Source organism: Nostoc spongiaeforme FACHB-130 (assembly GCF_014698475.1).
Lineage (GTDB): Bacteria > Cyanobacteriota > Cyanobacteriia > Cyanobacteriales > Nostocaceae > Nostoc_B > Nostoc_B spongiaeforme.
In genome coordinates, this window is sequence record NZ_JACJTB010000006.1 from 1 (window position 1) to 57,671 (window position 57,671).

General features: G+C 39.5%; 51 protein-coding genes and 1 pseudogene (1 of these 52 running past the window's edge). 33 read left to right on the top strand and 19 right to left on the bottom strand.

Annotation, left to right across the window (positions count from 1 at the left end):
* Nucleotides 1-453: 453 nt before the first annotated feature.
* The 4 genes and pseudogenes from H6G74_RS07400 to H6G74_RS07415 all read left to right on the top strand — a co-directional run bounded on the left by H6G74_RS07400 (nt 454) and on the right by H6G74_RS07415 (nt 3,922).
* Nucleotides 454-1,170 (top strand): response regulator transcription factor, encoded by a 717-nt coding sequence (locus H6G74_RS07400; RefSeq protein ID WP_190967070.1) that lies wholly within the window; start codon nt 454-456, stop codon nt 1,168-1,170.
* 188 nt (nt 1,171-1,358) lie between these two features.
* Nucleotides 1,359-3,029, top strand: coding sequence for a SpoIIE family protein phosphatase (locus tag H6G74_RS07405; protein WP_190967071.1), 1,671 nt, complete (start codon nt 1,359-1,361; stop codon nt 3,027-3,029).
* 3 nt (nt 3,030-3,032) lie between these two features.
* A complete protein-coding gene (locus tag H6G74_RS07410) occupies nt 3,033-3,458 on the top strand; it encodes an ATP-binding protein (protein ID WP_062295158.1) in 426 nt (141 codons plus the stop codon).
* 23 nt (nt 3,459-3,481) lie between these two features.
* A pseudogene (locus tag H6G74_RS07415) lies at nt 3,482-3,922 on the top strand (hypothetical protein).
* Nucleotides 3,923-4,146: 224 nt separating this feature from the next.
* On the opposite strand, the gene H6G74_RS07420 reads toward H6G74_RS07415, so the two are convergent.
* Nucleotides 4,147-4,566: a ketosteroid isomerase family protein gene (locus tag H6G74_RS07420; RefSeq protein WP_190967072.1), complete on the bottom strand. Its 420-nt coding sequence runs from the start codon at nt 4,564-4,566 to the stop codon at nt 4,147-4,149.
* A 559-nt stretch (nt 4,567-5,125) separates the two neighbouring features.
* Here H6G74_RS07420 and queG point away from each other — a divergent pair.
* Both queG and H6G74_RS07430 read left to right on the top strand, forming a co-directional pair.
* Nucleotides 5,126-6,097, top strand: a complete 972-nt coding sequence (queG, locus tag H6G74_RS07425) for a tRNA epoxyqueuosine(34) reductase QueG (RefSeq protein ID WP_190967073.1) — start codon at nt 5,126-5,128, stop codon at nt 6,095-6,097.
* Nucleotides 6,072-6,710 (top strand): HAD-IA family hydrolase, encoded by a 639-nt coding sequence (locus H6G74_RS07430; protein WP_190967074.1) that lies wholly within the window; start codon nt 6,072-6,074, stop codon nt 6,708-6,710. The genes queG and H6G74_RS07430 overlap by 26 nt, the downstream gene beginning before the upstream one ends.
* Nucleotides 6,711-6,831: 121 nt before the next feature.
* On the opposite strand, the gene H6G74_RS07435 is transcribed toward H6G74_RS07430, so the two are convergent.
* Nucleotides 6,832-7,206 carry a hypothetical protein gene (locus H6G74_RS07435; RefSeq protein ID WP_190967075.1) on the bottom strand — a complete coding sequence of 125 codons (375 nt, stop codon included), beginning with the start codon at nt 7,204-7,206 and terminating at the stop codon, nt 6,832-6,834.
* A 216-nt stretch (nt 7,207-7,422) separates the two neighbouring features.
* Here H6G74_RS07435 and H6G74_RS07440 point away from each other — a divergent pair, with 216 nt between their 5' ends.
* A complete protein-coding gene (locus tag H6G74_RS07440; protein ID WP_190967076.1) occupies nt 7,423-7,953 on the top strand; it encodes an orange carotenoid protein N-terminal domain-containing protein in 531 nt (176 codons plus the stop codon).
* Nucleotides 7,954-8,097: 144 nt separating this feature from the next.
* Here the strand turns inward: H6G74_RS07440 and H6G74_RS07445 are convergent, their stop codons facing one another.
* Nucleotides 8,098-8,856 carry an ABC transporter ATP-binding protein gene (locus H6G74_RS07445; protein WP_199340930.1) on the bottom strand — a complete coding sequence of 253 codons (759 nt, stop codon included), beginning with the start codon at nt 8,854-8,856 and terminating at the stop codon, nt 8,098-8,100.
* A gap of 490 nt (nt 8,857-9,346) precedes the next feature.
* Between H6G74_RS07445 and H6G74_RS07450 the strand changes: the two genes are divergently transcribed.
* The 7 genes from H6G74_RS07450 (at nt 9,347) to H6G74_RS07480 (ending at nt 12,518) form a co-directional block, all read left to right on the top strand.
* On the top strand, nt 9,347-9,556 hold the full coding sequence (locus tag H6G74_RS07450; protein WP_062295151.1) for a DUF2997 domain-containing protein: 210 nt from the start codon (nt 9,347-9,349) through the stop codon (nt 9,554-9,556).
* Between the two features lie 38 nt (nt 9,557-9,594).
* Nucleotides 9,595-9,981: a DUF1257 domain-containing protein gene (locus H6G74_RS07455; RefSeq protein WP_190591532.1), complete on the top strand. Its 387-nt coding sequence runs from the start codon at nt 9,595-9,597 to the stop codon at nt 9,979-9,981.
* Nucleotides 9,981-10,442: a ferredoxin gene (locus H6G74_RS07460; RefSeq protein WP_190967077.1), complete on the top strand. Its 462-nt coding sequence runs from the start codon at nt 9,981-9,983 to the stop codon at nt 10,440-10,442. Before H6G74_RS07455 ends, H6G74_RS07460 begins: the two co-directional genes overlap by 1 nt.
* Before the next feature lie 79 nt (nt 10,443-10,521).
* Entirely contained in the window at nt 10,522-10,860 is a 339-nt protein-coding gene (locus H6G74_RS07465) for a hypothetical protein (RefSeq protein WP_190967078.1), read from the top strand.
* Nucleotides 10,782-11,414 (top strand): bifunctional 4-hydroxy-2-oxoglutarate aldolase/2-dehydro-3-deoxy-phosphogluconate aldolase, encoded by a 633-nt coding sequence (locus H6G74_RS07470; RefSeq protein ID WP_190967079.1) that lies wholly within the window; start codon nt 10,782-10,784, stop codon nt 11,412-11,414. The genes H6G74_RS07465 and H6G74_RS07470 overlap by 79 nt, the downstream gene beginning before the upstream one ends.
* A gap of 83 nt (nt 11,415-11,497) precedes the next feature.
* Nucleotides 11,498-12,010: a L,D-transpeptidase gene (locus H6G74_RS07475; protein WP_190967080.1), complete on the top strand. Its 513-nt coding sequence runs from the start codon at nt 11,498-11,500 to the stop codon at nt 12,008-12,010.
* A 241-nt stretch (nt 12,011-12,251) separates the two neighbouring features.
* Complete coding sequence (locus H6G74_RS07480) at nt 12,252-12,518, top strand: TIGR02450 family Trp-rich protein (RefSeq protein ID WP_190967081.1); 267 nt, start codon at nt 12,252-12,254, stop codon at nt 12,516-12,518.
* 105 nt (nt 12,519-12,623) lie between these two features.
* Here the strand turns inward: H6G74_RS07480 and H6G74_RS07485 are convergent, their stop codons facing one another.
* Nucleotides 12,624-12,764, bottom strand: a complete 141-nt coding sequence (locus tag H6G74_RS07485) for a hypothetical protein (RefSeq protein WP_190967082.1) — start codon at nt 12,762-12,764, stop codon at nt 12,624-12,626.
* Between the two features lie 331 nt (nt 12,765-13,095).
* On the opposite strand from H6G74_RS07485, the gene bchL reads away from it, so the two are divergent.
* The 3 genes from bchL to H6G74_RS07500 all read left to right on the top strand — a co-directional run bounded on the left by bchL (nt 13,096) and on the right by H6G74_RS07500 (nt 16,336).
* Complete coding sequence (bchL, locus tag H6G74_RS07490; protein WP_062295146.1) at nt 13,096-13,962, top strand: ferredoxin:protochlorophyllide reductase (ATP-dependent) iron-sulfur ATP-binding protein; 867 nt, start codon at nt 13,096-13,098, stop codon at nt 13,960-13,962.
* A 30-nt stretch (nt 13,963-13,992) separates the two neighbouring features.
* Complete coding sequence (locus H6G74_RS07495; protein ID WP_190967083.1) at nt 13,993-14,754, top strand: DUF5331 domain-containing protein; 762 nt, start codon at nt 13,993-13,995, stop codon at nt 14,752-14,754.
* Between the two features lie 178 nt (nt 14,755-14,932).
* Complete coding sequence (locus H6G74_RS07500) at nt 14,933-16,336, top strand: ferredoxin:protochlorophyllide reductase (ATP-dependent) subunit N (protein WP_190967084.1); 1,404 nt, start codon at nt 14,933-14,935, stop codon at nt 16,334-16,336.
* Nucleotides 16,337-16,415: 79 nt separating this feature from the next.
* Here the strand turns inward: H6G74_RS07500 and H6G74_RS07505 are convergent, their stop codons facing one another.
* A complete protein-coding gene (locus tag H6G74_RS07505; protein WP_190676732.1) occupies nt 16,416-16,937 on the bottom strand; it encodes a hypothetical protein in 522 nt (173 codons plus the stop codon).
* 191 nt (nt 16,938-17,128) lie between these two features.
* Complete coding sequence (locus H6G74_RS07510) at nt 17,129-17,365, bottom strand: hypothetical protein (protein ID WP_242051176.1); 237 nt, start codon at nt 17,363-17,365, stop codon at nt 17,129-17,131.
* Nucleotides 17,366-18,433: 1,068 nt separating this feature from the next.
* On the opposite strand from H6G74_RS07510, the gene H6G74_RS07515 reads away from it, so the two are divergent.
* Together H6G74_RS07515 and H6G74_RS07520 are read left to right on the top strand one after the other, a co-directional pair.
* Nucleotides 18,434-21,508: a non-ribosomal peptide synthetase gene (locus H6G74_RS07515; protein WP_190967085.1), complete on the top strand. Its 3,075-nt coding sequence runs from the start codon at nt 18,434-18,436 to the stop codon at nt 21,506-21,508.
* A gap of 161 nt (nt 21,509-21,669) precedes the next feature.
* Nucleotides 21,670-27,060, top strand: a complete 5,391-nt coding sequence (locus H6G74_RS07520) for a trifunctional serine/threonine-protein kinase/ATP-binding protein/sensor histidine kinase (RefSeq protein ID WP_190967086.1) — start codon at nt 21,670-21,672, stop codon at nt 27,058-27,060.
* A 353-nt stretch (nt 27,061-27,413) separates the two neighbouring features.
* On the opposite strand, the gene H6G74_RS31475 is transcribed toward H6G74_RS07520, so the two are convergent.
* Nucleotides 27,414-27,539: a hypothetical protein gene (locus H6G74_RS31475; protein WP_277927133.1), complete on the bottom strand. Its 126-nt coding sequence runs from the start codon at nt 27,537-27,539 to the stop codon at nt 27,414-27,416.
* A 312-nt stretch (nt 27,540-27,851) separates the two neighbouring features.
* On the opposite strand from H6G74_RS31475, the gene H6G74_RS07525 reads away from it, so the two are divergent.
* From H6G74_RS07525 to H6G74_RS07540, 4 genes are all read left to right on the top strand, one after another.
* Entirely contained in the window at nt 27,852-29,645 is a 1,794-nt protein-coding gene (locus H6G74_RS07525) for a glycosyltransferase family 39 protein (protein WP_190967087.1), read from the top strand.
* Between the two features lie 313 nt (nt 29,646-29,958).
* Nucleotides 29,959-31,350, top strand: a complete 1,392-nt coding sequence (locus tag H6G74_RS07530) for a malic enzyme-like NAD(P)-binding protein (protein ID WP_190967088.1) — start codon at nt 29,959-29,961, stop codon at nt 31,348-31,350.
* 195 nt (nt 31,351-31,545) lie between these two features.
* A complete protein-coding gene (locus H6G74_RS07535; protein WP_190967089.1) occupies nt 31,546-33,816 on the top strand; it encodes a PhoD-like phosphatase in 2,271 nt (756 codons plus the stop codon).
* Between the two features lie 98 nt (nt 33,817-33,914).
* Nucleotides 33,915-34,337, top strand: a complete 423-nt coding sequence (locus tag H6G74_RS07540; RefSeq protein WP_190967090.1) for a peptidoglycan-binding domain-containing protein — start codon at nt 33,915-33,917, stop codon at nt 34,335-34,337.
* Nucleotides 34,338-34,459: 122 nt separating this feature from the next.
* On the opposite strand, the gene aroF is transcribed toward H6G74_RS07540, so the two are convergent.
* From aroF to rpsO, 3 genes are all read right to left on the bottom strand, one after another.
* Nucleotides 34,460-35,518 carry a 3-deoxy-7-phosphoheptulonate synthase gene (gene aroF, locus H6G74_RS07545; protein ID WP_190967091.1) on the bottom strand — a complete coding sequence of 353 codons (1,059 nt, stop codon included), beginning with the start codon at nt 35,516-35,518 and terminating at the stop codon, nt 34,460-34,462.
* A 361-nt stretch (nt 35,519-35,879) separates the two neighbouring features.
* On the bottom strand, nt 35,880-36,347 hold the full coding sequence (locus H6G74_RS07550; RefSeq protein ID WP_190967092.1) for a PAM68 family protein: 468 nt from the start codon (nt 36,345-36,347) through the stop codon (nt 35,880-35,882).
* Nucleotides 36,348-36,359: 12 nt separating this feature from the next.
* A complete protein-coding gene (rpsO, locus tag H6G74_RS07555) occupies nt 36,360-36,629 on the bottom strand; it encodes a 30S ribosomal protein S15 (RefSeq protein ID WP_190705130.1) in 270 nt (89 codons plus the stop codon).
* Between the two features lie 395 nt (nt 36,630-37,024).
* Here rpsO and H6G74_RS07560 point away from each other — a divergent pair, with 395 nt between their 5' ends.
* Nucleotides 37,025-37,291, top strand: coding sequence for a hypothetical protein (locus tag H6G74_RS07560; protein WP_190967093.1), 267 nt, complete (start codon nt 37,025-37,027; stop codon nt 37,289-37,291).
* Nucleotides 37,288-38,103, top strand: coding sequence for a phosphate/phosphite/phosphonate ABC transporter substrate-binding protein (locus tag H6G74_RS07565; protein ID WP_190967094.1), 816 nt, complete (start codon nt 37,288-37,290; stop codon nt 38,101-38,103). Before H6G74_RS07560 ends, H6G74_RS07565 begins: the two co-directional genes overlap by 4 nt.
* A 16-nt stretch (nt 38,104-38,119) precedes the next feature.
* Here H6G74_RS07565 and H6G74_RS07570 read toward each other — a convergent pair whose 3' ends face one another.
* Nucleotides 38,120-38,611 carry a DUF1499 domain-containing protein gene (locus H6G74_RS07570; protein ID WP_190967095.1) on the bottom strand — a complete coding sequence of 164 codons (492 nt, stop codon included), beginning with the start codon at nt 38,609-38,611 and terminating at the stop codon, nt 38,120-38,122.
* 99 nt (nt 38,612-38,710) lie between these two features.
* Here H6G74_RS07570 and H6G74_RS07575 point away from each other — a divergent pair, with 99 nt between their 5' ends.
* Complete coding sequence (locus tag H6G74_RS07575) at nt 38,711-38,887, top strand: hypothetical protein (protein ID WP_190967096.1); 177 nt, start codon at nt 38,711-38,713, stop codon at nt 38,885-38,887.
* Nucleotides 38,884-39,441, top strand: a complete 558-nt coding sequence (locus H6G74_RS07580) for an HdeD family acid-resistance protein (RefSeq protein ID WP_190967097.1) — start codon at nt 38,884-38,886, stop codon at nt 39,439-39,441. The genes H6G74_RS07575 and H6G74_RS07580 overlap by 4 nt, the downstream gene beginning before the upstream one ends.
* Before the next feature lie 5 nt (nt 39,442-39,446).
* Here H6G74_RS07580 and H6G74_RS07585 read toward each other — a convergent pair whose 3' ends face one another.
* The 4 genes from H6G74_RS07585 to H6G74_RS07600 form a co-directional block, all read right to left on the bottom strand.
* The gene (locus H6G74_RS07585) at nt 39,447-40,277 is read right to left on the bottom strand and encodes a hypothetical protein (RefSeq protein WP_313888464.1); all 831 of its coding nucleotides are present in this window, start codon (nt 40,275-40,277) and stop codon (nt 39,447-39,449) included.
* Between the two features lie 624 nt (nt 40,278-40,901).
* Nucleotides 40,902-41,777, bottom strand: coding sequence for a YsnF/AvaK domain-containing protein (locus H6G74_RS07590; RefSeq protein WP_242051177.1), 876 nt, complete (start codon nt 41,775-41,777; stop codon nt 40,902-40,904).
* A gap of 83 nt (nt 41,778-41,860) precedes the next feature.
* A complete protein-coding gene (locus H6G74_RS07595) occupies nt 41,861-42,766 on the bottom strand; it encodes a DUF2382 domain-containing protein (RefSeq protein WP_190967098.1) in 906 nt (301 codons plus the stop codon).
* Between the two features lie 259 nt (nt 42,767-43,025).
* Nucleotides 43,026-43,829, bottom strand: coding sequence for a DUF2382 domain-containing protein (locus tag H6G74_RS07600; protein ID WP_190967099.1), 804 nt, complete (start codon nt 43,827-43,829; stop codon nt 43,026-43,028).
* A 320-nt stretch (nt 43,830-44,149) separates the two neighbouring features.
* Here H6G74_RS07600 and H6G74_RS07605 point away from each other — a divergent pair, with 320 nt between their 5' ends.
* Complete coding sequence (locus tag H6G74_RS07605; RefSeq protein ID WP_190967100.1) at nt 44,150-44,587, top strand: element excision factor XisH family protein; 438 nt, start codon at nt 44,150-44,152, stop codon at nt 44,585-44,587.
* On the top strand, nt 44,554-44,886 hold the full coding sequence (locus H6G74_RS07610) for a XisI protein (RefSeq protein ID WP_190967101.1): 333 nt from the start codon (nt 44,554-44,556) through the stop codon (nt 44,884-44,886). Before H6G74_RS07605 ends, H6G74_RS07610 begins: the two co-directional genes overlap by 34 nt.
* A 189-nt stretch (nt 44,887-45,075) precedes the next feature.
* Here the strand turns inward: H6G74_RS07610 and H6G74_RS07615 are convergent, their stop codons facing one another.
* The 3 genes from H6G74_RS07615 to psaA all read right to left on the bottom strand — a co-directional run bounded on the left by H6G74_RS07615 (nt 45,076) and on the right by psaA (nt 51,558).
* The gene (locus H6G74_RS07615) at nt 45,076-46,803 is read right to left on the bottom strand and encodes a P-loop NTPase fold protein (RefSeq protein ID WP_190967102.1); all 1,728 of its coding nucleotides are present in this window, start codon (nt 46,801-46,803) and stop codon (nt 45,076-45,078) included.
* A gap of 152 nt (nt 46,804-46,955) precedes the next feature.
* Nucleotides 46,956-49,181 (bottom strand): photosystem I core protein PsaB, encoded by a 2,226-nt coding sequence (gene psaB / locus H6G74_RS07620; RefSeq protein WP_190967103.1) that lies wholly within the window; start codon nt 49,179-49,181, stop codon nt 46,956-46,958.
* Between the two features lie 118 nt (nt 49,182-49,299).
* Nucleotides 49,300-51,558 (bottom strand): photosystem I core protein PsaA, encoded by a 2,259-nt coding sequence (psaA, locus tag H6G74_RS07625; protein WP_190967104.1) that lies wholly within the window; start codon nt 51,556-51,558, stop codon nt 49,300-49,302.
* Between the two features lie 517 nt (nt 51,559-52,075).
* On the opposite strand from psaA, the gene H6G74_RS07630 reads away from it, so the two are divergent.
* Nucleotides 52,076-53,551 carry a hypothetical protein gene (locus H6G74_RS07630; protein ID WP_190967105.1) on the top strand — a complete coding sequence of 492 codons (1,476 nt, stop codon included), beginning with the start codon at nt 52,076-52,078 and terminating at the stop codon, nt 53,549-53,551.
* Between the two features lie 24 nt (nt 53,552-53,575).
* Here the strand turns inward: H6G74_RS07630 and H6G74_RS07635 are convergent, their stop codons facing one another.
* Complete coding sequence (locus H6G74_RS07635) at nt 53,576-54,478, bottom strand: glutaminase (RefSeq protein WP_190967106.1); 903 nt, start codon at nt 54,476-54,478, stop codon at nt 53,576-53,578.
* A 176-nt stretch (nt 54,479-54,654) separates the two neighbouring features.
* Between H6G74_RS07635 and H6G74_RS07640 the strand changes: the two genes are divergently transcribed.
* The 3 genes from H6G74_RS07640 to H6G74_RS07650 all read left to right on the top strand — a co-directional run.
* On the top strand, nt 54,655-56,184 hold the full coding sequence (locus tag H6G74_RS07640; protein WP_190967107.1) for a thioredoxin-like domain-containing protein: 1,530 nt from the start codon (nt 54,655-54,657) through the stop codon (nt 56,182-56,184).
* The gene (locus tag H6G74_RS31720) at nt 56,181-57,242 is read left to right on the top strand and encodes a DUF952 domain-containing protein (protein ID WP_190967108.1); all 1,062 of its coding nucleotides are present in this window, start codon (nt 56,181-56,183) and stop codon (nt 57,240-57,242) included. The genes H6G74_RS07640 and H6G74_RS31720 overlap by 4 nt, the downstream gene beginning before the upstream one ends.
* 296 nt (nt 57,243-57,538) lie before the next feature.
* A protein-coding gene (locus tag H6G74_RS07650; RefSeq protein WP_190967109.1) for an NAD(P)H-quinone oxidoreductase subunit N crosses the window boundary here: on the top strand, nt 57,539-57,671 show its start. It continues 1,421 nt past the right edge of the window; the window shows 133 of its 1,554 coding nt (coding positions 1-133); its start codon is at nt 57,539-57,541; its stop codon lies off the right edge, out of view.

Consider the following 57,671-nt stretch of genomic DNA (forward strand, 5'->3'; position numbering starts at 1 on the left):
TCAACAGGGTCGAACCGTCTACCATATTCATTGGGAGACCTCAAGCTTTGGTGTCGTTACCTTTATCTTGTGGTTTCCCCTTCTTTTTTGCTACCCCATCTCACATAAGGCGTATGAATATAAATGTATCAATTTGTCATATTTCATAATGAACCATCATCGAAATGCAATTGTTAGGAGCGATCGCATTTTGGTAATCGTCATTAAGTAGTTGACAAATTATGAATCTGTCGTAAATCAGCCAGTATACTCATAAAAAAGGAGGTTAGCTTTTCTCTAACCCAAAATTTAAGTTTGCTTACCAGTGAAAATATCCAACACAATAAAACTAATTGCTTACTAGGCAAAACTTCTATATTTATTTTGTATCAGTGTATTTCCATAACAAGCCACTAAAATTTTTGCATCAACTCGGTTTGATAGTTCAGTTAGTTTAATGGGCAGAAGTTGACAATGAGTAAAATCCGTATTGTTTTGATCGAAGATCATGACCTTACCCGTGTTGGTATTCGCACAGCACTACAGCAAAAAGACGAAATTGAAGTGCTAGGCGAAGCTGGGAACGCTACGGAAGGGTTAAAGCTGTTAAGAATCTTACAGCCAGATATTGCGATCGTCGATATTGGTTTACCTGATAAAGATGGAATTGCACTGACCAGAGAAATTAAAGCAATTGCCACAGGCGAAGATGCCACCAAGGTGTTAATCTTAACCCTTCGAGATAATAAAGAAGCCGTTCTCGCTGCTTTTGCAGCTGGAGCTGACTCTTACTGTATGAAAGATATCAAATTTGATAATTTGCTAGAAGCCGTGAGAGTTACGTACAATGGCAACGCCTGGATTGATCCAGCGATCGCCAGAATTGTGTTACAACAGGCACAAGAAAATTCTCCTAAACCGGAGATTGTTGCCAACGAAAATAAAAATATCCCCCAAAATCAAGACTTTGGGGAAAGTGAGGAAATAATTGACCCTTATACCCTGACAGAACGCGAGTTAGAAGTGTTACAGTTAATTGTCGAAGGTTGTAGCAATGCTGTTATAGCTGAACGACTTTATATTACAGTTGGGACTGTAAAAACGCATGTCCGTAATATTTTGAATAAGCTATGCGCTGATGACCGTACCCAAGCAGCAGTTAGAGCTTTACGTTCTGGGTTGGTTGGCTAAGGTAATTCCAGGGTTAAACAACCTTGGCATAAATTGAGGAAGAAGCTAACTTTGAGTCAATTTCTCAGTTCAAAGCAGGTAACTTCTATGATGAGAGCGATAGCTTTTTGATTTGTTTGTAAGTTGTAACTGGGTGGGATAAAAATTCCATTGTCTCGCCACACAAGTATCGGAAATTAAAGTCAAATATGACTGAGACAGAGGTAGAAAAACTCAAGCTCATGATTGTCGATGATGAGCTAGATAATTTGGATTTACTCTACCGCACTTTTAGGCGAGATTTTCAAGTATTTAAAGCCAATCATGCCCTAAGTGCGCTGGACATATTGGAGAAAGAAGGTGAGATGGCCGTGATCATCTCAGATCAAAGAATGCCAGAAATGAATGGCACGGAATTTCTCAGTCGCACAGTAGAAAGGTTTCCCGATACGATTAGGATTCTTTTAACTGGCTTTACTGATGTGGAAGATTTGGTCGATGCTATCAACTCCGGTCAAGTGTTCAAATACATCACCAAGCCTTGGAATCCTGAACGGCTCAAGTTACTAGTTGAACAAGCTACTGAGACATATCGTTTAGTCAAACAACGCACCCAAGAGTTGCGTCGGGCGCTACGCCGAGAATCTTTGTTTAATGAAGTGACAACAGCAATTCGAGAATCTCTCGATTATGGCAATATGTTGCAGAAAATTGTTGCCACCATCGGACAAACCTTTGATGCTACTTGTTGTTTGCTGATTCCGGTAGAAGGCGATCGCTTGACAAGTGATAAATTCTCTTATCAAGATGCCAATTCTTCTATATTAAATTTTGCTTTTGACCATAGTCTGTTTGAGAAAGTTGTCGAAACTCGTCATTATCAACTCAATCAAGAAACCTTTGATGGTAACCCTTGTAACTATCTGGTAGTGCCTCTTACCTATCAGCAGCAACTATTAGCCGTACTTGCACTGTATCAGGTAGGACGTGATGAGCTTTGGCCAGATGAAGATATTAAATTGATTACAGGTGTAGCCGACCAGGCCGCTTTAGCTCTTTTTCAAGCGAAACTTTATCAACGCCTACAAGAAAAGCAAGAGCAAATTCACGCCGAATTGGAAGTAGCACGCCAAATTCAACATAATTTGCTCCGCCAAAGCTTACCTGATATCAAAGAGGCAAAACTACAAGCCTGCTGCTATCCGGCGCGAGAAGTAGGAGGCGATTTTTTTGAAGTATTTGTCCACCCCAAAGGCGATTTATGGTTAGCAGTGGGTGATGTTTCCGGGAAAGGTGTACCTGCGGCTTTATTCATGGCTAGTGCCATTTCTGTATTGCGGCGCGAATTATCTCAAGAAACACCAGCCGAACCGCATATCATCGTCCAGAATCTGAATCATGCTTTATGTAATGACTTAATTAGTAACAATTGTTTTATTACTCTTGTATTAGCTTGTTATACACCTAGTACAAAAGAACTAGTATATGCTAATGCTGGACATATCTACCCTCTGCTATGGTCTCGCCAAACTGACTCAAATCAGCAACCCAACTATCTCAAAGTACGTGGCATTCCTTTAGGTATCTTACCTACTTGGAAAGCACAGTCAGGAAAATTGCATCTTTCTACAGGAGATACTTTATTGTTAGCTAGTGATGGGATTACTGAAGCATCAGTATCCAGTGAGTTACTAAAATGCGAACAAACAGATGCTAATCTTTCGCCAAGTAGCCACTCCATGCTGAACCAAGAAGGTCTTTGGCAACTTCTCCAAACAGAGCCACAACCACTTTCTCTGAACCATTTACTAGCTCGCATCCAAGCAAATAATCAAGTTCAAGAAGACGATCAAACTATACTTTCACTAGAGGTTTTATAAGTAATGAAAAGTGAGCTTCATGTACCAAGTGATTTGAATTATTTAAACATCGTTGAAAGCTGGTTGCTGGGATGCTTGAAAGTCAAGCTAGGAGATTCTGTAGATTGGTCTCGGCAATCCAGTCGTTTACGATTGGCTTTGGTAGAAGCCTACTCTAATGTGGTGCGTCACGCCCACAAAGAGCAGCCAAATTTACCAGTATTACTACGTTTAGAACTCAAAGACCGAGACATTTCCCTAGAAATCTGGGATTATGGCGAAGGCTACGATATGTCTACTTACCTAGCGCCGAATCCCGTAGATAAACAAGAAGGGGGTTATGGGTGGCTAATTATGAATCGGTTAATGGATAAGGTAGAGTACCAATTACAAGTTAATGGCGCTAATTGCTTGAAATTAGAAGCTACAATTCCTGAATTGGTTAAATAACCACCAAAGTCGTGATTCCGCCTATGGAAGCTTTATTTTGTTTGTCTCCCCGTACAGTCTTGATAATGAGTTTCCTTGGCTAGAAGGGATTGATCCCAGCCGCCAATATTTGGATTGCAGTCAACGGAGACAAAAGTTTAACCATAGTTATTCCTGGCTTAGTGGTTGATAATATCAGCGACTTCAAGCAGGCTATCCGCTAATTTTGCTCTTTACAACCAGGAGAGGAAATGACTTTGACCAGAATGGCTAACGCTTGTAAGATTCACTGTGTTAGCCTGAATTAATATGCGGTCGAAACAGAAATTAACAATGCTCCTGTTTGACACTTGTTTGATCAAGAAACTTTAAATAGCCTGCTAATGACAGCACATCCTGATGGGATATGCGTTCCAGTAGATGTGGAATTGGGTAGAAAATTGTTAATGCGCTTTTTGCAGTTAGCCGTGGCGACTAAGAGCTAGTACAACAAGGCAAAAGTAAAAAGGCAAAAGTAAAAAGAAAGAAGAACAATACCACAAGCCTTTTAGCAATTTCTTATGGTCTGTTTATTTACGCCGACCTGCACTTAGGGATAAGGGGCTAGGGGCTAGGGATTAGAGATTAGCCTTTTTGACGCTGCACTGATAAGTTTTGAAATGAGAACTAAATCAAAAAAACTTCTTTTCTAGTCCCTAAACTCTAAACTCTAACCCTTATTGTGGGGCTGTAACGCCAATAGTTCTTGGGGAGAGGCTAAGAGCTTGATTTTAGTGTAAGTAATTTGCCGTTGTTGGTTCAAGATAAATAGCCAGATGACATTCACTCCACACCAAGAGGTTTGAGCTTTACCTGTTACCTGAACTTGGATGTGGTGATTTTCTATATTCTCAATAATTCCTTCACGGGGATAGGCTTGAATACCTTGGGCTTCTTGTTGTAAATAAGCTGCGATCGCCTCTTTCCCCACAATACCAGATTCAAAAGGCGGATACATCACACCATCTTCCGCAAACAGTTTGGCTGTTTCTTGAAATTGAGCCGCATTGAGACTGGCAAAATAATCTAAGATGCAAGGTTCTGTAATTCCTACAATTTGAATTGTACTTAGAGATTTAGCAGTTTTCATAAAATTAGTAGTATTAAGCTGACTGAAAAGTAAGTATTCAGAACACAGAATATAGAACTCAGAAGGGGCCACAATTTGGATAACTCGCAGTTTGAGACTATGAGAATCTCCATCTAGTAAAGCCCTGAATTCTTTCATTCAAAATTAATTTGAATATAAAAGTAAAAATAAAAAAAGCTGCTTTTGAAGTAGATTGTTAACTTGCACTATTCCTAAAGAAAGAATTTGTTCCCAGATAAAAATCTGGGAACAGTGTTTGGCAAATCATTGAGGTTGGGAGGATATCACAGATTAGTCAGTTAAAGGGTCAATACCTATTTCAGCGACTACTTTGCGAAGAACTGACATCACAGTTGATTAGTCAAGTGTGCTGAGAAACTAGTCAGAGGTTTGCAGTATTTTTTGTGGCTTTGTCTCTGACATTTCTATATTGCATCATTTATTTACAAATCGCAAATAAAATTTACAAATAGGTGGACTGGCAAATTTTCTATGGCAGATTTGACAGTAGAGTGTATAATTAAACAACCAAAATTTGAGCAGAGTTTAGCTCAAACACATGAATCAAGATTCTGTAACTAGCCAAGCAGTCAAAGAAAAAGCTGTAGAATTAGGCTTTCACAAAGTGGGGATTGCTGCTGTAGAAGGGGTAGATCATACAGAAGTTCAAAGACTGCAAGCATGGATAGCACTGGGTTATCACGCTGATATGGAGTGGATGGATAACCCAAAGCGGCAAGATATTCGTTTAGTGATGCCAGAAGCGCGATCGCTTGTGTGTGTGGCGCTGAATTATTACACTCCACATCAGCGCCCAGAAGGTGAAGAATACGCCAAAATCTCCCGCTACGGCTGGGGAAGAGACTATCACAAGGTAATGCACAAGAAACTCAAGCAGCTAAATAGCTGGTTAGAATCTCTGGGTGAAGGTGTAAAAGCCAGGTACTATGCAGATACTGGCCCTGTGCAGGATAAAGTCTGGGCGCAAAAAGCAGGAATTGGCTGGATTGCTAAAAATGGGAATGTGATTACCAGAGAGTATGGCTCTTGGGTATTTTTAGGGGAAGTTGTGACCAACTTAGAACTAGAATGCGATCGCCCCCACACACAACATTGCGGTAGCTGTACTCGTTGTTTAACAGCTTGTCCCACTAGTGCAATTACGCAACCCTTTGTAGTAGATGCTAATCGCTGCATTGCGTATCATACAATAGAAAATCGAGGGGAAAAATTACCAGAGGCGATCGCATCACACTTGCAAGGCTGGGTTGCAGGTTGTGATATTTGCCAAGATGTTTGTCCTTGGAATCAGCGATTTGCCCAGACAACCGACGTGGCAGATTTTCAACCTTATCCTGGGAATATCGCGCCCAAGCTGATAGAATTAGCAAAAATCTCAGATGAGGAGTGGGATCAACAATTTCCGGCATCAGCATTACGGCGGATTAAGCCCGAAATGTTAAGACGGAATGCCCGTGCTAATCTTGACGCATCTAGGCAAAATAATGACTCAGAAAGTAATCGTTTTTGATTTTGATGGCACAATTGCAGATACAGTAGATGCTCTTGTTGGTATTGCCAATCGTTTAGCGACAGAATTTGGTTATAAACAAATCACTCCTGAACAACTTGCTCATTTGAGAAATTTAACTTCTAGAGAAATTATCAAATATTCAGGTGTATCTCTATTAAAGATTCCGTTTCTCCTCAGAAAAGTTAAATCAGAACTCAAGAATAAAATTCACGAATTTCATCCAATTCCTGGAATTAGAGAAGCACTCACAGAACTGAAGAATCATGGTTATCAGCTAGGTATTATTACCTCTAACTCTAAAGAAAACGTTACAGCGTTCCTCAATAACCACGAATTAGATAACCTATTTGATTTCATTTATTCTGGAGTCACAATTTTTGGCAAAACAACCATCATCAATAATTTATTAAAGCAAAAACAACTCTCAACTCAAGCTGTAATTTACGTTGGTGATGAAACCAGAGATATCGAAGCATCCAAAAAAGCCAATATTAAGGTAGTCGCTGTAACTTGGGGATTTAACTCTCCAGAAGTCTTATTAAAGCAAAAACCTGACTTTTTAATTAATCATCCTAGTGAACTTCTAAATGTTATTCAAAATTGTTGTTAAGCGATTAAATTTCCTTAGGGTTTGTTAGGCACTGACTGTGTAGCTCATTCATCACAAAAACTAAATAAAAACGCCTAACGCACTGCCAGATGATGATAGTGCGTTAGGCTGAAGCAATAAATTATTTTTTAGGTTGACCCTTTTCTATAGCTTGTTTGATTAAATCATCGCTAACATTAGATACACCTTCATTATCAGAACGTCCAACTTCTTTAGCTAATTCTAAATAATCATCAGGGTTTCCTGTGGGCTGTGCTTCAATGGTTCTATCTTCGGCTTCTGGAACTTCTAATTTAGGCGCAGTTGCAGCTTGGGCGGCGGCTTCTCCTTCGGGAGTGCGATCTATTTCACTGACGCTAAATTGCTGTGCGGCTGCGTAATCAGCATCAAAATCGACTTTTTGTAATTTTTCTTCGCCACTAGCCATATTTTCTGCTGTTAATTGTGCATCATGGGTAGTAGCTTCATTAGGATTGGGTTTTATTGTATCAGCCATAATTTAACACCTTGTGTAATTTTATTAAATGCTGGAGCAATTGTATCAAGGTGAATTTATGAATTACTGCCACCTAGAGAGAGATTATTACCTCTATTACAAGACAGAGATAAGTTTTAATTCTCCATTAAAATAAGTCTTTCTCTGGGAGGGAGATTGTAATTAGAAAACCTTGTTAACTCTTAGTTTGACATGTTAATTTCCTGGTGATGAATTATGACTGCGAATTACGGAAAAAATGCTCCTCAAGCATTAAGTAATGAAACCCAAAGTGTTGTACAGACATTTAATAAGTTAGATACTGATACTAAATTAGCATGGTTTTATCTTGTTTATGAAAACATGGGTGATTCTATTACTCCTGCTGCTCCGGCTGCGGCTGAACCCGAATTAGCACCACTTTTATTAAATGATTATTTACAACTTTCTGATGAAGCACAACTAAATGTAATGCGGGATATAGTTAACCGTAAAGACACAGAATATTCCCGCGCCTATGGTGCATTAAAAGAAAATAATCAATTATTAGTTTGGTATGTTTGGGCAGTAGCAATGGGTGATACGGTAGTTGATTTTCCTGATGACTACGAAACTAGTAATGCAATTAATGATTTGCTTTCTCAAATTCAAGGATTAGATTTTGAAGCACAAATGTCTGTTTTTAGAACCATAGCGGGTGAAATGGGCTACAGTGATGTTCAACCCATTGAAACACAAGCAGAAACTGGTAAAACTTCTAGTCTGTAAAGAGGCTAGGGATTAGAGGCTAGAGGTTAGATAAAAAGAACAATGCGAAATAATGTATGGAGAGGGGGCTAGAGGTTAGATAAAAAGGCTGTAGTAGCGTAACTTCAATATCTCAAGATTAATACCTTTCCTAGCCTCTAACCTCTAACCAGCTAAGTGAGTTAAATCGTTGGGTGTGAGGTCAGAGTGTATGACTTCACCATCACGGAACCAAACGATGCGCTGAGTTTGTCGGGCGACATCTGGTTCGTGAGTTACCATGACTACGGTAATCCCACTGGCGTTTAATTCGGTGAAAATGTCTAATACTTCTTGGGTGGTGCGAGAGTCAAGTGCGCCTGTGGGTTCATCGGCGAGGAGAACTACAGGACGGTTGACAATGGCACGAGCGATCGCTACTCTTTGTTGTTGTCCTCCTGAGAGTTGATTTGGTTTGTTGTTTAGGCGTTTTTCTAAACCAACTCTGGTTAAGGCGACAACGGCGCGATCGCGTCTTTCTGTGGGGTTAACATTAGCATAAGCCATTGGCAACATCACGTTTTCTAAGGCTGTGAGTTGGGGTAATAAGTGAAACTGTTGAAAGACAAACCCCAATTTTTTGTTGCGGATATGTGCCAAAGCTTTATCATCCATTTGGGCAACATCAACGTTATCTAAATAGTAATGTCCGTCTGTAGGGTGGTCTAAACAGCCGATAATATTCATGGCTGTGGACTTACCTGAACCAGAAGGCCCCATGATTGAACAATACTCGCCCTCGTTGATGCTCAAGTTGACATTGTTCAGTGCTTTGACTTCGGTTTCGCCACTACCGTAGACTTTAAAGATATTTTCTAAACGAATGATTGCCGATTTTGGTACAGGGTTAGGAACTAGGGAATCGGTAATAGAAGCAGTTGTCATAAATATAGTAATTAGGTTTTATTTTTGAAATTATCTGTACAGGTTGGGAGTAGAGAGTGGGGCGTGGGGAGTAGGAAAGAGCAGTTATTTTTTAATTAGAAGTCCCTTACCTGCCATATCACCCTACAGAGAGAATAGGTTTTATCTAATCATAATGATAAACTTTTTCAATAAATTGCGTAGTTTTGTGACTGACTGATCTAGCTATACTACCGAAGAGTGTTGGTTTGACAGGCTTTTATCCCTGAATTAACCAGCCTAATTTTAAGCTTGACTATTCTAGAAGGTTAAGAGAGACTAACTAATGACAGATGTACCGACTTATTAAAATAATAACTTTTGTAAATTTTCTGAGATATTTATATTGAGAGATGGAACATTAGTTAAAAAATGGCAAGTTTGTGTCTAAGTAACAATGTTCCCCGGACAGGATTCTTAGCATTGTGCTAAGGGGTACAGTCCAAGCTTACTATCGTGGTTGGCCAAAAGCATGGAGACATTAGAATTCATAATTTATCCAGACGGTCGGGTACAAGAAAAAGTCACTGGCATTGTGGGTGCTTCTTGTGCTGAGGTAACAGCGGCAATAGAAGCACAGCTGGGGCAAGTACTTAATCAAGAGCCAACCTCAGAATATTTCGCCAATCAGTTACACCAATCTAATCAGGCGAATACACAAGCTACTTACAGCGAATGGTAAGTTTTCCAACAGTTTATTGTCGTTGATTTACAACCACCATGTCACACTTTAGCCAAATTAAGACTCAAATCCGTAACCTTGATTCTTTAAAAGATGCGCTAACCGATTTGGGCATCGACTGGAAACCTGGCCCCCGCGAGGTACGTGGCTATCGCGGTCAAACCCATCCTGCGGAAGTCACCATTGAGCAGGAAAATGGCTATGACATCGGCTTTAGATGGAATGGCAAAGAATACGAATTAGTAGCTGACTTGCAGTACTGGCAACAAAATCTGTCTGTAGACGGTTTCTTGCGCCAAGTTACCCAACGTTATGCTTACCAAACAGTTGTGAAGGAAACTGCATTGGCTGGTTTTCAAGTTGCTGAACAACAAAAAAATGCAGACGGTTCTATTCGCTTAGTAGTACAACGCTGGAGTGCGTAATGGCTGATTTTCTGCCTTCGCCGGAAGAACAGGAAAATAATCGTTCCGGTTTGGAACCAGAATTAGGGGGTTTTTTGCGGGATGACCCAGAACGTTCTGGTTTAGAGCCGGAGTTGGGTGGAGTGTTACGCCAAAAGGGTGTTTATGTTGACGAAATCACCTGTATTGGTTGTAAACACTGCGCTCATGTTGCGCGAAATACTTTTTACATTGAACCAGATTACGGGCGATCGCGCGTAATTCGTCAAGATGGGGACGCGGAAGAAGTCATCCAAGAAGCAATTGACACTTGTCCGGTTGATTGTATCCATTGGGTAGATTACACAGAACTGAGAAACTTAGAAGATGAGCGCAAATATCAAGTAATTCCTGTTGTTGGTTATCCGGTAGATATGGCAGTTGCCACTTCTGAAAAACGGCGTAAAAAACAAAAACTCAAAAACAAAAAATCCCGTTATTAAAATAAACAAATTAAATAATTACAAAAAAGGGCTGGTTGATCCAGTCCTTTTTTAGTAGCTAGGGAGTGGGGAGTAGGAAGTGGGGAGTAGGAAACCTGGATTTCTCACAAGAGAGAAATCCAGGGGTGTGGGAGGTGTGGGAGGTGTGGGAAGGGTGGGAGGTATGGGAAGGGTGGGAGGTGTGGGAGGTGTGGGAGGTGGGGAAGATGGTGAAGAAATCTTTCCCCCCACACTCCCCTCTCTCCCCACACTCCCCCCTCTCCCAACACTCCCTGTGCCTCTAGAATGTGTCACGCTGGTAGTACATATTCTTATGCCTTGTTTCCAGTTCCAGCGAGAATGTCTAATCAAGTTTGGTTATCACAGTTGCGAAAAAACAGAGCGATCGCCGTTATCCGTGCGCCTAAAATCGAAATAGGAGAAAAAATGGCGATGGCGGTAGCATCTGGGGGAATGCAGCTAATTGAGATTACCTGGACTAGCGATCGCGCCGCAGAATTGATCGCTAAATTACGGATGAAATTACCAGATTGTCTAATTGGGACAGGTACACTGTTCAACGTGCAGCAGTTACAAGATGCGATCGCGGCTGGGGCGCAATTCTTATTTTCACCCCATATTGATATCGACATGATTCACGCCGCCATCGCTAAAGATGTGCCAATCATTCCAGGGGCGCTGACTCCTACAGAAATTGTCACAGCTTGGCATCAAGGTGCTAGTTGTGTGAAAGTTTTTCCTGTGCAAGCAGTAGGTGGAGCCACTTATATCAAAAGTTTACAGGCTCCCTTGGGTCATATTCCTTTAATTCCTACAGGTGGAGTCAGCCTAGAAAATGCTTCCGAATTTATCCAAGCTGGGGCGATTGCTGTGGGTTTAAGCAGTGAATTGTTTCCAAAAAAGTTGGTAGAAGCTGAAAATTGGCAAGCGATCGCTCAATCCGCCAGCAACCTGATGCAGCATTTAGCGTAGCAAAATACACATCTACTGATTTTTTAGGCTACAAAGTAAAAAGGAAGAAATTCTTAAGACTACCTTGTAAAAGTGCATACATCATGAAAAGTCTGATTAATTCTCACCCAATGCACCACTTCAAAAAATTAGTGATTGGTGCAGCAATATGTTTGAGTGTGATTGGTGTTTGCACAAATACAGTCACAGCCAGTTCCAAAAACGAGACAATTAAACAAAACATCCAAACTTTACAAAAGTCCGACCAACGTTGGATACAAGTTAATCTTGCAACTCAAAGATTAACAGCCTGGGAAGGCGGAAAAGCTGTTTACGCAGTTACTATTTCCACAGGCAAAAAGTCCACTCCCACACGTACTGGTAGCTTTAAAATTCAGTCTAAACATAAATCAACCCGAATGCGCGGCAGAGATTATGACGTTCCCAACGTTCCTCATGCAATGTTTTACCAAGGTAACTACGGAATTCACGGAGCTTACTGGCATAAAAAATTTGGTACCCCTGTAAGTCATGGTTGCATCAATGTCGCACCGAACCATGCTAAATGGTTATTTAATTGGTCATCCATCGGAACACCTGTTGTCATTCACAAATAACCTGAGCTAATTCACAAAGCTAGGGTGTAGAGGTATGGAGATGTATTCAAAACCCTTTCACACGCCAGTTTGCTCAAGTCGGGAAACCCGCCCACGCAACTGGCTCCCCTACACCCAATCTTGGTGCCTAAGTCCTGTTTGATTCTCGAAGGTGTGGCAGCACCGCACTGATACTGATTGTGCTAGTTGCATAAGTCCTAGTATAGAGAAGGAAATACAGCATAATTTTAACTATTGACCAATGAGCAAAAAGCAAAAATTTCCCTACTTAGTAGGCTCTAAATGGACAGCACAGAAAAAAGTAGACGGCTGGAGACACTTTCAAGTTCTTAACCGCAAAAATCAAGGTAAGTGGGTTTATGCCGAAATGGTTGCATCCTGTGACCCTAATGTTCGTTTCTGGATTAACGCCAAACTGTTACAAGACCGCTCTCAGTGGCTGGCTGGCTGGCAATCATTACAAGAAATGGAAGCAATTTATGGCGGTTCTAATTTTATTGAGGGGTGAGGGGTCAGGTGTTAGCATTATTGACTGAGTATAAATACTCAAATTACTAAAATTTTTAGTCAAAAGCCTTAATTTTATAATTTTTCACAAATGCAGCATCGAGCTTTAAAAATTAGCCTTGAGATAGTCTACTGAGTGGCTAAACAAGGCTAATTTACGCTCTAAAAAGCTGTTATTGCGGCTCATCGCATTGAGTTGGGAATTTTTCTCTTCACTACCAACCCTGCACCCATCTCGATTAGTCATTACAAGGAGCAGATTCAATCAAAACCTTATAGCAAGAGAGTTTGAATATTTTTGTCTATTGTAACTCTTTTTATATAAATAAAAAAATAAAAATTTTAAAAAATGATTTTTTAGAATTTTTAAAGGTTTTTTATAGATTTTAAAATTAAAATCAAATTATTATTATTCAATAAGCTTCTTGGCTTGATTTTTTAGATTTATGCCCCCTTTATTTTCTATGTGATTTCGTCAATAATGACACTCAACTACCTCACACATTGCCATCGGCGGCTAGGTGAAGGCCAATGTTTGAGCCAAAAGTTTGACAAAAAACTATAAGAGGCAAATAACAGTGAAACTAGCAGTCTACGGAAAAGGCGGTATTGGCAAGTCAACAACTAGCTGTAACATATCTGTCGCTTTAGCTAAACGTGGCAAGAAAGTGCTGCAAATTGGTTGCGACCCGAAACACGACAGCACCTTTACCCTGACTGGATTTTTGATTCCGACAATTATCGACACTCTCCAGTCCAAAGATTATCACTACGAAGATGTTTGGCCAGAAGATGTCATTTACAAAGGCTATGGCGGTGTTGATTGTGTAGAAGCTGGTGGCCCACCTGCGGGTGCAGGCTGTGGTGGCTATGTAGTTGGCGAGACCGTAAAATTACTGAAAGAACTCAACGCCTTTGATGAATACGATGTAATTTTATTTGATGTACTGGGTGACGTAGTTTGTGGTGGCTTTGCGGCTCCTTTAAACTATGCAGATTACTGCATGATCGTTACTGATAATGGCTTTGATGCTTTATTTGCAGCGAATCGAATTGCCGCTTCCGTCAGAGAAAAAGCCCGGACTCACCCATTGCGTTTAGCTGGTTTAATTGGCAATCGTACATCCAAGCGTGACTTGATTAATAAATATGTAGAATCAGTCCCTATGCCAGTTCTAGAGGTTTTACCTTTAATTGAAGATATCCGCGTTTCTCGCGTCAAAGGTAAGACATTATTTGAAATGGCAGAGTCAGATCCTTCACTGAACTACGTTTGCGACTATTATCTCAACATTGCTGACCAAATTTTGGCCAGACCAGAGGGAGTAGTGCCGAATGACGCTCCCGATCGCGAATTGTTCTCTTTGTTGTCTGATTTTTATCTAAATCCGCGTAAACCACAGGTTCCTAATTCAGAAGAGGAATTAGACTTGATGATTGTATAAATCACCAAGTTCTCAGGATGAGGGACAAATATGGCTTTCTTTAGTAGCTTTACAGATTCAATTAGACAAAAGTGGTTGCAGTTCTTCCAAGTTAACCGTGACTGGATTACCTTGCACATGGAAGTCGAGTCAGTGTATACCCCCGATGGCGGCAAGCGACCACCTTCTTACCTCATCCTGGGAGTTGTGAACGCGCTAGAACCAAAACTAGCGCAGTTGATGATGCCCTTTTCCAAACTGAATGCTGATGCTGACACCTTAATTGAAGTGTTGGAACTGCATTTTGACCCAGATATTGTCCTTGGTAATCGCTTGAGTCATCCTCTAGTGGAACCAGAGACAAATCAAGAAGAGTCAACAGTTGTGCTGCCAGATGACAATGTTGATGATGAAACCTTAGCAATTTCTCACCTCAACGGTTTTGGTTTAGATGATAGTGAAGTAAACGACAAGGAAACCAACCAAGAATTAAGTGATGTTTCCTTGTCTAATGAACAGAACGGCAAACATGAGCCTCAAGCAGCCATCGCAGATGCGATCGCGCCTGAGACTGATGATTTTGGCGATGTGTCCTTTCAGAGTGACACCACATCAGCAACCAAACTAGATGAAGAAATTCTCGGTGACTTAAACACACCAGATGAAAACGCTTTTAATGATGTTTTGTCTGATGTTTGGGGTGATGAAACCGGATTGCAAAAGGGTGAAGAAAATAATGATTTTCTAGGGGAAGAATTACCAACTGGTGTTTTTGATGACTCAGAAATTGCCCGTCTCTTCCCCAACAGTTAATAGTTACTGTTTCAGTTGAATTTAGGGATTGCTCACTGTGCTGTACAGAGTAGGGAGTAGGGAGTAAGCAGTAGAGAGTAGGGTATGATCATCCTCTCACTACTTATTCACTCCCCAACTCTTCCTATTGCTGACCCTACATTCATCTGCCTTTAAATTACAAGGGGAGAAAACCAAAATGACTGTCGCGCAACAACCAGAAGCTTTAAACTTTGAGTGCGAAACTGGGAATTACCACACCTTCTGTCCGATTAGCTGCGTGGCGTGGTTGTACCAAAAGATTGAAGATAGCTTCTTCTTGGTGATTGGGACAAAAACCTGTGGCTATTTTCTCCAAAATGCAATGGGGGTGATGATTTTTGCTGAACCCCGTTATGCAATGGCAGAGTTAGAAGAAGGTGATATTTCAGCACAGTTAAATGACTATGCAGAATTAAAGCGGTTGTGTGAGCAAATAAAACGCGATCGCAACCCCAGTGTAATTGTCTGGATTGGCACTTGCACCACAGAAATTATCAAAATGGACTTGGAAGGTTTAGCACCCAAGTTAGAAAGCGAAATAGGCATTCCCATTGTTGTCGCCCGTGCCAACGGTTTAGATTACGCTTTTACCCAAGGTGAAGACACTGTTTTAGCCGCAATGGCACATCGCTGTCCTACCCAAGCACCCATAACCGAAAATGAGAAAAACGAGCGCAACGCCATTCAAAAACTGCTCAACTTTGGTAAGAAAAAAGAAGATGTAGTTCAAGAAGAATCAGAATACGTAGATCATCCACCTCTAGTTCTTTTCGGCTCCCTCCCTGATCCAGTTGTTACCCAGTTAACCCTAGAATTAAAGAAACAAGGCATCAAAGTTTCTGGCTGGCTACCTGCTAAACGCTTCACAGAACTACCCGTGCTAGAAGAAGGATATTACGTTGCAGGTGTTAACCCCTTCCTCAGTCGCACAGCTACCACCTTAATGCGTCGCCGTAAATGCAAATTAATTGGCGCACCCTTCCCCATCGGCCCTGATGGAACTCGCGCCTGGATAGAGAAAATTTGCTCAGTCTTTGGCATCACACCCAAAGGACTAGAAGAACGAGAAGCACAAATCTGGACAGGCTTAGAAGACTACGTAAAACTAATTCGTGGCAAGTCTGTATTCTTCATGGGTGATAACCTGCTAGAAGTCTCCTTAGCGCGGTTCTTGGTACGTTGTGGAATGACAGTCCATGAAGTTGGCATTCCTTACATGGATAAGCGTTACCAAGCAGCCGAATTGGCAATGTTAGAAAAAGCTTGCCAAGAAATGGGTGTACCTTTACCCAAAATTGTCGAAAAACCAGATAATTACAACCAAGTGCAGCGCATTTATGAGTTAAAACCCGACTTAGTAATTACTGGAATGGCTCACGCTAACCCATTAGAAGCACGCGGCATTAATACTAAATGGTCTGTAGAGTTTACCTTTGCTCAAATTCATGGTTTTAGCAATGCCCGTGACATTTTAGAATTGGTAACTCGTCCACTGCGTCGCAATAATAATTTGAAAGACTTGGGTTGGGATAAGTTAGTCAGAGAAGAAGCGAAGATTTAAAATTTGGTTTTGAAATACTTAATTATTTAGAGGCGAATTGAGTTCGCCTCTTTTTATGTATCATGGAAAATCAGTGAATCTACTTTAACTTGATTAAAGGTTTTAGCCATTCTCCTTTCTCAGCCAATACACCTGTAATATAATTTTGAAATCCAGGTAATCCGCCATGCTTGTTCCAATGTTCATTAAAATCATTGTTATTTGCTAAATAATGAGCTTTTCCGTCTGGAGGAAAATTAATTGAGCAGCCAAATATTTCTTTGTTATGTGGAATATTTGTTAAATCACTTGTGTGGGAAAGATTTTTCAAATCATTTGCCTTCCAAATTATTTGAACTAAACGACCAATGCTAAAGTCATAGCCAGAACCATCATCATAAACAGTGTCATTAAAAAATTGAACAACATGCGTTACATGGGCGTGTTGCCTAATAATCAGGAGATCACCTTCCTCTGGCTTTTCTGCATTAGCTTCACCTCCCTTTTTCCAATGCAAGATAAATATTTTTGATGTTTCGTCTATTTTATAATCCCAGTATATTTTTTTATCACCTTGATAATTTACGTTTTTACTCCACTTTAATTTAGATAAATCAGTCATTATCATCTCCATTTTATTCTCAACAATCTAATTTAATATTTCCCGATAATCTGAATAAAATAACATGATTAGGTGAAATTTAAGCGCAATAGTCATTTAGATTGGTAGGTTGGGTAAAGCGAAGCATAACCCAACAAAGGTTAGGCTAAACTTATAGAAATTTAAAATCAGTTTAATGCGTAAGTTAGGCTTTAATTCGCCTTATTAACCCCTGTAGTAACAAGATTAGCTCCTGAAAAAATCAGATTGAGCAAATTATCAGACTTATTAACTTGAGCAGGTTGTCCAGTTATCTCTCTTAACCAAGTAACAACCTGTTTAGTTCCGACTTCTCGAATTACACCGCCAACTCGTTCTAATGTTCCATTTGCTAAACCTTTAACAACCCAATCAGCAAGCATAAAGGTTACTGTAACTGGTAGACTCACAATTTTCTCCTCATTCTTGACATTCATAGGACTTACGGAGTGAGACTGAAAACCAATCTCCACAGACAATCTTGGTGCTTCAGCCCTAATTCACAATGTCTCCTCAATTAAGTATTCCCAGTTACACCTACTAAAATTGATGACTACACTCAGCAAACAAGTCTAAGCAAGTTAGTGGGGCGTTGCATAAATGCCATATAGCTTCAGGAAAAAGCCCCGCCTATGGTTTCCCTACTTCAGCCAAGTGGCGTTTGTAGGTGTTCAAAACCCTTATACCCCTTATTTACAGATAACTCTGCTGCGTAATTTACGTCATAAAAAAGTTGAATTTTTAACACGTACCAGCAAAGTATTCATATTTTTAACATACTTAAGTATAAATACATAAAAATTTAAAATTACAATATTTGTTTTTCAATAAATTGTTTAGACAAAATAAATTACTCGTAAAAGATTGATTAAAACCTTTATTTAGTAAGCAACAGATATCAAAGTAATTATTTATCACCTACTTAAATATCTTTGCATAAGTATTTAAAATAGTTACTTTATAAAGTTAAAGATTTGAATTACTATCTGGATATTTAATACCAGCTATGTCAAGATAAATTTCTAGCTTCATATTCTTATCCCCAGAACTTTAGATGATCATCTCACCAGCTAGATTCAAAAAACCTTATATTAAAATGCTGAATGAATAGGTAAATCTGGAGTTATTCATTTTTGAATGAGTCGGGGTTACTACAAGTTTGCTATCAATTATCAAACCTATCTCTTTTGAAGATGACTGATTTCTAGTAAACAAATCTTGAATAAAAATACCTTAGTATCTGATGAAATTCAGTTTTCCCTTGCACCTTTAATTATGCAGTTAGTTCATACACAAGTTATGTTCACACTCAGTCTTGGACTGTTCTAACATCTCAAAGGAACAACTAAAAAAAACAGATATTCTAATATGTCGAATTTTCCACCATTCCAGTAAATACTTTGATTTTTAGTTTTATCAATGTCATCTACCAATATTTAATCTCGCATTTTTTGACCAAAAACGAATCTGTAAATATAATGAATACTCAAAATTTATCCATTCCTAAAACTGTTGTTTCCTTAATCGATTTAGTTTTTCAGAAATATCATGATGAATTGGCTGTCATTGTAGAAGAACAGCAGTTTACTTACGGTGAATTACAGCGACGGACAGAACAGCTATCTCAATACTTAACAGCCCAAGGTTGGCTACAACCTAACAGTTTAGTGGGACTCTGTATTGAACCTTCTTTTGAAATGATAGTTGCAATCTGTGCCATTTTAAAAGCAGGTGCAGCGTTTGTACCGCTTGATCCTGATTTACCTCGTCAGCGACTCAGCTATATGATTGCTGATGCTAAATTAACCACAATTTTGACACAGCAAAAGTTTGCTTTTGACCTTGAGCCAGCTATGCGGCAGAGTGGTTTGGATGGACAAATGTGTTTTCTAGACACTCCTACTGTCTGGCAACCTTTAACTGCGTCCTTTGCATTAGACCCCGTAGAGCCTGAACAATTAGCGTACATAATTTATACATCTGGCTCCACTGGCATACCTAAAGGTGTAATGTTGACCCATCAAGGTTTGCTCAACCTTGCAGAAGCTAGTTGTAGCACTTTTAATATTACACCGGGCTTACGCTTACTTCAGTTTGCTTCTATCAGTTTTGATGCCGCAGTTTGGGAAATCTTCACAGCATTATGTGGTGGAGCAACTTTGGTATTAGGCGCAAGAGAGCAAATGCTTCCTGGACAACTCTTGGCAAACTTCATCGCAAAACATCAGGTGCATTGGGTGATGTTATCTCCTTCTGTACTTGCAACACTCACACCTTTTCGCAATCACTTAACTGATTTACGTATGGTTGTGGTAGGTGGTGAAGTTTGTCCTGTCTCGCTTGCTCAAGCTTGGGTATCACCCCAAACTCGCTTTTTCAATGCTTACGGGCCAACGGAAATCACTGTTTGCTGCACAATGTATGAGTTTCAGCAACAGGATATGAATCTGCCTATTGGCTATGCACTGCCAAATGTAGAGCTATATGTTCTTGATGAAGAGCTTCAACTTTGTCAGCCTGGTGAAAAAGGTGAGCTATATGTAGGCGGTATGGGAGTAGCCAAAGGCTATCTCGACAAACCTGAAATTACCAGTTCTCGTTTTCTGGATAACCCGTTTGGTGTGGGCAAAATTTATAAAACGGGCGATATTGTTTATGAAGATGTTGATCATCCAAGATTAATACACTATGCAGGTAGGTCTGATCATCAGGTAAAAATTCGGGGCAAGCGCATAGAAATAGAAGCTATTGAAATGATACTTGCTCAACATCCAGGAGTACAGACGAATGCAGTTAAGGCAATTAAAACTACACGTATAGAAAGTAGTGATGTAGCGGAAAATTACGGTATATCAATGCTGGTTGCATACGTTGTTCCGAAATTTGGGCAGTTTTTGACAGAAAAGCACTTACAACGCTTTGCAGCCGAGCAACTACCAGATTATATGGTGCCAACACGTTTTGTGTTTATGGATGAATTGCCTTTGCTACCTAATCGCAGCAAAGTAGACCGCAATGCTTTGCCAGAACTGCCTCAAACACCATCTTTTGTCACAGATACGATGGATAACTCCATCAAAATTGCGGTAGTATTTGACGAAGCTTTAGAGTTACCGACTGGAACTTGCAAGCCTCACTCAAATTTCTTTGAGATGGGTGGTAGTTCTCTGTGCATAGCTCATGTTTTATATGGACTGGAACGGGATTTTGGTGTGACTATTCCTTCTCGCTTAATTTATGAATATTCCACACCATCGGATGTAGCAAAATTATTGGAGCAATTTAAACTCAAAAGTGAAAGTGTCGCTCATGATAGACACATTGATTTAAAGGCAGAAGCCGTACTTTCACCAAATTTGAATACATCAATTTGGCAACAAGCACCACAAGCTAAATATGACTGTGCATTGATTACAGGTGCAACAGGTTTTCTAGGCGCACACTTGCTGGATGAACTGTTGAGAAGAGGTAGCTATAGAAAAATCTATTGCTTGATTAGAGCAGAAAGCCAAGCCATTGCGATTGAAAGGCTACGTACCACTTTCATACAATATCAGTTACCAACGGCGAAACTAGAACAGGTAAATGTTATTAATGGCGATCTCGAACAACCACAGTTGCAACTGTCAACACAATTATTTGACCAACTGGGTGACGAAGTTGATCAAATTTATCATGTAGCTGCTGATACTAATTACATCAAACCTTACTCATTGATCAAAAAACCCAATGTTGATGGGACTGCAAATATTTTGACTTTAGCAGCACATCGTCGACACAAAACTCTGCATTATCTATCTACTTTGGCTGTTTATGGCTCAATCACTTCATTGCTGGGTATAAATGATGTTGTAGAAGACCTTGACATTGACCTATGTGAAGGAATTATGTCTGTAGAGTATGGATATGTACGGTCAAAGTGGGTTGCAGAAAGAATGCTACACTCAGCCAAAGAGCAAGGATTAGCAGTTTCTATTTACCGTCCTGGTTTTATTTCTGGACACAGACAAACCAAAATCGCTAACCTGAATGATATGTTTTACCGCTTTGTGAGTGGTTGTATTCAGATGGGTATGTATCCAGATTTTCCTGAAAAACGTTGGGTTCCAACACCTGTAGACTATGTGGCTGAAGCGATCGCTCATCTTTCACTGGATACAAAATATACAGGTGGTCAGTACAATATCCTTGTCCCTCAAGAAAAGGAATTAAGCCATTTAGAAATATTTGAGTACATTCAAGAGTTGGGTTATCCTCTACAAAAGATTTCACCAAAAAATTGGTTGAATGCACTTTCTACTCTGCCAACCACAAATCCTTTACATCCACTAATTTCGTTCTTCCAAGAGAAAGTTTATCAAGACCGCAGCACTATTTTAGAGGTACACCATCGCACTCCCAACTTCCTGACAGAAAATGTCCTTCAAGCTATCGAGGGTACTAATATTGAATGTCCAGCAATAGACAAAAATCTGATTAGACAATACTTACCCAATTTTGATAGACATTTCTTAAGCAGACAGTTCCAAAATCCAGCAGTTCTCAATTATTAGTAGTTAACTAGATTCCCAATTTTTATTTAAAATTGGGAATCTGAGTCTTATACTTCTACAAGAGAATAGACTGAATAGAGTATCAAAATTTTTAATTTGTAACTCAGGAAAAAATAGTTAACCTTTTAACTATTTTTTGTTTATTCACAAAGGTAATAATTATGTTAGCAGTAGATTCAATATCAGGGTATGACTTAAACGAAATGCTCCATGAAGGAGATGATACCATTATTTATCGTGCTAAATCAGTATATGACCAACAACCGATTATTCTCAAAATACTGAAAGCTGATTATCCTTCCATAGATGCGATCGCTCGTTTGAGGCATGAATATAAAATTACTGCAAACCTAGATTTATCGGGTGTAATTAAAACCTTAAGGCTAGAAACTCATAAAAATAGGCTGGCGATCGCATTTGAAGATATTAATGGCTACTCATTAAAACAAATGCTAAGTCAAGGCAAACAAGACTTAAAGAGTTTTATGAGCATTGCCATTCAATTAGCTAAAGCTCTCGTATCTGTACATAGTTGTAATATTATTCATAAAGATATTAAACCTGCCAACATCATCATTAATCCCGAAACTAGAATTGTCAAACTCACTGACTTTAGTATTGCATCACGTTTAGATAAAGAAATCACCCAACTAGCTAATCCCAATCAACTAGAAGGTACTTTGGTTTATATGTCTCCAGAACAAACAGGGAGAATGAACCGTAACCTTGACTATCGCAGCGATTTTTACTCTCTGGGAGTGACTTTTTATGAAATATTGACCGAGCAATTACCTTTTCAAAGTGATGACCCTCTAGAATTAGTTTACTCTCATATTGCCAAAGAACCTATAGATATTGAAACATTAAACCCTGAAATTCCTAGTGCCATCTCCGCCCTGGTTAAGAAACTGATGGCAAAAAATGCAGAAGACCGCTACCAAACAGCTAAAGGATTACTAGCAGACTTAGAAATTTGTCGGGAACAGTTAGAAACAACAAGTAAAATCATAGATTTTACACCTGGTCGCTTAGATGTTTTAAGTCAATTACTAATTCCTCAAAAACTGTATGGTAGAGAAGCTCAAGTTAATTCACTTTTAGATGCTTTTGAGCGTGTTAGCCACGGCAAACGGGAATTGATATTGGTTTCTGGATATTCAGGAATTGGTAAATCTTCAGTAGTCAATGAAGTCAATAAACCCATCACTCGTGCTAAAGGCTTTTTTATTAGTGGTAAATTCGACCAGTTTCAACGTAATGTTCCATACGCTTCATTGATTCAGGCTTTTAGTTCATTAATGCAACAATTGCTGACAGAAGATGACAACAAGTTTGAAACATGGCGGCGTAAAATATTAGCTGCGGTAAAGTCCTATGGAAAAGTTATTATTGATGTGATTCCCGAAGTGGAATTAGTGATAGGCAAACAACCAGATGTAACACCACTAAATGCAGCAGAATCACAAAATAGGTTCAATCGGGTTTTTACAGATTTTATCCGCGTCTTTGCCACAAAAGATCATCCTTTAGTCATCTTTTTAGATGACTTGCAATGGGCTGATGCTGCTACTCTCAAGTTAATAGAATTGTTAATTATTGACCCAAAAACTAAATATTTATTGTTAATTGGTGCTTATCGCAATAATGAAGTTAGTATTACACATCCTTTAATTCAAACAATTGAAGAAATTAGTAAAAAGCACAATTTTGTCAACAATATTGTGTTACGAGCTTTATCAGTTGATAATTATCAGCAATTAATTGCTGATACACTAAATGATAATTCAATAAAAATAAAAACTTTAGTAGATTTATTATACAATAAGACGGCAGGAAATCCGTTTTTTCTAACACAATTATTACTGGTATTACATCAGGAAAAATTATTTGAATTTGATTTTAATCTTGGTTCATGGCAGTGGGATATAGAGAAAATCCAAAGCATTGGAATTATTGATCAACGTATCGTAGAATTAATTGCCAATAGAATTAGAAGCCTGCCGATCGCTACACAAGAAATATTGAAACTAGCTGCTTGTATTGGTAACAGATTTTCCCTGGATATCCTTTCTATTGTTAGTGGCAAATCTCTCACCAGTACGGCAAATGATTTGTACTCTGCATTGCAATGTGGATTAATTTTACCTTTAAGTGATGCTTACCGCATTCCATTAGTTTTTGAACAGGAAGAATCTGCTAAACTAATTTTTGATTCTAAGCAAATTGCTTATAAATTCTTACATGACCGTATCCAGCAAGCAGCTTATTCATTAATTCCTGAAAGTCGAAAACAAGAAACACATTTACAAATAGGTCGTTTATTACTAGAACAAACACCTGCTGAATTAATTTCAGAAAATATTTTAGATATTGTTAATCAATTGAATGTTGGCTGGGATTTATTAACTGAAGAATCAGAAAAATATGAACTAGCAAAGCTGAATCTGATCGCAGGTAAAAAAGCAAAAGCTGCTACTGCATATGAGGCAGCTGCAAGATATTTAAATATAGGTTTAAAGCTTTTGGCAGCAGATAGTTGGCAAACCAGCTATGAACTCACATTGAACTTATATACAGAAACCACAGAGTTAGAATATTTAAATGGGAATTTTGAACAGTCTAATTATTTAGGAAATATTGCCCTTAATCGATCTATTAACATTCTGGATAGGGTGAAATTATATGAAGTAAGAATGCTGATTTGTATGGCACAAAATCAGATGCCAGAAGTTCTTGATATTGGAGTCAAAGCTCTCAAAGAATTAGGTGTAACCTTACCAAATAACCCTACACAACTACATGTGTTATCAGCATTAGTTGAAACAAAAATAGCATTGATAGGGAAACCAATCGAAAAGTTAGCCTTATTACCTGATATGTCTGATCCTTATAAACTAGCAGCTATGCAAATATTATTGCAAATTGTTCCTGCTGCTAGCCAAGCAGGCTCTTTTCTATTTCTGTTATCTGTGCTGGCAATGGTGAGATTATCCATTAAATATGGTAAATCACCTGTTTCGGCTTATGGTTATGCAGCTTACGGTACTGTTTTAACTGACAAATTTAACCAATTTGAAACAGGGTATAAATTAGGAAAGCTCGCAGTGGAATTACTAGAAAATATGGCTGGTAACTCACTCAAAGCCACAGTTTACTTTGTACATAATGGTACAATTAGTTTTTATAAAGAGCCACTTAAAGACACAATCCCACCACTTTTAGAAGGAATGCAGAGTGGACTAGAATTAGGCAATATCGAAAATGCTGGTTATTGTGCTGTAATTGCAGGCTATCATGCGTTACTTTCTGGAGAAAATTTAGAATTAGTAGAACAAAAAATATCTGGCTATGTTGATTTAATGCAGAAACTAAAGCTGGAATCTCTAGCAGCAGCTACCAGCCTTTTTAGACAAGCTGCTTTAAATTTACGAGCCAAGTCATCGCCAAAAGCTGTGTTAATTGGTGAGGCTTTTGATGAAATTACAATGGCATCAGATTTATTGAAGAATTTTTCCTTTAAAGGTTTTTATTATGGATGTAAAACAATTGTATGTTATTTATTTAACGAATATCAACTAGCAATAGAAAATGCTGTCTTAGCAGAAAAAACTCATGCAGATAATGTAGGTCTGCTAATTTATGTGGCTAATAATTTTTATTACTCTTTAGCTTTGACAGCACTTTATAATCAAGCTGAACCTGCACAAAAGCAGCAATATTTAAGGCAAGTAGCTGCTAATCAAAAGCAAATGAGAAAATGGGCTACACAAGCACCATGTAACTTTCAGCATAAATATGATTTGGTGGAAGCTGAAAAAGCTAGAGTATTAGATCAATTCCAAGTAGCAGTAGACTTGTATGATCGTGCTATTGCTGGAGCTAAAAATAATGGTTATATTGCTGAAGAAGCTTTAGCCAATGAACTCGCAGCCAAATGTTATATAGAGTTTGGTAAAGAAAAAATTGCCAAGATGTATATGACAGAAGCTTATTATGTTTATATTCATTGGGGTGCTTTAGCGAAGGTTCAAGCCTTGGATGAAAATTATAATCATTTAATTATTCGTAGTGTAAATCATAAACAATCTACAATAGATGTTACCCGCACAATTGCCACAACTAAAATTAATTATACAGGCACAACAAGTAATAACGATGGTGTTTTAGATTTAGCAACAATACTGAAAGCTTCACAGGCAATTAGTGGTGAAATAGTTCTTGATAAACTTTTAGAGAAGCTCTTACGAATAATTTTGGAAAATGCTGCGGCTCAAAAGGGATGCCTGATTTTGCTGGAAGATAATGAATTGTTCATAGAGGCAATCAATGATATTGATAGCAACTCAATTATCTTGCAATCAGCTCCAGTAAAAGCAAGTACAGATATTCCAACTTCTATAGTTGAGTATGTTGCTAGGACTCAAGAAGTTTTAGTCATTAATGATGCTCTTAGTGAAGCTAATTACCAATCTGATTCTTATATTCATAAGCATAAACCAATTTCAATATTGTGTAATCCTATATTCTATCAGGGTAAATTTATTGGAATATTGTACTTAGAAAATAGACTGATTGCTAGTGCATTTACCAAAGAAAATCTCAAAGTATTAAATTTAATTACCTCTCAAGCAGCAATTTCTTTAGAAAATTCTCGACTATACCAGCAAGCTCAAAACTACGCTAAACAATTAGAGTCTTCGCTGTCTGATCTTAAGGAAATGCAATTGCAATTAGTCCAGAGTGAAAAAATGTCTACTTTGGGTAATTTAGTTTCCGGAATAGCTCATGAAATTAATAATCCTATTGGATTTATTATTGGCAATTTAAAACCTGCAAATGAGTATATACAGGATTTGTTAAAGGTAATTGACTTGTATGAAAAATACTATCCTCAACCAACACCAGAAATTACTAAAACTCTGCGAGATGTCGATGTAGAATATGTGCGGGAAGACTTACCCAAACTAATTGCTTCTATGCAAGAGGGAGTCAACCGTATTTATGATGTCAGCTTAAGTTTGCGTACCTTCTCTAGGGGAGATACTCAAAAACCCAGCGTTTGTAATATTCACGAAATTATTGACAGTACAGTTTTAATTCTCAAACATCGCTTGAAAGCTTCTCAAGCTCGTCCAGCAATTGAAGTTGTCAAAAATTATGATGACTTACCATCAGTGCGCTGTTTTCCTGGACAACTTAGCCAAGTGTTTATGAATTTGATAGCTAATGCTATCGATGCGTTAGAGGAGTCAAATGTAGGACGTAAGATGGATGAAATTAAAGCTCATCCCAATTGCATTACACTTACTACCAAACTAAATGAAGAGCATGATAGGGTATTAATTTCCATTCAAGATAATGGGATCGGAATATCTCCTGAAGTTCAACAGAAGATTTTTGATCATTTATTTACCACTAAACCAGTGGGTAAAGGAACAGGTTTGGGATTAGCGATCGCTCGTCAAATTATCATAGAAAAACATGGTGGAAGTATTCAGGTAAATTCTCAACCTGGTGAGGGAACAGAGTTTATCATCCAGTTACCAATATAAGCCTGAGTCGTAAATAAGTTGTTTTAGTCTCAAGCTAAACGTAAGTCTTACGTTTAGCTTGAAAACCAGCTTGTCTACTGCTATAGGAATACGGTTTGATTCCTGAATCTAGTTGTGTAAGCAGGGAGTAGGGAATGGGGAGTAGGGAGTAGGAAAGACGGCTGATTTGGGTGTACTGATTTTTTTCATAAATCAAATATGAGTCCTATATTATATATCGTTTGAATATTAAGAATTGATAACTTTTTCTAAGCTTAAAGTATTAAGTTGTTAAAATATGAACATATTTGCTAAATGTTTAGCCACAAAGTCTCTCTTTTTAAATCCTTTATTATTGCTCTGATACTCAGTGATTAGCTTTGAAGATACTTTGATTTAAAAGTATCTTTTTTATTGTGAATATCTCTTGTTTGTGCAGGAGCAATTTTTTCGTAATTTTGGCGTTTGACTTCAGCTAAATTATATACAGCAGTTTGCATATTCGTGAAATACTGTAGAGACGCTAGATGTAAGGTCTTTACATGATTTTGGGTTTTATGCTTGTACCTCATTTACTCAAAATATGCTGTGACTAACTGTTAAATTTGTTCTGATTATATTTTTTGCCATTCAGTATCAAAATTAACAATCTTCATTTAAATTTGATCTAAATCCACAAAACTGATATTAGTACTAATACTGTTGATTGATAACTTTGTACGATCGTTAATCGTGTCTGACGATAGATTGACTATCGTATCCGAATTTTATCAATCAGAAAGTTAAAAACTAGTATAACAAAATTTAAATTAATGCTGAGATTTCAACAGAACTATCATACAAAGTTCCTAAAAGCTTGGCCTTATTACATCACAATTTTAATTTTGTTGGTGGTTTTTGCTATTTACAGCTATTCAGTTTTCTCCGAAAAATTATATTTAGGAAGCTTTGTAGATAAAGGAGCGCGTTTTTTAATTGCTATGCAATATGCTCAGGAACCAAGCAAAGCTTTAGAGCTAAGTTCTTGGGTAGCAATTTGGCCGCCTGTTCCTTTTATTATTCAGTCTTTTATTCTGCGCTTGGTGCTTTTTCAGGGAGTATCTGATATTAGTTTAGGCATTAAAGCCATTGAGTTGACTAGTGTTGCTCTTGTTTTAATAGGTTTCTTTTTTATTAGTCGTGCTGTTGCTCTACAAACTAATGATAGCACTGGCGTTTTAGCTTGTTTAATGTGTCTATGCACGCCTTTACTATTGGATTTAGCACATACTCCAATGTCGGAAGGATATAGCTTTTTCTTTGTCTCAATAGCTATATACAGTGTATTGAATTATCTGGAATCAGATAAAAAAATCAGTTATGTAATTGCAATATTCTGCTTTGTTTTAGCCTATTTTTGTCGGACAGAAAGTTTATTTTTTTCTTTGATTGCTGGAGCTTTTTTGATTGCACATAAACGCTGGAAGCCAGCATTATTAATTGTCAGCATCACAATAGCAGTAGCATTATCTCAAATATTAGGGGCTAATTTTTTGATCCAAGGTAACAAAATTTATGATAGGGAAATCTGGGGAGAACCACAATTAGAAAGGTTAAGACAAGCACAACAAATGCTACTTTTATTGTTGCGATATAATAAAAAGCTGGTTTTTCTGTCGTTAATCTGGATTATCCCTCTAATTTATTTTCAGTTCAGCCAGGGAGCTAAAGCAAATAATAGAATCATTACTGCTCCTAGAAACATTAAGCCTAATTTGATATATACTCTACGTCGATTCCAAAATTGGCTAGTTAATGACGCTATTGCTATTTGGACTATTTTGTTTTTATTTTCACTAGCATTCCCGATTATTCTCCTAATTAGAGGTGGGCTGACTTATCAACCAAGATTTATGTTTTGGGCTAACATTTTTATGAATATGATGCTGGCTTTAATCATTGCACGGACTAATTATATTATTTCTTCAATAAGAAATAAAAGATTAGCTAAACAGTTAGTGATTGCAAGTCTAACATTAGTAACAGTGTTCTCTCTTTCATCTGGATATGCTTATGCAAGTGCAAGTGAGAAAATCCAGAAAATGCCATCTGATGTCAAGGATGTAATTCATTTTATCTCTGAACATCAAGTATCAAACACTCGCATAGCATTTGATTTTTTAAGATGGGAAGAATATAGTTTAGCTGCATATTTATTAGATCCGCAAATTAAGAAAGTTGCAACTCAATTTTCATTGCGATGGACTGTGTTTCCGCGAGAGATTGATCCAGACGTGACATCTTTGTTAAGTAAAAAATTTGATATCCCTGCGCCGGAGAATACGCCTGAAGGACAGGTGGCTATCGTACACGCTTATATTCATGCTAAACAACCTGGATATTTTGTCATAGCCAGTAATAGTTTGTATGACAAGCTCAAACAAAAATATAAAAATCAAGAGATAGTCAATGGTGCTGGGACAATTAACCGTCTGCGGAAGTACTTAACTCCAAAAGATACTGCTAACTCAATTTTTGATTTTCAATCGCCTTATATTTTGCCTGACAAGAAAATTACTTTGACGAAAGTTTATGAGAATGATTCTTATGTTGTTCTCCGAAATTAATTAGCTAGAGGAACTTGGTTTGATTTGTGAATTTATTTGTTTAGCTAGGGTTCATTAGGGAATAAGGGAGATAAGGGAGACAAGGAAGATAAATTACTGTTGCGTTTCTCTAGTCATCAAGTAGCTGTGTAATGTAAGATTCTGAATGTAAAAATTCGGAACCAAAATTAAGGCGATCGCACTGACTAACCCTCAAGGCGATCGCTTCTTAGTGATGCAGGAAACGTCAGGGTCTTTGTAGATTTTAGTTTTAGTCTAGATTTTTACTCAGCAATTCAATATAAAATCTAAAATTCACTATTGCAAAATTACAATGGCAGACCTAACTCCTAATTCCAGTTTTAGTTTGACACTGCGGTTGCAGATTCCCAACCGCGTCGGGATGTTGGCATCAGTGACACAGGCGATCGCAACTTGTGGTGGTAATCTGGGGCAAATAGATTTAATTGAACAAACCCGTCAAGAATCTACCCGCGATATTACCGTGGATGCGGCTAGTACAGAACATGCTGAAACCATTGTCCAAGCAATCAAAGAACTACCGAACATTAAGGTGATCGATGTTTACGATCGCACCTTTAATTTACACCGTGGTGGCAAAATTAGTATTGCCAGCCGCATTGCTCTGAAGAGTGTTTCTGATTTAGCAATGGCTTATACTCCTGGTGTGGGGAGGATTTGTAAAGCGATCGCCGCCAACCCAGAAGAAGTTTACAATCTGACAATTAAACAAAACACTGTCGCTATTGTTACCGATGGTAGTGCTGTTTTGGGATTGGGTAATCTCGGACCGGCGGCGGCTTTACCTGTGATGGAAGGCAAAGCTATGCTATTTAAGGAATTTGCTGGTATTGATGCTTTTCCTATTTGTCTAGCTACCCAAAGTACCGATGAGATTGTTCAGGCGGTGAAGCAAATTGCGCCTGTGTTTGGTGGTGTGAACTTAGAAGATATTGCTGCGCCCCGTTGTTTTGAAATTGAACAAAGATTACGTCAGGAATTAGATATTCCAGTGTTTCATGATGACCAACATGGCACAGCAATTGTCACTTTAGCAGCATTATATAACGCGCTGAAATTAGTTAACAAATCAATGGCAGACATCCGTATTGTCATTAATGGTGCGGGCGCTGCGGGTGTGGCGATCGCGCGGTTACTGCGGAAAGCTGGGGCGCAAACCATTTTGATGTGTGATTCCAAAGGTATTCTTTCCGTTCACCGCACTGACTTGACAGAAGAAAAACAAGAATTTGCCGTCAAAGCCCAAGGAACATTAGCCGGCGCAATGCAAGGTGCAGATGTCTTTATTGGTGTCAGCGCCCCTGGAGTTTTAACCCCAGAAATGGTGCAAGCAATGGCGAAAGATCCCATTGTGTTTGCTATGGCCAATCCCATTCCTGAAATTCAGCCAGAATTAGTTAGCAAAATTGTGGCGGTAATGGCGACAGGACGCAGTGATTACCCCAACCAAATTAACAATGTGTTGGCTTTTCCGGGAGTCTTCCGGGGTGCTTTAGATTGTCGCGCTAAAGAAATTACAACCACAATGTACTTAGAAGCAGCCAGTGCGATCGCATCTTTAGTCAACCCCAGCGATTTGAGTCCTGAACATATTATTCCTTCTGTGTTTGATACCCGTGTCGCCCCGGCTGTGGCGGCGGCTGTACAAAGGGCGGCGCGTCAAGAAGGTATTGCCAAGAGTTGAGTATAATTTTTGTGGGATAGGCAAGTTGCCTATCTCCCAGAAAAAGAAAATAGAGATCAATTAACCGCAGATGTACGCAGCGAAAAGTTGAGCCAGTGCGTTGGGCGGGTTCCCCGACTCCCTCACTGGCGTTGCGCGTCAGAGTTTTCCGGCGCAAAACTTTTAAAGACAGATACACGCAGATAAAATTCACTCATGCAGTATCCTTTTGGAAGTGAGTTCATTGCAGAACTGCCGCTAATTTTGGCAGGGCCAATGCTACAACATACTGAATCAACAGCCGTGACGGTATGGATAGCCCTCAAGCAGTCTTGTCGGGTAGAACTGAAAATTTATGAAACAACAAATCAAGGTGCAACATTAGGAAATTGTTTGTTTACTGGGGAACGCGCTACAGTTGCTTTGGGTGAATATCTGCATGTTGTGGCGGTGACGGCTGAATGTCACGATGAAAATCATCTGCTGGGCGATCGCATCTATGCCTACACTTTACAATTTATCTGTGGTACAGAACAGCAAACTTTATCGCAAGCATTAAGTTCTGAGAATTTTGCCGCAGATAGCATTAGTTATTTTGACCATCAACAACCAACCTTTGTTTTACCTCCCAGCCGTCTGCAAAATTTAAAAATTGTCCACGCTTCTTGTCGCAAACCGCATGGACATGGGTTGGATGCGTTACCAATTCTCGATGGTTTAATTGCAACTACCGCAACTCAACCCCAACGCCGCCCCCAGCAATTGTTTCTCACTGGCGACCAAATTTATGGTGATGATGTTGCTGATCCTTCCTTATGGGTGGCGACTCATTTGGGCGATATTTTATTAGGTTGGGAAGAAAAGTTACCAGTCAGCCCAATTAGCTGCACTCCCAAGGAATTACCAACCAGACAACGGGCGGAAGTGGCGACAGAACAAGCAGGTTTCACCGCCGGATTACATAACAAATACAGTAAAGTTAACAGTCATCTGCTGAGTTTGGGGGAATATTACGCGGCTTATATATTAACTTGGTCGCCTGTATGCTGGCCGCGGAAATTTCCCCCAGGAACAGAAGTAACTAGCGATCGCCAAGGTATCAAAAACTGGAATCGAGAAGTCAAAGATTTACAACAATTTATTTATACTTTGGGAAAAGTGCGCCGTGCGTTGGCGAATATTCCCACCTACACAATTTTTGATGATCACGATGTTAGTGATGACTGGAATTTGAATCAAGCTTGGTGTTTGCGGGTTTTGGGCAAACCTTTGGGGCGGCGGGCAGTGCAGAATGCCCTGTTAGCTTACAGTGTGTTTCAAGCTTGGGGAAATACACCCGAACAATTTACCTTTGGTCAATCTGGGGAAAAACTGCTGGCGGCGGCGGAAATTTGGTCAGCTTCCCACGGTACAGATAGTTATGCCGATCAAGCGATCGCTCTTTATCTTGGTCTGCCAGATACCGATTCTCTCACAGGCCTACCAACTTTTACGCAAGATTATTCCACATTAGTTTTAGCCAGACATCCCCAGTCTCTCAATTGGCATTACACCATCCGCAGCCCAATTCATGAAGTAATTGTTCTCGACACCCGGACTTGGCGGGGTTATCCAGCCGACGCGAAACCCATCGCCCCACCCAGATTATTATCACCTCAGGCGGTAAAACAACAACTGCTAACACCTTTACAAGCAACAACCAATATTCCCGCCACATTTGTGATTGCACCTACCAATGTCTTTGGTTTAAAAGTGATTGATTGGGTTCATCATTGGCATTTAAAAAACGACAAGGTTTTTTCGACAGATGTGGGTGATGCGTGGAATATTCATACAGAAGCATTGGCGCAATTTCTCACAACTTTATTTGCCCAACGTCAACAAGTTATTGTCTTGTCGGGGGATATTCACTATAGTTCGGCGGTGCGTTTATCTCATCAAGATATTGATTCCCAATTGTTATCTGTATTGGTGCAGTTAACTTGTAGTGCGTTAAAAAATGAAGAATTTCTCACGCGGTTAATTCACACCAAGTTGAAAAATTGGCTATTACCAGAAAAAGTCCGATATTGGTTAGGTTGGAATCATCCTGCTGATATGGAGGAAGTTACCGCTAAAAAATGGCAGCGCCAAAACTCGCCCCGACCTCACTGGCGTTGTGCGTTAGAGTTGATTCCTCGGCAAAAAACCCAAACTGCGGATTTAGCCATTGATGTATTAAGTTTTATTGCTCCTTGGAACCGCCCAGAAAAAGCGAAGTGGCGATCGCTACAATTTTTAATGTTTTGGAAATCCCCTTGGTTTCAAGATGGAAAAGAAGTAGTAGGCGTGAATAATTTAGCATTAGTGCAGTTTGAACCAACCGATGAAAGTCTTGCGAGTAAAGTCATTCAAGATTTATACTGGTTTTCTTCCTGGTATACAACTGAACTAGTTTACTCCCGGTTTGAAACTCAACTGCTACCTGATAATGATGTATTTCATTAGGAATAGCATCAATAATGGGTGTAGCTAATGTTAATCGATAAAACCCGATTACTCAGTAATTCAATCTTGCAGCTTGAAGATGTGGAGCTTTAGTAAATATGATTACCTATAACAATGCTCAATTCCGTTCGATTTTATTTGGATTAGGATATCTAGCTCAAGATTTTGCGGCTGCGTCAAAAGGGTTTCCGGTTAGCAAAGATAATTCCCCACTCACAACCATCAAAGTTATACAAGCAATCAAAAACTTTCAGGCGGACTATGAACTACAGGTAGATGGTATAGTCGGGCCAAAAACAATGGCGAAAGCGGAAGAAGTCATCAGAATTTTGCAATATGAATTGAATGTAGTAGTCAAAGCAGACTTACCCAAAGATCATCCCTTTTATGGGCCAAGAACTGTAGCCGCAGTCAAAAAATTTGCCGCCCAATATTCGGCTGAAGATGAAGCTGCAACCACTGGTGTTGCAACTTTAGAAATTCGCAAAAATCTTGATAGAGTAGCCAAACAGTTAATTTAAATCTATTGAAAACTTACAGCAGCATATTCTTAGAATCCTGTAGAGACCTTACATATAAAATCTCTACAGGATGTTGGGTTTTATGCTTGTGCCTCATTTACCCAAAATACGCTGTATTTCCCTTAAGCCAAAGCCACTGTCGGTTGTGGCCAGCGTCCTACAGCTTTGCCAACTACAGCCAATTCTTGCATTAACTGGTCAAAACGCTCTGGTGTCAACGATTGTGGCCCGTCAGAGAGGGCTTTTTTCGGATTGGGATGCACCTCAATCATGAGAGAATCAGTACCTGCTGCGATCGCAGCCATCGCCATAGCTGGTACAAACTCCGCCCAGCCAACACCATGACTAGGATCAATCATAATTGGCAGGTGTGTGAGTTTCCGCAATACAGGTACTACCGATAAATCTAGGGTGTTGCGGGTGTACTGGCGGTCAAAGGTGCGAATGCCGCGTTCACATAAAATCACATTGGGATTTCCCGCCGCCAAAATATACTCAGCCGCCATTAACCACTCTTCAATTGTGGATGACATTCCGCGTTTCAACAGTACTGGCTTGGGTTGTGCGCCGACTTTTTTTAGCAGCGAGAAGTTCTGCATATTTCTCGCCCCTACCTGGACAACATCAGCAATTTCCACAATTTTATCGAGTTCAGCAGCGTCCATCACTTCAGTGATTATACCCAAACCGCTCACTTCTCGCGCCTTAGCTAGTAAATCCAAAGCACTTTCACCATGTCCTTGAAAAGCATAAGGCGAAGTCCGGGGTTTGTATGCACCGCCGCGTAAAAACTTAGCACCTGCGGCTTTAACTCGCTGTGCTGTTTCCACAATCATTTCTTCGTTTTCTACCGAGCAAGGGCCAGCCACCACCACTAAAGGACGTTGTTCGCCAAATACAACTGCACCATCAGGAGTATTCACCACCACTTCCGAAGCTTCACCATGACGAAATTGACGACTGGCGCGTTTATAAGGCTGTTCTACCCTCAATACTTGCTCAATCCACGGACTAATTTCTTGAATTTGTAGGGGATCTAAATCCGCAGTATCACCTACCAAACCAATTACAACTTTGTGTTTACCTATAATTTTTTCTGGTGTTAGTCCCCAGCTAGTTAGTTCCTCGTCAATGCGGTTGATTTCCGCCTCTGGGGAACCAATCTTCATGACTACGATCATTTTTAATTACCTGATGATTTGAGTGAAATATAGCAGTAGGCAGGAGGCAGGGGAAAAAGTCTTATTATTCCTGGTTTTCAAGCTTTTCAATTGTCCTAACATATCTGACTACCGCTATATCAAATGAATAAGCTTAACTATATTCTCGTACTTCTCAGTGTAGTGCGTAATTTTTAGTGATGAGAAGTTAACATTTATATTTATAAAAAAATAAGGCGCTCAGTCTTGGAACTACTGGATATTGGGTGACATCAGATAGTAGATTTCTGGATTAGCAATGTTGAAGTTATATAACTTTAACTTCAACATTTATACGCAAATTACCCAATACTGAGTTATCTGAATACCTGAGCGCCAATTATCAGAGGTTCTTTTGTCGAGTTTCGCGCCAAACCGCTACCATACGTCCGAAATTGGTGGAAAACTCACTGATTCCAAGTAAACCTCCGGGTCTTTCTTCATCCCAAGAGGCTGAAAGAACGCCGTAAGTAATGCCTAACACACCTAAACCAAATAGCCCCATATTAACCAGTAAGACGGCAACAGGAGCTATTTTGATCTGGGCTTGTGTCGCTAGTAGATAGCTAACTACTAATGTAGTAATCCCCAAGGCTGTGGGGACACCACAAAAAAATGCCACCCGCCGAATCATCCTCTGACTCACCACTTGGGGAATAGCCATTTCTTCTTTTGTAAATGGCTGTTTCTGGCTGGCTGATTCTGTGGAAATATTAGATTTGATGGGAGTTTTTTGAACTTTTACAGGTTTTTGGCGTTTTTTGTTCGGTTCAAAAGGCAAACGACTGCGTTCAGATTCTTCAGCAGACATAAGCGATAGTCCCTATCCACGAATACCAAGGCGAGCAATCAAAGCTTGATATTTTTCCCGACTTTCTTGCTGGAGATAAGCCAGTAGGCGTTTACGATGACCAATTAGCTTAAGCAAACCACGTCGAGAAGAGTGGTCTTTTTTGTTAGCTTGGAGGTGTTCGCTGAGGCGGTTAATTCGCTCGGTTAACATTGCGATTTGGACATCAGTCGAACCAGTATCGGTTTCGTGAACTTGGAAGTTGGAAATGATTTCTTGTTTGCGCTGTTGCGTCAGAGCCATGATCTATTTTTCTAGTTTTTCTAAATATATGCAGCAGTCTCCCATAATATCACAGCCATAAAGCTGTATGGGGAATTAGTTGCCAGTGATTATTAATTATGAGTATTTTTGCTAAACTTTTACATTTATTTTAACTCTGGCGATCGCTTGAAGTATTTCACTTATAGAAAATGTTGCAAATATTACAATGAATCAATATTTACTATTGCGGCTGATACTCATTTGCTTTACTAAACATGATTTCTCTGCCATCTAATACGTAGATATATTTTATACAACATCTCTACATTTTGGATAAAAGCTTGCTTGTGGCCTCAAGCTATGCGATATTAATATACATCACTAAATCTATCGAATTACCGTATTTATAGGGCATAGCGCAAAAGGTAGTAACCATGACAGTTGCACAGCAAAATACAGCATCCTTAACTATCGGCTTAAATAATTCTCAGAACATTAATCAAAGCTTGTGGCAGCCTGTGTTGATTGGTACAGCGTTTTTTCAGCGATTGTGGTGGCACACTAAAAGCTATGGCATAGTTTTCAAGATTATGTTTTTGACCTTAATGAGTCTAATTTTCCTCAGCATTCATTGGTCATATCGCAAGCTAATGATAGTTCCCACACTGCAAAATGAATTGGATTTGGAGAGTCATCAGTGAGTGAACTAACAAAGCTGCGAGTCATATCTTACTTAGCACCGAGTTGGTTTGGGTTTTATGAAGCAATTGTGGGTTATGTTGGTCGGATTTTGGGAGTCGAAACCCAACTACAAGCAAGTCAATATGACCCGCTACAAGACCCAATAATCTTAACAAACCAGCTAGATTTAGCGTTTATTTGTGGTTTACCTCTGGTCAGATATAATCAAGTAGCGAAAAATCAACTACAACCCATAGTTGCGCCAGTGCTGGATGCACCACGTTATCAAAACCATCCTGTTTACTTTACGGATGTGATTGTGAATGCCAATAGTCATCTGTATAGTTTTGCAGACTTGGCTGGTAAAACTCTGTGTTACAACGACCTCGGCTCTAATAGTGGTTATAATCTGCTCCGACATCGGTTATTAGAAGGTCAACACCCAAAAAACTTTTTTGGAAAGACCATAGCATCAGGATTTCACCAGCGTTCGATACGTTGGGTGGTGGATGGGCTTGCAGATTGCGCGGGGATTGATAGTGTAGTTTTGGAGCAAGAACTACGAGATTTTCCTGAGTTATCTGAACATTTGCGAGTAGTAGAAGTGATTGGCCCATGTCCGATACCGCCTTTAGTCGCTGCACCACATTTAGATAAATCAGTGATTGGGCAGATTCAAACAGCCTTACTGCAACCTGATGCAGAACTTCAAACCGCCATGACCAAATTTGGTGTCAAGGGTTTCGCTGCTGTAGATTTACCAGACTATGAGGCGATCGCTACAATCTACAATACTGCAATTCAAGCAGGCTATGAAGTAATTGGTAACTGAGCGATCGCACTGCAACTTAAATTTTCAAATCTCGCAAAGCCAAACGAATTTGCTCTAAACGCCTACGGTTGACACCAAGATCAGATTCTCCCACACGAGATGCAGAACGGATATGAATCACTGATTCATTCACCGGAAAATAAAACTCCACATCATCAATAAATTTGAAGATGCGGCTTTTAGAAAGAGCGTGAATGTAATTATCTGTTTGTTCTATCACTTCTGTTCGGGGGACAACAGTGAGAACCTTGAGTAAGGTTGCGCGTGCTGTATCCCGGTCTACATGATAAGCGATCGGGTCAATGGCGTGTTTTGCATCCGCACCTTGACTCACAACACAGTTTGGCGAACTCGGACAAGCAGTTAGATGACCATGATCAATTCCCAAGCTAGAAGCAGCCCAAACAACAGGATTAGTCACGATGAAACTACTAGCTAGGGCGATAAATATGACAACAGCCATATTCAACAGATTTCGCTGTGTAATTGCTGTGAGCCAACGCATCATGATCAATCTACTCCCCAAGGTTGAAATAGTACTTAATTTATAGATAGTAACTTGGGGCGGGAGTAAGGAGCAGAGGAAGCGATTTGTATAAGTAGTTTTGTGAATTGGTATAACTATAACGATGTACGCAAGCAAAGACCTTTACACCGTCATCCAAAAATATTCATCCATCTCGCACCATACAGCATTAGTCAGATGGAAGAAGAGCAAGAAATTTCCATCATAGATTCAAATGACCAAGCCCTTCTGGTAGGGAATAGCTTTGAAAGACTATGAGAATAGGAACCCGGTTAGCAAAAAATTGGTGGACACTCGCATTGCGGGGAACACTCGCGATCATATTTGGTTTAGCAGCATTATTTTGGCCAGGAATTACCTTAACAGCCTTGGTATTTTTGTTTGCGGCCTTTGCGCTAGGTGGTGGAATATTATTAGCGATCGCTGGATTTAAGGATCATCTTGGCAATATTCACGGCTGGTTATTGGTAATTGAAGGTGCAATTGGAATTACAGTGGGAGTTATGGCATTTATTTGGCCGGGAATTACAGCATTAGTTTTGCTGTATCTGATAGCGGCTTGGGCAATTATCACTGGTATATTTGAGATTATTGCAGCCAACCATCTACGCCAAGAAATTGACAATGAATGGTTACTCATCGCTGCTGGGATTGCATCTCTTGTTTTTGGTGTGCTACTGATTATCTGGCCGATTGCGGGAGCGTTAGCAATTTTATGGATAATGGCTGCTTATGCAATTGTGTTTGGTGTTTTGATGTTGCTTTTGGCGTTCAGACTACGCAAGTGGGGTGAGGAACACAGTTTACTTTGAAGATGTTAAGGAGCAACATTCGTAACTACTAATACAGGTTTATTTCGATATTTTGCTGTCAATTGCTTCCGCAAATTTGAATCCCAAGTTAGGTTATAGTCTCGCTCTAATTCGGTAATCACCAAGGGACGTAACACACCAGAGACAGTTACTTGTTCTCCTTGCTTCACTCTTGCTTGTGGCTTGGTGTGGAGTACCAGTAAATCTTCTCCACCAAGCAATTTGTCTTCATCAAGGGTATATGCGATCGCATTACTAATATTTTCAACTTTACCAGTGACAGTGAGTTGTTTACCATAATAGGCACTGGGGTTGGTAGTAAGTTCACCAGGATTAGGAGATAAAGCTAGTGATTTGGCAACAATTACTGGTTGATCATCGTAATCGCTGTAATATTCAGATTGCAAATCTAACTTATAATCTCGATTGATTTGTGCTAAATCAAATCTGCGGACTTGTCCAGTAATTTGCAGGGGGATGTCATTTGTACTGGGCAATGTAAAAGGCTTACCTGTAGCATTAATCACCAAAATATTTTGATTATCAAATAGTTCCTTATCGTTAACTGTAAAGCTTGTAGGGCCAATTAAGCGAATCGGTTGCGTTCTAATTGTGACAGTTTTACCGATAAGTTCATCTTTTTTATCTGTTACTTCTACAATTTGGCTATCTACTACTTCTCGACTAACTTGGTTGCGTTGTTGCTGCGGCGTGGCTGGAGTGATGGCCTGTGGTTCGTTATAACTGCAAGCTGGAAGGACGATTGCCATTAATGTAAGAGCGATCGCTCCTTTAGCTTGTTTCCAGTTAGGATAAATAGTATTTATATAGTTCACAATTCAACATCTCCTTTTTAAAATGTCAAAGCTTTATTCAAAACCAAATTAAAAAGCCATTTAAATGTACCAATAAAATAAAATCAGTAATTGATTTATATACTGAGATTATATTTTTATCATTGTTTTTTCTTCTATCCTTTGAGCAATTTTTTTCCTCTAACTTGAGATATATAAAAGAGGAATCCGGTTTGTTCCAAACATCGCCCTTATCTTCCTTGTTTCTCTGGTCTTCTCTATCTCTGAATGACGGGATATTTTTTAATTATCAGTTCCTAATGTTGCATTTTATTTCTATCTAAAAAGTTTAATTGACAATAAACCCTACCTTTGGGAAGATGTAAAGCTAAATCAGCAAAGATAAATTTTAGTCATTTACTGTTTCACACTCAGCAAGCTCCTCAAGGAAATTCTTGGGAGCTTTATTAATGGCTATTGAAGAAGTCAGATGCCAGAATTCAGAATCAATTAGTAGGGGATTATGAAGCACAACAAACTATAGACAGATTTTAGCTGAGTCTTAAGCATGAATTATGACTCCTGACTCCTGAATTCTATTTGATAAACTATATAAAAAAGTAGGGTGAATAATTTTCACCCTACTATTAGTCATCTGCTAGAAACTTATAAAAGAGATTGAGGTTTTTGACCTTTAGAGCAACGGTCAAACCATTCTTGATATTTTTGTTTGTGTGATTCATCTTCACATAAAATCGATACTCGCACACGCGGACAGCCGTGATTTTTTTCGAGAGCGATCGCATTTAAAATTAAACTAGCAATTTTCGGTGAACTAAACTCTCCATTCACAGTGAAATCACCAGCAAAGTTGCTAACTGCACCATCTTCTGTTGCGGTTAAGGTAATCTCAGAACTGTCTTCTAAACCTAAATCTATTTCTGCAAGTTGCTTTTGTTGTGGACTAACTTGTTCCACAATTAATTTCTCCCGCCGGACAGGTACTTGTACTATCCGCGTTTCAATTTCTTTGCGAACAATTACTTCGCCAATTTTATGTATATTAGTATCAACTACTAACTGTTCTTCTAATAAACGAACAATATTTTCTTCCGTAAATTCTCCCAAATTAGCTTGTTCCATATTACTATGCCCACTAGAATTTTCAGATAATACTTGATAGCCAATTATTTGAGATTTTAAATGTTCAGGTATATATTCAATTGCCGCTTTATCTATATTTAAAAAAATAGATTTAGTGATAGTGTCTATTCTTTGAATTTTTTGACTCCACACTAAAGCAAGTTGTTCTTTAAATACTCGTTGTTGCCCAAATTGGGTTTGATTGATAGTTTGGAATATGACTAAATTTAATCGACGCTGATTATCTAAGACTAAATCTCTGACTTTACCAACCAATTGACCTTGGTTATCCATAACATCAAAACCTACAACCTTAGTTTTTAAAGTTGCTAGTAATTTAGAAATAGTAGGTTTCTGATTGACTGGTGTAATATTATTTATCATTGGTTGGCTATTCATCACCCTAATTTGATAATTATGAGTACAGGCAAAGCTGATTCATCAGCCTTACCTGTACTATGTCTAATCTAATTCCGCTTTAATTAGCGTTCTTCAACTGGAAGTCCTGGAGCATTTACATCTAGCTCTTCTCGACGTATTGTTTCTTGAGCGTCAACGGTATCTTGCTCTACAACTTTTCGGACTCGAACTTCTTCACGGACAAATGCTTCTTTGCGAATGTCAGCAGTTTCTTCGTGAATTTCTACACGCGCAACTTCCCCTTCACGAAAGTCAGCTTCACCAGGCGCAACAACTCTACCAGCGTCATCTGGGGTAATGCGTTCAATGACAACATGCTCTTTTTCCACTGGTACGGAAACTCTAGCAGTTTCAGTTTCGATATGTTTGCCAACAGCAACTTCACCTGTTTTTTGTCTTCTCTTATTAGCAACTAGCCGTTCTTCATATAATCTCAAGGTTTGATGGTCTTGTTCATTTAATCCAAATAAAGAAGGCTCTTGCTCATAATTATAGGTATCGCGGGTGAAAGTTGGTGTGGTGACTGCTGTTGCTGGAGTAGCTGTAAAACCTGTATCTAATGTTGCAGTAGTATCTAGAGGTGTGGCTGTATCTACAGGGGTGGTACTATATTGGGGATTACGATAAACACCACGTACTCGTTCTTCATAATCGTAATCAACTTGGCGTTCGTCAAATTCTGGTAAGTCTTCTGCTTGCTCTCTGGTCATACCCACAGCATAAACGCGATCGCGCCCATAATCAATGCGGCTACGACCTACCGGCAATAATACTTTTTTACCAAAAATCCAGAAACCTAAGTCAACAACTAAATAGCGAAAATGTCCTTCATCATCAACTAAAACATCATTGACTGTACCAATCTTTTCATCATTTCCTTCCGTATATACGCCTAAACCTTTAATATCATTACCTTCCAGAGTATCACGATAGTCTGGATCAAATTCATTTAATTTGTAAAGAGACATTATATTTTCCCTCTGAACTCTTATATCAACTTTCAATTCTTAAGGTAAAAATTTATTCTCTTCTATACATCTTTCTCTCGAATGAAGTACCTTAATTTCAAATTATCGAAAGGGAGATATTTTTCCGCCTCATACTATTTCAATTTATGGATAATACAAATAGAGACATAGAGGCTAAAGAACAAGGTCAAAAGCCCCTACATTTTTTTGAATTTTGTGCTTTTAACTAAATAGTTCCTTGACTATCTTTATTATCTACCTACAACTCGCCTGTAGTATTCACATCTAACTCTTCGCGGCGAATTGTGTCTTCAGCTTCTACGGTATCTCTGTCTACTACCTTTTTAACTCGTACTTCTTCCCGAACAAAGGCTTCTTTGCGAATTTCTGGTGTTTCTTCGTAAACTTCTATACGTGCTACTTCACCCTCTTGAAATCTCACTTCATTGGGGTCAAGGACTGTTCCTGTTTCTGTGGGTGAAACTCGCTCAATTACAACACGTTCTTTTTGAACAGGGACTGTAATTCGTGCAGTTTCAGTTTCAATATGCTTACCGACAGCAACTTCTCCGGTTTTAACGCGCTGTTTATTAGCAATTAGTCGTTCTTCATAAAGTCTGAGTGTTTGATGATATTGATCATTTAAATTATATAAATTAGGTTCTGTTTGATAATTGTAGGTATTGCGATCGTAAGTTACATTACTGTTACTAGGACGAAATACACTGCGTACTCTTTCTTCATAATCTTCATCAACTGTATAGTTTTCATGATACTCAGGTAGCATTTCTACTTGCTGTTTACTAAGTCCATCGACATATACCCGTTGTTCGGAATAGTTGATGCGTGAAAGACCGATTGGTAGTAATATTCTCTTACCAAAAGTATCAAAGCCTGTGTCAATCACTAAATAGCGAAAACGTCCATTTGGGTCAACTAAAGCATCACTTACGGAACCAATTTTTACTCCGCCCTCAGTATAGAGTTCTAAACCTTTAACATCATCACCGCCAAATGTTTCTCGGTATTGAGGGTCAAATTCTTCAAGTTTGTAAAGAGGCATAGCTGGGAAGTTTTTGAGGAAATATATTTATATCTCTAAGCTAGAAATTCTTGTGCCAGGAATCCTCTAACTGATGGCTGAATTCTCTGAAGATATTTATTGCTGCTCTCTATACCCGCCGCAATCATGCGATGATATTCGTCTATTGTGCTGTAGTTAGACTCATAGCGATCGCGTTTCTCTTGCCTTTGTTATTTTAATAGTAATCTAATCAAAATCAGACATTTAAAGTATCCTTAACCGAAATGTATCAACAAATAAAACCTGATATTTGAGATAATAATTGCTTGTAAACACATTTTTATGAGCAACATTTAACTTTGTCTGCTAGAGATGCCTTTCATGAAGTCGTTAAAACTGCTCTCGAAAAAGATGGCTGGCTAATTACACATGATCCTTACCCGTTGCAAGCAGGTACATTTGACTTAGCTATTGACCTTGGTGCAGAAAAAGTAATTGCAGCAGAAAGGGAAGGATGGAAAATCGCTGTCGAAATCAAAAGTTTCCTTGGCCCATCAAAAATTTCCGAATTTTATGGAGCTTTAGGGCAATTTATAGCATATAGGTCTGCCTTAAACTCTCAAGACCCTCAACGAGTTTTGTATTTAGCTGTATCCAGTGATATTTACGAGCGATTTTTTGCAACTTCGTTTATTCAAGGACTTGTAGTGCAGAACCAACTTCTTCTCTTAATTTACGATATTGATAGGGAGGTAATTGAAAGATGGCTACCGTCGATGAATACAGACAACTTATAAAAAACTTACTAAACGAACACGCTAAACTTGTGTGGGATGAACGTATCCAAGCTCAAACTATTTTTGATACTGAACATGACCACTACCAATTAGTCTATGTTGGTTGGCGCGATTCTAAACGAGTATATGGTACGGTTCTTCACCTTGATATTATCAATGACAAAATTTGGGTGCAGCAGGATGGTACAGAAGTAGGTATTGCAAATGAATTAGTCGAATTAGGTGTCTGTAAACAAGATATTGTTTTAGGCTTTGACCCACCAAAAATGCGCCATTATACTGATTTTGCAGTGGGATAATTAGTATTTTTTAAATTATACCAAATTGAAGAATGATTGCGACAAATGAACTGCCCAAAAGCTTACCAGTAAAGCCTGTCTCAATCCAAAATCTAAAATGGTATTAATTTTGATTAAAGTAGTTTATAGGCGATCGCTTTTTGGCTGATATATAAGATAGCTTGATAAAGTGAGGTTATCTATTAATAATCAGTTTTCATCATTAGTATTAGGCAAATTATCTATATCTATATTGTAAAGAAATTTAGCTCTAATTTTATTTAACTTACTCTTTTTGGCTAATATGCGAATAGCTTGCTCTAACTTTTGGGATGCAGGTAAACCAAATTTCAAAAACTGTTTAACCATCAGATATAAGTCAGAATCACCTTTTTCAAGCCATTGAATATATTCTTCAACAGTACAGTTGTTTATAAATGTAACGTTTTCCTTCTCCCAAGGTGATATTGAAAGGGAATTGCTATTGATTATATTTTTTATTGCTGTGGAAATATCTAAGCTTTGCAGATATTGATTTTTTTGTTCTTCTAGATATACCGCTAATTCAGGATGTTTACGCAATTTAGCTCTAAATACATTTAAATCATTAAAATAGTGTGGGTCACTATTTTTTAGTTTATGTTCTAATAAAGCTTCTTCGTATTGACTAATATCAAGTTCTACAATTGATGCTAATTGTTCAACTTGCTCAAATTCGGAAATACTTAAATATAGATGATTCTCTTCAAGAAAAGTTTTAATTTCTTCAATAATTTCTTGTTCAGAATTTCCAAATGAATTATGATATGGCTTACCAAGATTACGCAACTTTTCAATAACTTGATTTTTTTCTTCTCTCTCATTAAGAATTTCTCCTCTTTTAATAAACTCTGTTTCATCATAGCTAGACAGCGATCTTTCAACTGAATTTATTATAATTTCATCAATCTCCAGAGAGTTATAACCTATATAAGATAATTTGTGTACAAGTTGAATCTGTTCCTCAAAACCGTCGTTATTTTGATATTTTGAAGAGTCTGTTAAAGATAATATGTTATCTATAGTAATGGAAGAATTTTTACAAAAATCTGTATCTATTGTTACTAAATTAATAACAATACAATTTCTTATAACTTGATTACGTAAACTAGGTTGCCAATCCGCTATTAAAGGACTAAGCTCATCAATCAGCCATCTAGTTTTACGAAAAACACGAATATTGTTGGTAAGAGTCTTTATAAAAACTGATTTGATTACTTCTATATCAGGATGATCTTCAAAGATAAAATCTAAGTTTTCTTCTACTGTTGGAGCAAGCGTAAATTCTCTATCAATGACTTTCTCCCTATAAATCTTTAATGTTTTTTTGGAGGCTTGATCGAGATTATCATCACTATAAATTAAAATAATTTTACATTTTAATTCCTGAACTAGATATTCAACAAAGCCAAGCAGCTCATCGATTGGCAGCTTAGATTTTCTTTCTAAATCATCAATACATATAATTGAGTTTCTGGCATTTTCATTAAAAAGTATATTCAGACCTAAATCACCAACCGCAGACATTAGTGAGCCTACAATTTGCATAGAACCTAACTCCAATTTTGGAGTTTTCTCTAATTTTGCAGCGTTAATACTTAACCATTCAACTGTATTATTTATAAGTTTATTAACACGATTTGAATTGGATTGATGAGAATTTGCTATTATTCTACCTTTTAATTGTTCAATTGAAGAAATACCAAATACGGAAGCATAATAATAATATTCGCCACTATGTTCATTTAATAATTTCTGTACTAAATGGGTTTTTCCCACCCCCCATTTTCCCTTGACAGCTAAAACCCTATAATGTTCATTATTTAAAAATTTATTAATAATATTTTCAGCTTCCTCTCGACTTACCCCTGAACGGAATATATTTGTACTGTCAGTCATAAATACTTTTTAGTCTCCGATAATAAATAAAATCACAATTACTTTATCTTAGACGTATTAAATTGTATTTGGTTACATACAAAAACCAACAAAAAATCCCCCACCTCGCGGCGGGGGATTTTTATTACTTACCTACAAAACTAGTAGCCAGATCAACCGAACTTACCAGCAGTGGAGGCGATGAGGAAGGCTGCGTAAGTGAGGACATAGCCAACGGTGAAGTGAGCTAGACCAACCAAACGAGCTTGAACGATGGAGAGAGCAACGGGCTTGTCTTTCCAGCGAACTAGGTTAGCTAGAGGAGTACGCTCGTGCGCCCAAACCAAGGTTTCGATCAACTCTTGCCAGTAACCTCTCCAAGAGATGAGGAACATGAAGCCAGTAGCCCAAACTAGGTGTCCGAAGAGGAACATCCAAGCCCAAACAGACAGGTTGTTCATACCGTAGGGGTTGTAACCGTTGATCAACTGTGCAGAGTTAGCCCACAGGTAATCACGGAACCAGCCCATTAGGTAGGTAGAGTTTTCGTTAAACTGAGCAACGTTACCTTGCCAGATACCCAGGTGTTTCCAGTGCCAGTAGAAGGTTAACCAACCTACTGTGTTCAATGCCCAGAACAGAGCTAGATAGAAGGAGTCCCAAGCGGAGATGTCGCAAGTACCGCCACGACCAGGGCCATCGCAAGGGAATGCGTAACCGAAGTCTTTTTTGTCTGGCATTAATTTAGAACCACGAGCATCCAAAGCACCTTTGACTAGGATGAGGGTGGTGGTGTGTAGACCTAGTGCGATCGCATGGTGTACCAAGAAGTCGCCAGGGCCAATTGTTAAGAAGAGGGAGTTGGTGCCAGCGTTAATGGCATCTAACCAACCAGGCAACCATACGTTTGCATAGTTGGGGTAAGCTGTGTAAGCAACGCTGTCAGGGTTGGACAACAGAACATCCAATCCGTACAGTACTTTACCGTTAGCAGCTTGGACGAACTGAGCAAATACTGGCTCAATTAAGATTTGCTTTTCAGGAGTGCCGAAGGCAACTACTACGTCGTTGTGAACGTACAAACCAAGGGTATGGAAGCCTAAGAAGAGAGATACCCAGCTTAAGTGAGAGATAATCGCTTCTTTGTGCTTCAGTACGCGATCTAATACGTTGTCTTTGTTTTGTTCTGGGTCGTAGTCACGTACCCAGAAAATTGCACCGTGGGCAAACGCACCAACCATCAAGAAAATCGCAATGTATTGGTGGTGGGTGTACAAAGCTGCCTGGGTGGTGTAATCCTTAGCGATAAACGCATAGGCAGGCATGGAGTACATGTGCTGCGCCACCAAAGAGGTAACAACACCCAAACAAGCCAAGTGCCAACCTAATTGGAAGTGCAGAGAGTTGTTGTAGGTGTCATAAATGCCTTGGTGGGGCATGTTGAAGGGGCCTTCAACTTTTTGGCCAAAGAAAGTTTTGGCATTCATCATCTCTTTGATGCTGTGACCAATACCAAAGTTGGTACGGTACATGTGACCAGCGACGATGAATAATACTGCGATCGCTAAGTGGTGGTGAGCAATGTCAGTCAACCACAGAGCTTCTGTTTGAGGATGGAAACCACCCAAGAAGGTCAGAATTGCTGTACCAGCACCAGTGGATGTACCAAAGAGGTGGCCTGCAGTATCTGGGTTTTGGGCGTAAACGCTCCAGTTCCCTGTAAAGAAAGGCTGTAAGCCTGCTGGGTGGGGAGCAGTGGTTAAGAAGTTATCCCAACCTACGTGCTGTCCACGAGCTTCGGGGATAGCAACGTGAATCAAGTGACCAGCCCAAGCCAAAGAGCTAACACCGAACAAACCAGCGAGGTGATGGTTGAGGCGAGATTCAGCATTCTTGAACCAAGCGAGGCTGGGGCGGAACTTGGGTTGCAAGTGCAACCAACCAGCGAACAATAACAGGGCTGCAAATAGGAGTAGACCTAATGAGCCAATGTACAGTTCTTGGTTTGTCCGCATACCGATGGTGTACCACCAGTGGTAAACACCAGAGTATGCAATGTTTACAGGATTACTAGCACCAGCTTGGGTAAAAGCTTCAATAGCGGGTTTACCAAAGTGGGGATCCCAAATCGCATGAGCGATGGGGCGGACGTGTAGAGGATCTTTGATCCACTCTTCAAAGTTACCTTGCCAGGCTACATGGAACAGGAGGCTGGAAGCCCACAAGAAAATGATTGCCAGATGTCCGAAGTGAGTAGCGAAAATCTTTTGGTAAAGATTTTCTTCGGTCATACCATCGTGGCTCTCAAAATCGTTACCCATTGCGATCGCATACCAAATGCGCCGCGTGGTTGGGTCCTGTGCGAGATCCTGGCTAAATTTTGGAAATTTTGTTGCCATAGCTTTGATATTTCCTCTGACCCTTAGCCATCAGGTTTCAGCTTCTAGAGGTCTGAGTTTTGAGTTCTAAGTTTTGATTACTCAGCACTCACAACTCAGCACTCCGTATAACTGATTGCTATCCTACTGAAAGAATGTGTGCGTGGAAGAATGCCCAGGTTGTTGCAATTCCTCCTAGGAGGTAGTGTGCTACACCAACAGCACGGCCTTGAGTGATGCTCAAAGCGCGGGGTTGGATTGCAGGTGCTACCTTCAGTTTATTATGCGCCCAAACAATGGACTCAATTAGTTCTTGCCAGTAGCCACGACCACTGAACAGGAACATTAAGCTGAATGCCCAAACAAAGTGAGCGCCTAGGAACATTAATCCGTAAGCAGACAAAGCACTGCCGTAGGAGTTGATTACTTGAGAAGCTTGCGCCCACAAGAAATCACGCAACCAGCCGTTGATTGTGATGGCACTTTGGGCAAAGTTACCACCAGTAATATGAGACACATTACCAGCTGCGTCTACAGTTCCCCAAACATCAGATTGCATTTTCCAACTGAAGTGGAAAATCACAATTGACAAAGAGTTATACATCCAGAACAATCCGAGGAACACATGATCCCAACCGGAAACTTGGCAGGTACCGCCACGGCCAGGGCCGTCGCAAGGGAAGCGGAAACCTAAGTTGGCTTTATCGGGGATCAAGCGAGAGCTGCGAGCGAATAGTACGCCCTTCAGCAGAATCAGCACTGTTACGTGAATGGTGAAAGCATGGATATGGTGAACCATAAAGTCAGCAGTACCCAAAGCGATGGGCATCATTGCGACTTTGCCACCAATAGCCAAGATACCGCCGCCAAAGGCATAGCTAACAGGCTCTAAGGCGTTGGGAGCAGTGCCACCAGGAGCCAAGGTGTGCAGATTCTGCACCCACTGAGCAAATACTGGTTGCAACTGAATTGCTGTGTCGGAGAACATGTCTTGGGGACGGCCCAAGGCACGCATTGTGTCGTTGTGGATGTAAAGACCAAAGCTGTGGAAGCCCAGGAAAATACAAACCCAGTTGAGGTGGGAAATAATTGCATCCCGGTGACGAATCACCCGATCCAGAACGTTGTTTTGATTCACAACAGGATCATAATCCCGCACCATGAAGATGGCAGCGTGAGCCGCACCACCGACGATTAGGAAACCGCCGATCCAAATGTGGTGAGTGAAGATACACAACTGAGTTGCGTAGTCAGTTGCCAAGTAGGGATAGGGAGGCATCGCGTACATGTGATGCGCGATGATGATGGTCAGCGAACCCAAGAAGGCAAGGTTGGTTGCCAATTGAGCGTGCCAAGAGGTGGTCATGTTTTCATAAAGACCCTTGTGACCTTCCCCGGTGAAGGGGCCTTTGTGGTTTTCCAGGATCTCTTTGATGCTGTGACCAATTCCCCAGTTAGTACGGTATTGGTGACCAGCGATGATGAAGAGTACAGCGATCGCTAGGTGGTGGTGAGCAATATCAGTCATCCACAAACCACCGGTTACAGGGTTTAAACCACCCTTGAAGGTTAAGAAGTCAGCATACTGACCCCAGTTCAAGGTGAAGAAAGGTGTTAAACCAGCAGCAAAGCCGGGGAATACATCAATCAACAGGCTCTTGTTCAGAATGAACTCATGGGGCAAGGGGACATCTTTAACAGCTACCCCTGCATCCAATAGCTTGTTGATTGGAGCCGATACGTGAATGATGTGACCAGCCCATCCCAAAGAACCGCAGCCTAACAGCACTTGCAAGTGGTGGTTTAGCATCGACTCCACATTCTGGAACCATTCCAGTTTGGGAGCGCGTTTGTGGTAGTGGAACCAGCCAGCAAATAAGAACAAGCCTGCTAATACCAAGCCGCCAATAGCTGTGCAGTAAAGCTGGAAGGAGTTGGTGATACCCCAGCCACGCCATACTTGGAACAAGCCAGAGGTGATTTGAATACCGTGGAATCCACCACCGACATCACCATTTAAAATGTCTTGTCCAACAATAGGCCAAACGACTTGAGCACTGGGTCTCACGTTCAACGGATCACTTAACCAGGCTTCGTAGTTAGAGAACTTCGCGCCGTGGAATATCATCCCGCTTAACCAGATGGTCACAACGGCCAGGTGTCCGAAGTGAGCCGCAAATATTTTGCGGGAGATGTCTTCTAAATCGCTTGTATGTGTATCAAAATCGTGGGCGAGAGCGTGGAGGTTCCAAATCCAAGTGGTGGTTTTGGGGCCTCTAGCTAGAGTTCTGTCGAAGTGTCCTGGCAATGCCCATCTTTCAAATGAGGTTGGTACCGGGTCGTTATCGACTACTACTCTTGCTTTCTTTTCCTCTCGCTCCGGAGGACTAATCGTCATTCGACCTCCTCTCGTGATAAGGAATGAGGAATCATGAAACCACAAAGTGATCCTTAGTCGCCTTCTCCAGGGTAGTGGCTGGAGCAGCGATGAAGACGCTATGTGGAAGTTTGTTTCTGTTGAATTATAAAGTCTTTACTTGTACATTGTTGGAGAGATTTTAACAATAATTCAAAATCCCCAAATTAATTGTCGGATCTACCTTTTAACTGTAAACTCTTGAGCAAAAAGTCAATACTTTCTTCATTTAATTTACAAAGAATAACAATTCGTTAAACTTATGATTAATGGGTATAATGTCCGCCGGCTCAGTACTCTCAAATTAGTTAGAGATATTTTTGGCACGAGAGAAAAACATATAATTAGAGAAAATAGTAAAAAAGAATACTGTTTTCCTGTCATTTTTAAAAAATACATAGTGACTGCTCAAAATTTCACCTTTTAAGCTATGGTGTGCAACGCACAGTTTAAGGCAAAATAATTTTGCAGTTTTGCAGACTATAACTGGGTGTCAGGTATGAATTTGTGGTGTATGAAGTCTTTAAAACAGATCCTCCCCAGGAGTCTGACTATTTTCAAGTGGCTTGTCATACTAGTATTGGTCTTGAATTTAAACAGTTGTGCAGAGAAAGCTGTTAGTCAAGATGTATCTGTTAGTACTAGAGAAAAATCTCAACCAACTTCGCAGCAATTTACGGAAGTTGCGCCACCAGAGGTCATTCAAGAACTGCGCTCAACGCTAGAAGTATACCGCCCCCAGGTAACTATCGTCACCCCTTCATTTGATGAAATTATTCAAGATACTAAAGTTAAAGTTCAATTTCAGGTAAAAGATTTACCTATATTTAAAGATCCAGCATTTGAATTAGGGCCTCATCTCCAGGTAATTTTGGATAATCAGCCTGATATCCTGGTGTATGACTTAAGCCAGCCGTTGATTTTGTCTGATTTATCTCCGGGTACACATAGTTTACGTGTATTTGCTTCTCGCCCTTGGGGTGAAAGCTTTAAGAATGAAGGCGCTTATACTCAGACATTGTTTCACGTTTTTACAAAAACAGATGACAACAGTCCTGATCCTAGGGTTCCCTTACTGACTTACAGCAGTCCTCAAGGTAGTTATGGTACTGAACCAATTTTACTGGACTTTTATTTAACAAATGCTCCATTACACTTAGGCGCTACAGATGATCCCAATGATTTGTTCAGTGATTGGCGTATCCGTTGCACTATTAATGGTGACAGTTTTGTGTTCGATCGCTGGCAAGCAGTTTACCTCAAAGGCTTCCAACCTGGAAATAATTGGGTGAAGTTGGAATTTTTAGACAGTCAAGGTAACGTTGTTAAAAATGCCTTTAATACGACTGTGAGATTGATTAACTACCAACCTAAAGGCAAAGATACACTTTCTCGCATTGTCAGAGGCGAACTTAAAGCTGATGAAATACGCAGCATCGTAGATCAAAGTTACATTCCTCAGCCATCAATTACCGAACCCAAAACACAGCCAATTCCTACACCAGAAGTTCCAGAGGTAGTTCAACCGCAACCAACTGAGTTACCAAAACCAGAACTGGAAGTAATACCAACACCCCAAGCGACTGAGTTACCCAAGCCAGAACTGGAAGTAATACCAACACCCCAAGCGACTGAGTTACCCAAGCCAGAACTGGAAGTAATACCAACACCCCAAGCTACTCAGCCCCCACAGCCACAAGTGATACCAACACCACAAGTTATTGAGTCACCAAAACCAGAACCGGAAGTAACACCTACGCCACAAGCTACTGAGTCGCCAGCGCCAAAACCAGAAGTCACACCCACACCTCCAACTACAGAATCAGAATCACCAGAACCAAAAGTTATCCAGTCACCTGTACCAGAAGAAAAACCAGAAGTAACACCGACACCGCAAGCAACCGAGTCTTTAAAATCTAGATTTGGTAAATATTTTCAGCGTCGTCCAATACCAACATCTCAAGAGGAGGGATAAGAGATGAAAGTTACGCGGAGTTTTTTAAAAGATACTCAGTTCTAATTTTTGGGCTAAAGCTGCGATAAAAGCGATCGCACCTACGGAATTTCCGACTATATTTAATGCGGGACTGTAGCAAGCGATCGCGCCTACGTTTGGTACTATAGCTAACATGCCACCGCTAATGCCTGATTTCATCGGTAAACCAATTTTGAGAGCGAACTTAGCCGAGTCTTGGTAAAGTCCACACATCAACATCACGGCGTTAACTATCCGGTGATGCTGTAAATTATCGCCGCCAGCTAAGGCTTTTCCTAATAAGGCTAAATCTTCTACTCTGCCTGAAAGACAGCATATTTGCTCATAAGTATCAAGAGCTATTTCAGGATTTTTCAGGCGATTTTTTTCAGCGAGATAGTTGGTGAGTGCTTGGTTAATTGGGGAACGTGAAGCGCGTACCGAAGCCAGCATAACTTCATCTAAATATAGTCGGGAACCGGCTAACTGATTTAACCATTGACAAAGATGTGAAGTGCGATCGCTTGCCGTCTTTCCTGGTAACTTATCAACTAGAGTAATTGCACCACTATTAATCATCGGGTTGCGGGGATGTCCACCATCTGTAATTAATTGTTCTAAAGAATTAAACGCCGCATCCGACGGTTCAACGCCAACCCATTGAAAAACTGTATCTGTTCCCATCACTTCTAGCAGATACAAAAATGAAAATACTTTAACTACACTCATTAAAGGAAACACACAACCTGTATCTCCCGAACTGTAAGTTTTTCCTGATAAACAGCAGATGTGAACAGCAAACCAGTTAGGATGAGCAACAGATAATTGTGGAATGCGATCGCACACTTTACCCTGTACAGTCTGAATTTTAGCTTGTTGCACCCAAGCAGCTAAATCAGTGGTAGTAAGTTTATCGAGTTTGACCAAAAGTGATATAGCCTCAAGATGATTCTCAGTTAGGTATAGCAGTAAACAGTCAACAGGCTTAAAACTTTCTTTGAGTCTAGGTTATGCAGGTATCTCACACGTCATGATTAATTTAAGTTATCTTCCCTACACCCTCATACTCCTAAACCCCTACACCCAAAATTAAAGGATATCTCATGACTCCCTGCGTCAGAGCGCCAGAATTACCACAAAATTACACTTGGCTGAATACTGACAAACCTTTGTCCTTAAAACAACTTAGGGGTAGAGTTGTCATCTTAGACTTTTGGACATACTGCTGTATTAATTGCCTGCACATCCTACCAGACTTGAAATATTTGGAAAACAAATACAAAGATAGTCTGACAGTAATTGGTGTCCACTCCGCCAAGTTTGACAATGAACAAGAAACAGAAAATATCCGCCAAGCTATTTTGCGTTATGACATTGAACACCCAGTTTTAATAGATCAAAATTTTCGTGTATGGCAAGAATATACTGTGCGTGCTTGGCCGACATTCATGATTATCGACCCTAAAGGTTATGTAGTTGGCTATGTTTCTGGCGAAGGTAAGCGTGAGGTTTTAGATAAGTTAATTGCTAAAATTATTGCCGAGCATCAGCAAAAAGGTACAATCAACTTTCAAGAAATCAACCATATTTTAGAAAAGCAGCAACAACCAATAATTTCACCCTTAGCTTTTCCTGGAAAAGTCTTAGCCACGCCAATAGGTTTATTCATTGCTGACTCTGGACATCACCGCTTAGTTTTGAGTAACTTTGATGGCGAAGTTCTCCACATTATTGGTACAGGACAACCTGGTTTAATTGACGGTAGTTTTAGCGAAGCACAATTTTCTGCACCACAGGGAATGGTATTTGATAACGAAAATCAAATTCTGTTTGTCGCTGATACCGAAAATCATGCTTTGCGGCGAGTTGATTTGCAACGCCAAATAGTCGAAACAATTGCAGGAACAGGAGAACAAAGCCGTAATATTTATCCTCATGGTGGTGCTGGTTTAGAAACTGCACTCAATTCTCCTTGGGATTTAGTCAAAGTTGGGAATACCTTATTTATTGCAATGGCGGGTTCACATCAAATTTGGCAAATGAACTTAGCCACTAACATTATCAAAACCTATGCTGGTACAGGTGGAGAAGGTTGTGTTGATGGTTCACTAACAGAATCGGCTTTTGCTCAACCTAGTGGTATGACTACAGATGGACAACAACTATATATTGCTGATAGTGAAATTAGTACAATTCGGAGTGTAAAAGTTGTTGAATCATACCAAGTTACAACTATTTGCGGTAGTCAACAGTTATTCGGTTTTGGTGATGTGGATGGACAAAGTACAGATGTGCGATTACAACATTGTATGGCGGTGGAATATGCGGGAAATTTTTTGTGGGTAGCAGATACATACAACCACAAAATTAAATTAGTTAGTCCCAGCACAGGTAATTGTCAAACAATTTTAGGTGAGGGTTTAGCTGGTTTACAAGATGGACAAGGTAAAAACAGCCGCTTTTTTGAACCTTCTGGATTGAGTGTTATGGGTTCACATCTATATATTAGTGATACCAACAATCACGTTATTCGCTGTGTTGATTTAAATAACTTTGCAGTGACGACAATGCAGTTTTCTGGTTTATGTGCGCCAGATATATGTATTCCTCAGAATCAAGACAATCTGCTATGAACTTAGTAATTTTTGATATTGATGGTACACTCACCAATACAAACCAGATTGATGAAACCTGCTTTGTAAATACTTTTACTTCAGAATTTGGGTTTGTTAATATTAATTCAAACTGGGCAGAATACAAAAATATTACAGACTCTGGCATTACTCAGCAAATTTTTCAGGAAAAATTACAACGTCCACCTTCAGAATTGGAAATCAAAAGATTCAAACTTGCTTTTGTTGCCAAACTCGAGCAGGAGATTAGCACACAGAAATATCTATTTAGTAGTATCCCTGGTGCAGAAAAGGTATTAGCTGAATTACAAACCTCTGTTACATGGCGTGTAGCGATCGCAACTGGCGGATGGTATGATTCTGCTATATTAAAACTGCAAGCAGCCGACTTAGCAATACACAATATTCCCTTAGCTTCATCTGATGATGGCATTTCTAGAGAAGATATTATTAATGCGGCTATTCTCAAAGCTAAAAATATCTACAAAGTTGAAGATTTCACCAAAATAGTCTTTGTAGGTGATGGTATTTGGGATATTAAAGCTGCACGTAATTTAAATATTAGTTTTATTGGGATAGCCAATCACCAAGCACCTGAAAAATTATTAGATGCTGGCGCTAAAACAGTGCTACAAGATTTCGATAACTGTGATTTTACCAAACTACTCGATACAGCAGAAGTCCCAAAATCCAACATTCCCTTCCTTCTGCATATTACACAGCGCCAGCAATGGGAACAAGCGAAAGATAATGATATTTATATAGCAGAATCTCTCGCTAAAGAAGGTTTTATTCACTGCTCAAAAGTAGCACAGATTATCCCAGTCGCTAACAGATTTTTTTATAACCAAAAAGAATTAGTTATACTGTTAATTGATAGTCAAAAAGTTAAGGCAGAAATTCGCTATGAGGCGGCTGAAACCGGAGAAATATTTCCGCATATTTATGGAAGTTTAAATATAGATGCGGTAACTCAAGTGATAGATTTTGCATCAGGAGTTGATGGTTACTTCGATTTACCCCAACAACTGCAAGATTTAATTTCAGAAATCGTATAATTAGCCAACAAGTATATTTAGCAATACCGATTGTTTATTTAGTTACCATTGCTAACAGATAGCTAGAGCAGTATCTGTGTTGACAAGACGCACAATCTGAATTTCAACTATAATTTAATCTAATCATAATGATAGAGTCTTGGGTGGGAGTTAGCTGATCCGCTTCTTTTAAGCTAATTGTACGCAAGAGTCAGTCTATGCTTAAGACAGAAAGATAAATGCAACTTTGGTAATGAACAATAGATAAAATGAACAAAGTTAGCCTTAATGTCTAATCGCCAAAACCTATATATCTCATGGATTTTGCTAATCTTGCATCCCAGTTGAATGCTGGAACAATTCTGCCAGAGGGAATTGTGATTGTTACCCTCTTAGGGGTTTTGATTGTTGATTTGATTTTGGGGCGTACATCCTCACGCTGGATTGGAT

Coding starts and splice junctions, on each gene's coding strand:
- H6G74_RS07500 (WP_190967084.1), top strand. CDS start 14,933: ATGACTGTCGCGCAACAACCAGAAGCTTTAAACTTTGAGTGCGAAACT.
- H6G74_RS07475 (WP_190967080.1), top strand. CDS start 11,498: ATGAAAAGTCTGATTAATTCTCACCCAATGCACCACTTCAAAAAATTA.
- H6G74_RS07460 (WP_190967077.1), top strand. CDS start 9,981: ATGGCTGATTTTCTGCCTTCGCCGGAAGAACAGGAAAATAATCGTTCC.
- H6G74_RS07595 (WP_190967098.1), bottom strand. CDS start 42,766: ATGTCTCTTTACAAATTAAATGAATTTGATCCAGACTATCGTGATACT.
- psaA (WP_190967104.1), bottom strand. CDS start 51,558: ATGACGATTAGTCCTCCGGAGCGAGAGGAAAAGAAAGCAAGAGTAGTA.
- psaB (WP_190967103.1), bottom strand. CDS start 49,181: ATGGCAACAAAATTTCCAAAATTTAGCCAGGATCTCGCACAGGACCCA.
- aroF (WP_190967091.1), bottom strand. CDS start 35,518: ATGATCGTAGTCATGAAGATTGGTTCCCCAGAGGCGGAAATCAACCGC.
- H6G74_RS07570 (WP_190967095.1), bottom strand. CDS start 38,611: ATGATGCGTTGGCTCACAGCAATTACACAGCGAAATCTGTTGAATATG.
- H6G74_RS07450 (WP_062295151.1), top strand. CDS start 9,347: ATGGAGACATTAGAATTCATAATTTATCCAGACGGTCGGGTACAAGAA.
- H6G74_RS07590 (WP_242051177.1), bottom strand. CDS start 41,777: ATGAATAGCCAACCAATGATAAATAATATTACACCAGTCAATCAGAAA.
- H6G74_RS07480 (WP_190967081.1), top strand. CDS start 12,252: ATGAGCAAAAAGCAAAAATTTCCCTACTTAGTAGGCTCTAAATGGACA.
- H6G74_RS07420 (WP_190967072.1), bottom strand. CDS start 4,566: ATGAAAACTGCTAAATCTCTAAGTACAATTCAAATTGTAGGAATTACA.
- H6G74_RS07530 (WP_190967088.1), top strand. CDS start 29,959: ATGGCAGACCTAACTCCTAATTCCAGTTTTAGTTTGACACTGCGGTTG.
- H6G74_RS07430 (WP_190967074.1), top strand. CDS start 6,072: ATGACTCAGAAAGTAATCGTTTTTGATTTTGATGGCACAATTGCAGAT.
- H6G74_RS07405 (WP_190967071.1), top strand. CDS start 1,359: ATGACTGAGACAGAGGTAGAAAAACTCAAGCTCATGATTGTCGATGAT.
- H6G74_RS07485 (WP_190967082.1), bottom strand. CDS start 12,764: ATGACTAATCGAGATGGGTGCAGGGTTGGTAGTGAAGAGAAAAATTCC.
- H6G74_RS07445 (WP_199340930.1), bottom strand. CDS start 8,856: ATGACAACTGCTTCTATTACCGATTCCCTAGTTCCTAACCCTGTACCA.
- H6G74_RS07515 (WP_190967085.1), top strand. CDS start 18,434: ATGAATACTCAAAATTTATCCATTCCTAAAACTGTTGTTTCCTTAATC.
- H6G74_RS07580 (WP_190967097.1), top strand. CDS start 38,884: ATGAGAATAGGAACCCGGTTAGCAAAAAATTGGTGGACACTCGCATTG.
- H6G74_RS07470 (WP_190967079.1), top strand. CDS start 10,782: ATGTCTAATCAAGTTTGGTTATCACAGTTGCGAAAAAACAGAGCGATC.
- H6G74_RS07400 (WP_190967070.1), top strand. CDS start 454: ATGAGTAAAATCCGTATTGTTTTGATCGAAGATCATGACCTTACCCGT.
- H6G74_RS07560 (WP_190967093.1), top strand. CDS start 37,025: ATGACAGTTGCACAGCAAAATACAGCATCCTTAACTATCGGCTTAAAT.
- H6G74_RS07630 (WP_190967105.1), top strand. CDS start 52,076: ATGAATTTGTGGTGTATGAAGTCTTTAAAACAGATCCTCCCCAGGAGT.
- H6G74_RS31475 (WP_277927133.1), bottom strand. CDS start 27,539: ATGCAAACTGCTGTATATAATTTAGCTGAAGTCAAACGCCAAAATTAC.
- H6G74_RS07540 (WP_190967090.1), top strand. CDS start 33,915: ATGATTACCTATAACAATGCTCAATTCCGTTCGATTTTATTTGGATTA.
- H6G74_RS31720 (WP_190967108.1), top strand. CDS start 56,181: ATGAACTTAGTAATTTTTGATATTGATGGTACACTCACCAATACAAAC.
- H6G74_RS07410 (WP_062295158.1), top strand. CDS start 3,033: ATGAAAAGTGAGCTTCATGTACCAAGTGATTTGAATTATTTAAACATC.
- H6G74_RS07550 (WP_190967092.1), bottom strand. CDS start 36,347: ATGTCTGCTGAAGAATCTGAACGCAGTCGTTTGCCTTTTGAACCGAAC.
- H6G74_RS07610 (WP_190967101.1), top strand. CDS start 44,554: ATGGCTACCGTCGATGAATACAGACAACTTATAAAAAACTTACTAAAC.
- H6G74_RS07615 (WP_190967102.1), bottom strand. CDS start 46,803: ATGACTGACAGTACAAATATATTCCGTTCAGGGGTAAGTCGAGAGGAA.
- queG (WP_190967073.1), top strand. CDS start 5,126: ATGAATCAAGATTCTGTAACTAGCCAAGCAGTCAAAGAAAAAGCTGTA.
- H6G74_RS07440 (WP_190967076.1), top strand. CDS start 7,423: ATGACTGCGAATTACGGAAAAAATGCTCCTCAAGCATTAAGTAATGAA.
- H6G74_RS07505 (WP_190676732.1), bottom strand. CDS start 16,937: ATGACTGATTTATCTAAATTAAAGTGGAGTAAAAACGTAAATTATCAA.
- H6G74_RS07435 (WP_190967075.1), bottom strand. CDS start 7,206: ATGGCTGATACAATAAAACCCAATCCTAATGAAGCTACTACCCATGAT.
- rpsO (WP_190705130.1), bottom strand. CDS start 36,629: ATGGCTCTGACGCAACAGCGCAAACAAGAAATCATTTCCAACTTCCAA.
- H6G74_RS07520 (WP_190967086.1), top strand. CDS start 21,670: ATGTTAGCAGTAGATTCAATATCAGGGTATGACTTAAACGAAATGCTC.
- H6G74_RS07640 (WP_190967107.1), top strand. CDS start 54,655: ATGACTCCCTGCGTCAGAGCGCCAGAATTACCACAAAATTACACTTGG.
- H6G74_RS07600 (WP_190967099.1), bottom strand. CDS start 43,829: ATGCCTCTTTACAAACTTGAAGAATTTGACCCTCAATACCGAGAAACA.
- H6G74_RS07495 (WP_190967083.1), top strand. CDS start 13,993: ATGGCTTTCTTTAGTAGCTTTACAGATTCAATTAGACAAAAGTGGTTG.
- H6G74_RS07535 (WP_190967089.1), top strand. CDS start 31,546: ATGCAGTATCCTTTTGGAAGTGAGTTCATTGCAGAACTGCCGCTAATT.
- H6G74_RS07455 (WP_190591532.1), top strand. CDS start 9,595: ATGTCACACTTTAGCCAAATTAAGACTCAAATCCGTAACCTTGATTCT.
- H6G74_RS07525 (WP_190967087.1), top strand. CDS start 27,852: ATGCTGAGATTTCAACAGAACTATCATACAAAGTTCCTAAAAGCTTGG.